Source organism: Infirmifilum sp. NZ (assembly GCF_022693705.1).
GTDB lineage: Archaea > Thermoproteota > Thermoprotei > Thermofilales > Thermofilaceae > Thermofilum.
The window spans coordinates 1687960-1743793 of sequence record NZ_CP094288.1 but is presented as its reverse complement, the minus strand read 5'-3'; the positions used below and the strand labels follow the sequence as shown (position 1 = coordinate 1743793).

The window sequence follows — 55834 nt, the reverse complement described above, 5'->3', positions numbered from 1 at the left end:
TCGCACTCATTCTACTCAAGCCTCCAGCAGGCGACTCTCCTACCGTCAACCTCAATCAGCTTGGGCTGCTCGGTTTTGCACCTCTCGGTGGCGAAGGGACACCTGAGGGCGAACTTGCAACCCTTTAGCGCGTAGACTTCCTCCTCGCTCTTCTCCGGGATGAAGGCTGAGGCCTTTTCCCACTTTTTGTCTATCCTTGGGACAGAGGAGACAAGCATCTGCGTATATGGGTGCAGTGGATTGTTGAACACTTGAGTAGCCTCTCCCTCCTCAACTAGAACACCTCGGTACATGACGCCAACCCTGTCGCTGACGTAGTTGGCGAGCGAAATATCGTGGCCGATAAGGAGAACTGAGATGCCCTCATCCTTGAGATCTAGGAAGATGTTCAGGACGTCAATCCTAGTTGAGGCGTCGAGCATTGATACCGGTTCATCAGCGACTATTAGTTCTGGTTCAGCTAATAGCGCACGAGCAATGGCAACCCTCTGCAACTGTCCGCCGCTTAACTGGTGGGGGTACTTGCCGAGAACATCGCTCGGTGAAAGGCCTACCCGCTCTAGCGTCTGCCGGATAAGCGTCAACCGGTCCGCCTCGCTCCTATTACTGTGGAAGAATCCCGCGGTTACACGTAGTATCCTGTCCACGGGTCGAACGGGATTGAAGCTCGCGTAGGGGTCCTGGAAAACGCCTTGAACCTTACGGTAAAGCCACTTACTATCCTTGAGCGAGTTCACGTCAACACCGTCAATAAGCACCTTGCCCTCAGTGGGCTTGTAAAAGCCGAGTATCATCTTGGCGACAGTCGTCTTGCCGCTACCACTCTCCCCAACCAGTGAGTAGATTTCTCTCTTGTTGACCCACATCGTTAGACCTGTAACGGCTGGAATGGTCGTCCTTCCCAGGAAACCCAGCCTGAAAACCTTGCTGACATTAACCAATTCCACGATTCTCTCGCTCACTATACACCACCCGCGTACAGCCAGCAGGACACGTAATGCTCCTCTCCCACCTTCACCATGGGGGGTTCCTCATTCACGCACCTTCTAGCCGCGTAGGGGCATCTGGGGTGAAAGCGGCAACCAGTAGGCGGGTTGAGTAGGCTGGGCGGGTGCCCTTTGAGCCCGCTCAGCCTCCCAGTCTTATACGAGGCGCCGAGCTTGGGTACTGAGGAGATAAGCGCGCGGGTGTAGGGGTGAGCGGGGTTGTTTATGATCTCGTCAATGGGTCCCAGTTCGACAACCTTCCCCGCGTACATTATCATGATTCTGTCAGCGATCTGGTACAGGGACGCGAGGTCGTGAGTGACGAAGATCAGCGACTTCACGATTCCCGTCTTCATGAAGTCTTGTAGTAGCTCGAGGATTCTCCTCTGGGTTGAAACGTCTAAAGCAGAGGTTATCTCGTCGGCGATCAAGAGCTTGGGGTTGAGGAGGGTCGAAATAACAAGGCTCACCCTCTGCCTCATCCCTCCGGAGAGCTCGATCGGGTACATGTCTTTCACCCGCTTGCTCAGCATAACCATGGAGAGCCTCTGCTCCAGTAGCTCCTCAACCTCCCTCTCGGATAACGGGTACCCTTTGCTCCTAATAATGTCCACGACAATGTCCCTAACCTTGCGGGTAGGGTTCAGCGCATTGAGGGCGTACTGCGGAATAATTGAAATTTCCTTCATCCTTATCTTCTCAAGGGTTTTTATATCGGACTTGAACAGGCTGAGGCCATTAAGCAAGGCGTCCCCAGAGATGTGTTTAAGCGGTGGCTTCAACAGCACTAGGGACTGGACAAGCGTGCTTTTACCGCATCCGCTTTCTCCGGCTATGCCGAAGACCTCGCCTTCGCGGACCTCAAAGGAAACGTTGTCCACTGCCTTAACATATCCTCTGTCGGTCTCGTAGTAGACTCTCAGGTTTTCGACGTTAAGCAGACTCACGCAAATCACCTCCTTAGACGGGGGTTGAACACCTCGTCTAGGCCAGTGTTTATGAGGAAGAGCGACACCAGAAGCAACGCTATAATCAACCCGGGAGGAATCGCCCACCACCACTGACCTAGCTGCACAGCATTCCATAGTGTTGCCTGCTGCAGCATCAGACCAAGGGAAATGCCTGCGGTTGGGCCCAGACCTAAGAAATCCAGCCCCACAGCATAGAGGATTGCTCCTCCAAACTGAAGTATGAAAACCATGAAAATGTAGGACGCCATGTTGGGGGCTATCTCGTTGAAGACTATCCCTAGCGAGCCCTCCCCGCTCATTTTAGCTGTTAGAACGAATTCCCGTGTTTTTAGAGAAAGAGTTTGCGCGCGAACTGCGCGGGCTGTCCAGGGCCAAGAGGTAAAGCCGATGATTAGGCTCTCGATCGTGATGCCCCTGTAAGGAAGGTAGGCCGCGATAATTATCAGGAGAGCCATTGTTGGTAGGACGAGAAGCACGTTCGTCACCGCCATGAGAAACTCGTCTACCTTCCCTCCCAGATACCCAGAAGCGAAGCCTATGAGTAGACCTAACACTGTTGCAAGACTTCCCCCGATTAGGCCGACGAGCAACGAGGACTGCAGGCCGTAAACTAGTTGCGAGTACACGTCGTACCCGAACCGGTTGGTTCCTAGGGGCGGATGCTGGTCGGGCGGTGCGCTCCTAACACCGGTGTACTCAAGCGGACCGTACTTCGCTGCAAGGGGGCCGAATGCAGCAATTATTACGAACAGAATTAGAAGTGCGAAGCCTACGAGGAACTTTAGGTTTCGGAAAGCCCTTTTCAACTCCCCTAGAAGCCCCGTCCACCGTCTAGACACTCTACTCACCCACCGTTGCAACGCGTATCCGTGGGTCTATTACGGCGTAGAGCAGGTCTATCACGAAGTTTGATGCAAGTACGAGCAGGACGATGAAGAGGAAGCATCCCTGTATCAGGAAGTAATCCTCGTTCAGAATCCCCTGCATCAGAATGTACCCCAGTCCCGGGTAGCTGAATACGACCTCGGTGGTTATGGCGCCCGTTACCACTGTGCCCATCTGGAGAGCTAGACCAGTTATCTGAGGTAGAATCGAGTTTTTGAACGCGTAGTTAAGCTGCAGGCTCCGCGGCACACCGAGCGATTCGAGGTATCGTATGTAGTCGCTCTCGATCTCGTATATTATCATGTTTCTCATGCCTATCGCCCAACCACCCAAGCTAACTAGGAAGATCGAGAGGAAAGGAAGTATGTAGTGGTAAAGGAAGTCTACAACAAAGTCTAAGGTAAGCGAGGGTATATGTCCTGGCGTGTAGGCCCCGCTGGGAGGGAAAACCGGCAGCGTTACTGTGAAATTCCACTGCAGAACGATTGCAAGCCAAAAGTACGGCGAGGCGTTCAGGAAGTAGAAGACTGGTAGAGTGACGCTATCTAAGAACCGGCTACGAGCCGCGAGCGCGCCGAGGAGATTCCCAACGATCCAGCTTGAAATCACAGCGGGGTAGAGCAGGATGATGTCGTAGGGCAATGCCGAAAAAATGATGTCGGCTACTCTCCTAGGGTAAAGGTAGATGCTCACGCCGAGGTCTCCCTGCAAGAGAGCTGCCCAGAAGTTTAGGTACTGCTTCCAGAGAGGCTCGTTAAGCCCGAAAGCGTGGTAGAAGTAGCTGTACAGAACCTGAGCGGATTGAGGGAGAGTCGACATCCTAGAAATGAGTATAGCGATGGGGTCTCCCGGCATGAATCGCGGAATAGCCCAGTCCAGCGTCACCGCTACGAAAAACGTCACCGCGTAGATGGTTACTTTACTTAAAAGGTACTTTCTTATGCCAGGCAATTTATCCACCATCAGAAAAAATATTTTTATTTATTTTTATTGCTTCTTCTCCTCTGAAGGTGCCTTTTTCTTGGATGCTCTGAGGTAGAAGTAGACGGCGACTATAATCACAATGACCAGAACGGCCGCTACAATGTAGGGTGTATAGTCAACGGCGGGGGCAGTGGGTGCGCTCGGAGCTGGCTGAGCTTGTTGCGGTGGCGCCGCTGCCTGCTGTGCAGGCTTCAGGTTTAGCAGTGTCATCAGCCCTCCGTGTTGCCAGTTCCCGTTCCATGTAACAGGTACACCGTAGAAGTTATCGGGGCTTGGCCATCCGGTCCAGTACATCGTGCTGGCTGCGAACCAGTAACCGTTATACCATAGAGGGATGTAGGGCAGGTCTGTCAGGAATATCTCCTGAATTCTCCTGTAGTACTGCTTAAGCGTGGCCTCGTCTGTGAGCGGAGTTGTCAGGATCTTGTTGAGCAGGTCTGTAATCTCCGGGTTGTTGTATCTCCCGAAGTTACCGCTCCAGCTGTTCTGACCGATTGGCGGGGTTTGGGCGTAGAAGAGCCAGTTGTAAAGCGTCCATGGTGCTGGTGAGGCGAAGCTGTTAAAGTTGTTTATCGCTAGGTCGAAGTAACCCTTGGTGAGGTCGTCGTAGTACTTCGAGTAGTCAGGGAACTTGGCTTCACAGTATATGCCGACGGCCTTCAAACTGTCCGCTATGATCCTAGCTGCCTCCATCCAGTCAGTCCACCCGTAGGGTACGATTATTGTCAGCTGAATCTTCTTGCCGTCGGGAGTCTCGACAAAGCCGTCACCGTCTATGTCCTTATAGCCTGCTTGGGCGAGAATAGCTTTCGCTTTATCAGGATTGTACGTGAATCCCAGCTTTTGTTCTAGATCCACTGCCTCGTATTTCTGCCAGGCAGGGATGGGTAGATAGCCGACGGAGTTAGATTTGTTCACGCTTCCTTCGAACACTCTCGAAACTATAGAGTCAACATCGATGGCAAAAGCTATGGCCTTCCTGAAGTTGGGGTCGTTGAGCGGAGCCTTTTGATTGTTTATGAAGAGGAATGCTACGTTTGCAGGGAGGTGCCCGGCTTTCTTACCGTAGAACGTGATGATGTGAGGGTAGGTCTTGACGAGGTCGCCTATCCCTGCGAGGAAGTAGTTGCTCCAGTCTAGCTCTCCCCTAGCAAGCATAGCGAGAGCGACGTTGTTGCTGGGCACCATCAGATAGACGATGTACTTGGGTCCTGGTTTCCCGAAGTATTTGATTCCCCACCAGTTCTCGTTTCTTTCTAGAACAAACTGGTTTTCTGTAGTCGACTTGAGCTTATACATGCCTGAGCCGACAGGGTTCAGGTTCGCCTGTTCTAGCGGCTTGTCAATACTCTGCCATATGTGCTTCGGAATTATTGGAATTGTGTAGAGGTCGTACGCCCACTCTGGGTAGTGGGGTTGAGAGAACACGAACCTGACGGTCTTCGCGTCAGGGGTCTCGATGTGATCTAGCCACTGCCAGATGCCAGAGTACCATATGTCCGTAACCTGCTTGGCAAGCTCGAAAGTAAATTTAACGTCTTCACTCGTTAAGGGCTGCCCGTCCTGCCACGTGGCGTCTCTCAACTTCACCTCAAATGTTTTGGAGTCAACCCAGGTGCCGCTCTCGGCCAGCCATGGGATAAGCTGGTCCTTGAACGGGTGGTAGGCGAAAAGCGTCTCGTATATCAGACCATTGGTTCCGGTAACAGCAGTCCAGGGGATGAGTGGATTGAAGTTGTTTGGCGGAGACCACAGGCCACCTCCCACGTATATCGTCTCGTTGCGCGGCAGAGGCTGACTGTAAACTAGCGCGGAGAACAGGGCTAGCAGGAGCAGGGAGGTCGAAAGCAGTGCGGTTATTGTCCTTCTTAAGTTTTTCTTCGAAGTTTTTTCTGCCATGGCGTGATGATAAGTAACTTGCAGTCTTATAAATTTTTCTTCAAGTTATAATTTAGAAAAACATTACATGTTGCATTTTTCGGCATCTTTATAAGTTGAGAAAAGGTTTATAAGAAACTTTGGAAACATCACAGTGAGCAACATGGAAAGAAGGATATTCTGGGGTGTGAGCAGCTCTGCTTTTCAGTTCGAGATGGGAGATAGCCTTCGAAGGTTCATCGACCCCAACACCGACTGGTGGGCTTGGGTAAGAGATCCTAAGAACATATTTGAGGGGTTAGTGAGCGGCGATTTGCCGGAGGACGGCGTTGATTACGCTGAGTACTACCCGAAGGACCACGAGCTTGCTCGCTCACTGTCCCTTGATGTTTACCGTGTCACTGTTGAATGGAGTAGGATATTTCCCTATCCGACCTCTCTCGTTGAGGTGGATGTTGAGCGCGATGGTTTGGGATTCATAAAAGATGTGAGAATAAGTGAGGAGACTTTGCGGCATCTCGACAGAATAGCATCCAAAAGGTACGTGTCGTTCTACCGTGAGCTTATAGCGGATCTCCGGAAAAGGGGTTTCAAGGTGATTGTAAACCTGAACCACTTCACACTTCCGATATGGCTTCATGATCCTCTAGTAGTTAGGGATACACACGGCGAGGAAGGACCACGGGGTTACGCTGAGGAGATGTTCGTCACGGAGTTCACGAAATTTGCGGCTTACGTCGCTTGGAAGTTCGGTGACCTCGTCGACCTCTGGTCCACGTTTAACGAACCCATGGTGATGGTAGAGCTCGGATTTCTGTCAAGCACATCTGGTTTCCCTCCGGGCATCCGGGCACCTCGTCTCGCTGCAAGAGCCCTTCACAACCACATAATAGCGCACGCCAGAGCATATGATGCGATCAAGAGATTCGACAGGGTAAAGGCCTACCCTGATTCACGCGAACCTGCCGAGATAGGCGTTATCCACAACATCATACCACCTTACCCGCTAGACAGCTCCGACGCGTCGAGCTGCGATTCTTACAACTACTTCAGGAACAAGCTGATTCTCGAGGCTTGGGTTAGAGGAGTGATGGACGTGCACCTTGACGGGAAAAGCCTGGAAAAACTACCCCACTTGGGCAACAAGCTCGACTGGCTTGGGATAAACTACTACACCCGTGTCGTGATAAAAAAGAGCGAGAAAAAAGTTGAAGAAATCCCACTTTTGAACTTCGAGGGAGTTGAGGGCTATGGCTACGCATGTCTGCCGAACGGTGCCTCGAAGGACGGGAGACCTTGCAGCGATTTCGGGTGGGAGGTATACCCTGAAGGCTTCCTGGATACGATCAACATCGGCTGGGAATACAAGAAACCCATTTTTATTACGGAGAACGGGATAGCCGATCATAGAGACCTCCTGAGGCCTTACTACATTGTAAACCATGTCTATGTCATGGAAAAAGCTCTCGAAAGTGGGGTTGATATCAGGGGGTATCTGCACTGGGCTTTAACAGATAACTATGAATGGGCGAGCGGCTTCCGATTGAAGTTCGGGTTGTTCGAGGTAGATCTTCTCACGAAAGAAAGAAAGCCCAGATTCAGCGCCACGCTGTACAGGAGGATCGTCGAGAACAATGGGGTCCCAGAAGACCTTAAAAGCAAATACCTTCTATCAGACTTAAAGGTGAAGACAGAATGAAGACCATAGCTGTCGACGAAATCACGTGGAAGAAACTCAAGAAGCTTAGAGAGAAGCTTGGAGTTCGATCGTACGACGAGATAATAGATAAGTTGATCGAAGTTTGGCAGAAGCAGGAGCTAAATCAAAGTATTGTGGATTTAATCCAACCCTCTGAGAAGTCTTCTGATCTCGTCTCATATATATTGGATAGGAAAGCCATGAAGAGAGAAAATCAGTGAATAAACGATGTCTCAAAGGTCAAAGAACAGAGTAGAGGAGCCCTCTACAATCAACTTAGAAGAGAAGGGCTTTCAGCTCGACTCAACAGCGCTTGCCATCCTTCATACAAAGGAGAATAGGGCTTTCCTAGAGTTTCTACTCCTAGAATACACAGTTTATGTCTCTATCTTGAGCGTATACGAGTATGCTTCATCCGTCTACTTCCACCAGCGGGTGGACGTAAACAAAGTTGTAAGTAACTTGTCTAAAATATACCATGTATTGGGTGTGGACAACGATGTTATAGTGAAAGCTGCCTTGCTCGACGGGGAACTATCCCGAAGAAGAATATTCCTGAACCAGATAGACCTACTCGTCGCCGCTACAGCTATGACGCACAACCTGACCCTCGTAACAGTCGATCCTCGTCTATACAATGGGCTTCCCTCCTATGGGCTAAATCTCGTATCCACTGAGGAGCTGACTGAGGCCCTTTCCAAAAAACTCGAGAAACTTAAACCTTAATTCAAAAATATCGTTATGATTTCCTTTGTAGTAAGTAGCAAGCTTGAAGAAGTCTTCAACTTAAACGTATACTATGCACTATCATGTATGTGGATTTCGCTCAGATAGGGCACTTTGCGACCCTCTTCAGCACGTCGGCGTAGAGCTCTGGGGTCACGAAGCGGGGCTTGTTGAGCGCGTAGCACATGAGGGCCCCGAAGATGATCCTCACTCTGACCCTGTTCTCGGGCGTGTCTGAGCCGTATATCGCGGAGGCTAGCTCCCCGACAACGGACTCGCAGAACCTAGAGATTTCCCTCCCAACCTCTTCGTCCCTGTTCGAGAGCGCCATGGCTTCGATGTATAGCCTCCTCGTGACATCGTCGCTGTACTTGCGCATGAAGCCGTCTATAAGGCAGTTCATGAGCTCTTCCCCCCTTAGCCCCCTGGAGGTGCAGGCTTGGGCCACGTCCGCCGGGAGGCTCTCAAGGGCCACCTTCCTTACGAGGTCCCACTTGGAGCCGAAATACCACACGACGAGAGACTTCGCCACGCCCGCTTTTTTAGCCACGAGTTGGAGTGGCGCCTCGTACCCGTACTGGGCGAAGACCTCACGTGCGGCCTCCACGATCCTCTGATACGTTTCGAGGCTCACTGAAACCCCGGTATAGAAACGCCGGCCCACGTATATACGCGTTGTCCAGCTGTTCAACAGAAAGGTTTTTATTGAACGCCTGTTCAACATTGAACTAATGGTCAACATGAGCCTGAAGAAAGTGTCGGCCCACGTGAACAAGCACTTCCTGGAATACACGCTACTGTCCCTGCTTGCGGGTTTCCTGCTTGGAGTCGCTTTCCAAGCCTGGATCTCGAAGAACACCACCCTCATCAAGAACCTGATCATGGCTTTCGCCATACTCACGATATACCCGTCCATGATCCAGCTGAAGGGCGAGGAGCTGGGGAAAGCCGCTAAAAAGGGTAAGGAGATGCTCATATCCCTCGTGTTCGTCTTCGTGGTTGCGCCCCTCATAGCGATCCTCTTCGCGTACCTGCTCCCCGACCCGCAGGTGGCGCTCGGCTACGTCGCATCAAACATTGTGCCGGCCAGCAGCGCGTCGATCAGCTACGTCTTCCTCGCGGAGGGCGACATAGAGCTCGCTACAGTTCTGGCTGTCATCAGCCTGCTCGGCAGCCTCGTGGCTATCCCGGGCTACCTCAGCGCCTACGCCTCGGCAACTTCACTTAACCTGCGCTAGACCAGATAATGATGTCCGTGCTGTACACCCTCGTGGTGCCGTTCGTCGCAGGGCAGGCGACGCGGTGGATCCTCGTGTACTACAAGGCAAGAGCGGGAGGCGACAAGAGGTCCGCGTACAGCTGGATCTCGCAGGACCTGAAGCCCTACACGCAACTCGCGACGATGCTGTCGATGCTCGTGCTGGTAGCCCTCCTAGTCGCTAACGAGTCGGGTCTCATCTTGAAGACGCCGGTACTGGCCGTTGAGGTGCTGCTGCTCCAGACAGTCATGCTCGGCTTTCTGCTGGCCCTTATCACAGCCATAGATAAAGCCCTGGGGGTTAGCTATGAGGCCAACACTGCTATAGCGTACATCTCAGCAACCAAGAACCAGAGCGTCGCCGCGATGATCGCAGTCATGGCCCTCGGCCCCAAGGCCGCCCTCGTCCCAGCCCTGGTTCCAGCAATCCAGGCACCAGTTTCAATCTCGTACCTCCGAGTACTCCCGCGTCTGAGGAAGTGGTTTAAGACGGAGAAGTGACTTCTCAAGCGTGCCCCCTTCGTTAAGAATATTTTTCTCGCTTTTCAGGAACTCATTAGGAAAGTACCCAGCTTTTATGAAGCCCTGGTAGGCCCCTCGACAAGTGAAAAAACCGAGTTTCGGCCTGAGCGCAGGGGAAGCGCCGCTAAGCGAGCCTTCTCCCGAAGCCTGAAGGCGTTGGGCTCTTGTCGTAAACCTGCTCCACGTGTAGCACGTAGACGGGCCGGTCGCTCCTGTGCTCGGGCGGCGTGTAGTGGTACGCGTCGTGTATGAGCGTTACCAGCTTGTGCACGGCGTCGTCCAGGTGCACGGTTAGCCTGCCTTTGACCTCGAAGCTTACGCTGGGGGGCTGGAAGAAGAGTAGGCTCGCGGCTCTGCCGCTCTGCACGATGCTCCAGGTCTGGTGGGGCCTGTCCCTCACCCTCTTGGCGAGCTCCACAGTTGCGAGCTTCTCGAAGTCAATGTACTTCTCGGCCACGCCCCGCGGGTGGTAAACGAGCTGCAGCAGAAGACGGGCGCCCCGGAGGCTGTGCTCTTCGTAGAGCCTCCTCAGTGCCTCTTTATCGCCGGAGGCTTGGAGGTACTTCTCGTCAGAAAGCTTCACGTGCTCCTCGAGTTTACGTGTAACCTCGTCTGCGTGCTCCTCCCTCGGGACGTAGCCGCATCCGACGATCTTCGCGTTCACCTTTACCTCGCCGTTCACGCACGTAGCCGTCACGAGAGCCGGGTTGTGTCGAGTGAACTCGAGGAAAAACTTCTCAGGGCTTAAGCGCCTCCCTTCAGCGAGCTGCAGGAGCAGGTTACGCCGGGCGTAGTAATTCCACTCGAGAAAGGAGTCGGGCAACCTGGCCATGGGGAAATGCACAGGTGCTTCAACTTATATTTATTTTATATTTTATTCTCCCAGTACTGACTCGTGCTGGGGACGGCAGAGGGAAAAGCCACACAAGGGTGAAGTGGAAGCGCGCCGCTACGAAGCGCAGGTGTTACTAGCACCATGAAGATAAAAAAAGCGGCTTGACCGCTACTTTTTCAACTCCCTTAGCCTAGCTTCGACCCGTGCAAGCTCCTCCTCAAGGGACTTCTTGTAATCTTCCAATCTCTTCAGCTCCTCCTCTAGGAAGCGCTTGTACTCTTCCGCGGATCGCTCATCGAACGTCGGGTTTGCGCCCCAGTAGTACCAGCCCGGTGCTCCGTATGCGCGCCAGCAGTATCCCGGGCCGTAGACCCAGCCCGGCCTCTCCCAAGGAGGGAGGTCAGCCCAAGGGCCGTTTCCCGGCCAAGGCCCTCGGTTGCGCCAGCCTCCGTACCTCCATCCCAACAGCTTTCACCGTTTTGGGATATCGCACAGAATTATATAAATTTTTCATCGAGGGAGCCTCATACTACGCTCAGGGTTTTCAGGAGGATGTAGATGCCCGCCAGGACTATGGCTACACCGTAGATCGAGCGGAGTAGTCTTCTATCGATGCCGACCGCGAGCCTGGCGCCCAGGTAGCCTCCGGCGAGGCCGCCCGAGAGGTACGCTAAAACGACCGAGAGCAACACTTTCCCCGCCAGGAGGTACTCTATGCCGGTGACGAGCCCGAAGGTACCGACGCAAATGAGGGAGGTGCCGACTGCCAGCCGTACGTCGATGCCCCCAATGTAGACAAGCGCTGGAACGTTGAGAAAGCCTCCACCTATGCCTAGAAAGCCGCTCAGAAAGCCAACAGCGAAGCCTGCGAGCACGACCAGTACAAGCCTCCTCCTCGGGTACGGGGCAACTGTTTCACGGGTTCCGCCGCGGGATAAGAGCATGTAGAGGCCGATAGCGATCATGGAGATCGCGAAGAGGCCTAGTAGGTAGCCTCCCGGAGTTGTTCTCCCGACCTGTGCACCAAGAAGAGAACCCGCGACGCCCGCTGTCGCAAAGATGGTACCCGTTTTAAGGTCCACGTTTCCCCTTCTAAGGTGGTAGGCGGAGTTTATGAAGGCGTTTAAACCAACCGCTAAAGCTGTTGACCCGACGGCAACGTGCACGGCGTCGGGGTAGCCGCTTAGGCCGACGAAGTAGAGAAGCAGGGGGACGGCAAGTATAGATCCCCCTCCGCCGATCAGCCCTAGAGAAAAGCCGACGAAGAAGCCCGAGAAGACGGAGAGAAGTACCTGCGTTGGGGTAAGCACAGGCAGATATTTGATAGCCCTCTTTTAACCGTTCAGTAAATTTAGGAATATATTTCATGCTATTATTTACAAGAGTACAGCCTCGGGTGCTGGGCGAGCGACCCGAGTAGCCTTGGCTGGCAACGTACGTGAGTAAAGTATTTATGGTTGTTAATAACTGAGACTTTGTATGACAGAAACACCGAAAAGTATTACTATCGACAAGAAACTCCTCGAGAGAGCGCGAGAGTTTCACGGGCACGTGTGCCCATTCCTCGTGCTCGGCCTTCTCGCTTCCGAGATTGCTAAGAGCGAGCTCGGAGTTTCCAAGGCGGGGGTTTACGAGACGATACACGAGGAGCTGGTCGCCGTGGTGGAGGCTAACAACTGCATGGCTGACGGCGTTCAAGTGGCAACCGGTTGCACGTTTGGGAACAACAGCCTCATCTACCTCGACACCGGGAAGAACGCGCTCACCCTTTACAGGAGGAGCACGGGCGAGGGGGTGAGGGTTTACGTGGACTGGGAGAGGATCAGCGGCGAGTTTCTCCCGCGCACGGCTGGCGGGGCTTGGAGGGAGGGCAACGAGCTTTGGAGGAAGGTCGTCGTTGAGAGGTCTGCGTCCATGGAGGAGGCTGAGCGCCTTCATGCCCTGTGGGAGCAGGTTGCCCTCAAGTTGCTGGAGCTCCCGGTGGACTACTTCAAGGTGAGCAGGGTCAGGGTGAGCCCGATTGAGCGTGCCCCGATCTTCGAGAGCGTCAAGTGCGCGAGGTGCGGCGAGCTTGTGGCGAAGCCCAGGGCCGTTGCAACGCCGGAAGGCTACCTCTGCCCGGCATGCGCTCGTGCGAGTGTTAACGGGGTGATCGGGCGCGGGATAGTTGCTGGGCTTCAGTACCCTGTTGAGGTGGTGGGATGAGGTTGAGGGTCGTTCTGGCCGTCCTCGTCGTAGCAGTCGCCGTCGCGGCAGCCGCTCTGCTCATGCTAGGCGGGAGGCACGAAGCACAGCCACCTACTCCGTCTGGGGCCACGTACCCACTGACAGTCGTGGACTCCGCCAACAGGACGGTGACCATTGAAAGGAGGCCCGAGCGTCTCGTGGCCGTAGGGCCCGGCATGCTGAGGCTTTTGGTGTACTTGAACGCCAGCGACCTCGTCGTGGGTGTTGAGCAAGCGGAGAAGCAGTGGAGCCCTCTTGGGAGGGACTACGCGATGGCCCTTGGCAGCGAGTACTTCTCCTCGAAGCCCGTGATCGGGCCCGGTGGTCCCGACAAACCGCCCGCACCCGAGCTCATACTCAAGGTTCAGCCTGACCTCGTGGTGATGTCTTACGCTTTGATCGGTGCTTACGATCCAGACAGGCTCCAGAGCGAGGTCGGAGTACCAGTTGTGGTCGTCAACTACGGGACAGTGGGTAACGTGGATGTGCCTGGCTTGAAGCGCGCGCTAAGCCTCCTCGGCAGGGTTCTAGGCAGGGATGAGAGAGCCAGACAGCTCTCCGAGTACATAGATGGGGTCGTTCAGGATTTGAGCAGGAGAACAGCGGGGCTCGCGGCGAGGCCAAGTGTTTACGTCGGAGCGGTCTCCTTCAAGGGCGCCCAGCCCTTCACGTCCACGCAGTCGCCTTACCCGCCTCTGCTACTCTTGAACACTCCGAGCGTGGCCGACGAGGCGGGAAAGGGCAAGGGTTTCGTTTCGCTGGACTTCGAGTACCTCCTCAAAGCGCAGCCAGAGTACGTGTTCATCGATGAGGGAAACCTCCAGTCCGTGCTTCAGGACTTCCAGAAGTCCCCCGAGAAGTACTGCGCCCTCAAGGCCTTCCGGGAAGGCAGAGTGTACGGCGTCCTGCCCTTCAACTACTACTGGACTAACGTGGCCACGGCGCTCGCAAACGCCTACTACATGGGTAGCGTACTCTACCCCGATAGGTTCAAAGACATAGACCCTGCCTCTAAGGCTGACGAGATCTTCAGAGCATTCCTCGGAAAGCCCATCTACAGGGGCTTCGTTGACAGGGGGTACCCCGGCTTCGCGAACCTTAGCAGCCTGTTCAAGTGCCCCTGAGAGGGGTTTCGAGGCGTGAGGAAGGAGTCACTCCTGGCAGCGTTTTTCCTGCTGGCCCTCCTGGGGGTTTTCCTAGCAGAGGTAAGCTTCGGCGCGTACAGCTTATCGCTTCGCGACATCATAGCTTGCATCACGGGCGCCAGCGTCCCCCCTGAGGTTCGAGCGGTGTTAGACATGAGGCTTAGGAGAGCCCTCGCGGCGGTCGCGGTAGGGGCTATCCTGGGCTCTAGCACGATGGTGCTGCAGTCCTCTCTAAGGAACGTCCTGGCTTCGCCGTTCACACTGGGTGTGCAGCAGGCGGCGTCTATCGGAGCCGCGGTGGCGCTCATGGCCCTATACGGCGGCTCCGTGACTAGGTGGAGCATTAGCGTCACGAACCCCTTTGTGGTGTCTGGCTTCGCGTTCCTATCGGCTCTCGCGCAGACTCTGCTGATCCTGGCTCTCTCGGCCGCAGGGGGACTCACAGCGTACGCTGTAGTGCTTGTCTCGGTGACCATGAGCTTTATAACGCAGGCTATACTCTCGTTGCTCCAGTACCTCTACTTCAACGAGATCCTGGTGGCCGCCCTCCTCTTCTGGACCTTCGGCGACGTGGGTAGGCCGAGCTGGCAGGAGATCCACATACTAGGCATCACAGCGGCGCTCAGCCTGGCTGTGTACTGGTACTTCTCTATGGACCTGGACCTGCTCATGGTCGGCGACGATGTCGCTAGGTCGAGCGGCGTAAACCCCTCCGCTACGCGTGTTGTTCTGCTCTTAGCCGCCGCGCTGGCTACAGCCGTCTCCGTGTCGTTCGCAGGAGTCATAGGCTTCGTTGGGCTAGCGGGCGGGGTCATGGCTCGGCAGATTGCTGGCTGGAGCAACAGGAGGAGCCTCCCGCTTGCCGCCACGCTGGGCGCGACCCTCCTTGTGCTATCCGACCTTGTGGGCCGCACTGTTCTTTCCCCTATCGTGATACCCGTGGGGATAATGACGACGATTATAGGAGCCCCTCTGCTCGTCTACCTGGTGGTGCGTGGTAAGCATGGTCAGCATTAGAGTCGTAGGGGTGACGGTGAGGTACGGTAGCGTTGAGGCTCTCAGGAACGTGACCCTCAGCGTGGACTCCGGTGAGGTTGCCTCGCTCGTGGGCCCGAACGGCTCGGGAAAAACAACCCTCCTGAAGACACTCGACGGAATCCTCAGAAGATTCACCGGAGCAGTTTACCTGGACGGGAGAGATGTGAGGAGGATCGGGCAGAGGGAGATCGCTAAGGTCGTCGGCTACGTCCCCCAGAGGCTCGAGAGCTTCGCGCCGATAACTGTGTACGACTTCGTCCTGACAGGCCGGCGCCCCCACGTCGAAGGCCTGCCTAAGCGCGAGGACCACGAGGCCGTGGAGGAGTCGCTTAAAGTGACGGGGACAAGCAGCCTGCGCGACAGGCCCATAACCACTCTCAGCGGGGGCGAGCTCCAGCGAGTCTTGATAGCCAGGGCGCTAGCCGCCAGACCGAAAGTCCTCCTCCTCGACGAGCCTACCGCTAACCTCGACCCCAAGTACCAGCTTGAGGTGCTGAGGATACTCCGCTCTCTAGCGAAAAGCGGGCTGTGCGTGATCATGGCCCTCCACGACCTCACACACGCCTACAGGTACTCCGAGAAGGTCGTGATGCTGAAGAACGGGGTGGTCTACGCCGCTGGTAGGCCCGAGGAAGTCATCATAGAGGAGAACATAAGCCGGGTTTACGGCGTTAAGGCTATCGTCCACAGGGATATAAAGGCTGTGACGTACCTCGACTGAAGAGCTATGCGGCGCGTTTCTCTGCCATCATCGTGAAGACCTCCCAGAGGGCTGGAGTGCTTCCCGAGCCTAGACATGGACTTCAAGTCCACGATCCTTATAAGCCTTGAGCCGGTGATACGTGTGTGGCACAAGAAGAGAAAAGCTTGGCTGAGGGTCTGCGCGCGCTGTCGTCAGCGTCGCTGCTGATGCTCTTAGCCTACATCCTCCTAGCCGCTGGGGTGCTACTGGCCCCCCTCCTCAGGTTTTCCTACCTAGGAGTGCTCAGGCACCGTCCAGCCTTCACCGCTCAGCCCTGGGGGCCGTTTCTAGTGGCGGCCCTAGCTGCTGTAGCGGGTGGCGTTGCGCTCTACGCAATCCTGGCTAAGCTTTCGAGGAGTTTCAGCTCCCTAGGTGCTTGGAAGGAGGACTTGAAGAGCCTTTCCCCTCTAGCAGTGGCGGGGCTATCTATAGGCGTAGCCCTTATGACCGCAGGAATCGCGTTAGTGGCTTTCACGTGGCTAGGAAGGTGGGTTGTCGTCGGCCTCGCCCTTCTCACCCTAGCCGTCGGCTACGTGGGCCTAGGAGTTCTCTCGCTCAAGCTCGGGACCTACCTGAACTCCTCCACCTTCACCCTGGCCGGGGCCTTCGCGATCCTGTCAGCGCTCGCGCCCCCGTTCGCGCCCGTATCCTGGCTGGTACTCTACATCGAGTCTAGCGCTCAGGCTGTGAGAGCCGCCCAGGAGAAGGTTACTTGACACCGAAGTACTTCTCGTAGAGTTCCTGGCTTTTTCTGAAAGGTATCTCCGAGAAGAAGCCCGGCACGAGCTTCTCGACGTAGTCCTCGGTTGCGAGAGCGGATGGTACCGCCACGAAGGTAAGCTCGGTGTAGCTGTCGCCGGCTGAGATCGCCTTCGTGATCCTCGCGAAGTGCCTCAACTCCCCCTTAACAGCGAGGATGCTAAAAGTGTTCCCGGCGGCCTCGTAAGCTCCCGCGGGGTAGTGTGGTGCCCGCCTGTACTCACCGAGGTATATCTCCTGGTCCCAAGGCGAGTTAGGATCCCTGACGTAAGTCACGGAGACGGGGTATGGGAAGCCAGGCTCGGGGACAACGCGTTGCTCTATCACGGGCTTTGTCCCGGAGAACGTATACCATCCAAGCCAGGCAAGCATCCTGATGACCTTCGGATCGGGCTTGAGCTTCTCGACCTCTTTCTCAAGCTTCAGCATAAAAGAGTGCCCCATCGCGTAGCCCCACTCGAAGAGCCTTTCAGCAGTAGCCGGGTACCCATACTTCTCCAGCATCTCCATGATGGCCATGAGGTAGACGCGGTTGAGCGTGTAGGTGTCTACGGTTGAGGAGCCGAGAAGCTTCCTCAGCCTTGCTGTGACCTTTGCTAAGCTCTCAGTCACGTGAGAAACAATAGCCAGCTAGTAATAAAGTTTCATTCAACGAAATGTGGGGGCCTCAGAAACCTCCTGAGGACAACCCTCACTTGAGGGGCTTGTCTTCGTGGGATCTAGCCCGATACGCCAGTAGAAGTCCCTGTAAGCTCGCACCCCTGGAACACTCTTCAAGTCCTCGACTCTGAGCCCCTTCTAACCTCTTACAGTATCTCTTTTACCAGCACCCCGGGCAGGTCTCAAGGAGCACCCCCCGCGTCAGGCTACCGGGTAGTCTACTCAAACACCCATCGACGCAACCGCAGGATCAACCCTAAGCAGTTGCTCAAGGCCCTCGCAGAGTATCCGGTAACAGCCTGCTGGCGCGTTTATCCGTGTTACGCGGTTAACAACTTCCTACCCTGCGCTAAAGTATCGGCTCAACATTATAGTGAGGAGAAGTATACCGCTAGAAGGAGTTGAATACACTCAAGCGTTTAGTATCTGCCTGGAGTGCTCAATCCAGCTTGAGGAGCTTCCTGATACTCTTAAACATCTCGGGCATGGCTTCTGGGTCAGTACCGGTGACCAGGTTCCCGTCAACGGCTACGTTCCCCTCCACTAGCACACCCCCGGCGTTCCTCACGTCGTCGTGAATCGCGTGGAAGGCTGCGACCTTTTTCCCTTTGATAACCCCGGCGGAGATCAGAACCCATGGCGCGTGGCATACGGCCGCGACAACCTTGCCGGACTCATAGGCTTTCTTCACGAATTCGAGAACTCCTTTGTTCCTCCTGAGCCTATCGGGGGCGTAGCCACCGGGGATCCAGATCAAGTCATAATAGGTGGCCTTTGATGGATCGACCTGGACGTTTGCCTTAACCTTGAATCCCTGCTTCCCGTGATACTCCCTCAACTCTGGTCCTACGAGGTCTACCTCGAACCCTAGCTCCTTGAGGCGGTAAAGAGGATATATGAGCTCGCGCTCGTCGAAGTAGTCTTCTACGAGAATCGCCGCCCTCATATCGTATAGTTTAGCGATTGTAGACTATTTATCGATTATTCATGTTCACCACGCAAGATTCTCGCACTTTTAGTCTCGCGAAACGCTCTTCGAAGAGGTTTGTCTCTCAGTTTATAGGCGATTCGCTCAGATGTTAGACCCCTTTTCTCCTAGACTTGAAGAGGGTAGGCTCGTGAGATGTAGAGCGATGCGTATTCTGCAAAAGTCGCAAATATCCTTGCTTGTAGGTTCACCGCACAGCCTGCACTCTCTGAGCTCTGGGTTCTGACCTGTTACGGGTAGCTGGGCTACCCCGCGGACCAGTTGTAGCCTGAAGCCGGGGTGCTTTTCTTCAACCCTGCGTGCGAAGTCCTGCAAGAAGGGTTGGAGCCAGTCTCCCTTTAGCGGCGCGAGGGGGCACCTCTCTCTCGTGAAGGGCAGACCCTGTGACTCAGCTATCGCCAGCGCCTCCTCGCCTGTGACCTCGAAGAGCGGCCGGATCTTCGGGAGAAGCTTCGGGTGCGTGGAGGGGGCGATCGGCTTGAGCTTAGCGGCCCAGTCAGCCCTCCCCTGCGCAAGGTCCTTCAGGAAAAAGACCAGGATATCGTCAGCGTTGTGGCCTGTCGCGACCTTAGTCGCCCCGAGCTCTCTGGGAGCCTTGTTCATGAGATACCTCTTCACCGCCCCGCAGACCGAGCACGGTGGCCTTCTCAGGGCCCTGCTCGCGGAGGGTATGTCTATCCCGTAGTCCCTGAGGCTGACGGTGTGGAGCTGGACGCCGAGCATCCCAGCCAGATCCTCGACGACCCCGAGCGTGGGGGTTAGACCGAGGTCTATGTGGAAAGCCCTCAGCTCGAAGGGCTTGGTCTTCTGGAGCTCCCGGAGGACGTACAGCGCCACCGCGCTGTCCTTCCCGCCGCTGACGGCAACGAACACTCTGTCACCTGGGGCGACCAGCTTCCGGCTTGTCCTGATGGCACGCTCCAGCGCAGCCTTCACGCTAACCATACGGGGTTCCACTCAGCAGGGTTACCTCACAAGCGCTAGATATTTCTATAGCTGGTGCGCCTATACAACGATGAGCCAGAAGCTTGTTGAAAGCATCAGGAGGAGCGTGGAGCTCGAGTTGAAGAACGCGTGCTCGCTTGAGCTTGGGTTGCTGGACTGAGGAGCGAGATGATTAAAGCGATACTGGGGAGCATCGCACACGACTCAAGAAAGCACGCTGAGATGTACAGGGGGATAATCAACATCCTGATGGATGGGGCCTGCGGCCTCCCAGTGTTGCTCGGCTACAGCGCCGAGGAAGTGCTGTGCGGCGATGCTACTTTTAGGCTCATCCGGCGCGGGGCCTCAGCTGCCTCCTGTGGAGCATGACTGTTGCTATATGGCTACATGCCCTCGCCTTGCGGACGTAGCCGTAGGCTGGAGAGGCAGCCGCGCCTGTACCTCCCCTCGCTTATTCAGACGTTGTACCAGGGGTAGGTGTCTCCCGTCTCGGGCAACTCTCTGACGAGCCAGTGCTCTACGCCGACCCTCTCCACCTTCCCGGCCAAGAGCCTGTAGGTTGCGCGGTAGAGCCACTCCGCGGGCTTGTCCGGGAATGAAGAGTGCGGCTCGCCCAGCGCGTTGAGCAGGTCCCTGCGCTCCTCGCTCAGCCTTTTACCACAGTAGCCGGAGAGGATGCACCTCACCAGGGCTCAGGCCAGCCTGCTCTTCTCTCTTTCAACCCTCAAGTAATAGCTGCGGTCGATGAGCCTTAGGTAGCTCCTAGCTCCGCCCTAGTTTCCACTTCCAGCCCTCAAAGCAAAAAGGAGATAAATCCCTCTTCATCTTGAGGTATGAGCAACTCAGTTCCCTTCCATCCCCCTCAGGGGGAGTGGAGGGTGCCGCGCGCGGTGCGAAGAGGGGATGTGCCCGCGGCGACGCGGGCTGAAGGCCGCCCAGCCAGGGCGGCCCGCCCCGAAAAGGGGACCCATGACACCCCGAAAGGGGGCCCTCAGAAAGGTGAAGGGGGCAGATGAGCCAGGCGCGATCTTCCAGAGCATATCCCAGATCTCCGACTCCTTTATGACCTCTCTTCACTATCACCTCGGAAGTACCGTTTCACGGGACACCCGGCGGCTAGCCGAGGAATCCCCGGATCCTTGCTAGGCGCACCGCGTCGAAATCGCCCGCGTCTATGGCGATGAGGTAGTCTTTTCTTGGGGCTGCCTCAACCCCTATCTTCTCCTTCAGGTCAAGGGCTTCCCTGACGGTACTGAACCCGAGAAAACTGCTCGCGACCTCGGGTGCGAAGAATTGGTAGTCGAGCTCTAGCTCAGCCTTTATATGCTCCAGGAGGGGGGAAGAGAGCTCTTCCAGCTTTTCCACGATGCCGTGCGCATCGAGGAGGGTGGGCGGGAAACCCACGCTGTAGCAAGCGGCTGTGAATGCTATCGCGCGAGGAGCCGGGCCTGGTGCGTCTTCAGCCATGAAGCGCCCGTAGAGCCTACGGTCGAGCCTTTCGCGCGTCTGCGGGACCTTGTTGGCGATCTCGTTTATCGCGGGCAGGAGCTGCGTCACCCTGCTTCTGTACGCCTGAGACATCGCCTCCAGCAGCTCGTGGCCTGCCCGGAATCTCGGAGCGGGCTTCCCTGCGTTGTCCCGAAGAACCTTGGAGACGTATTGCGCGACCTCACGCGGCACATCGTACCTGACGGCTGACTGGAGCGTGGCCGTGTCGAAGCCTCGGTAGAGGCGTGCCTCCACCTCAGTGAGAGAAGGGTTGTTCAGCCCGCCGCGGAAGGGGGGAGAGCCCATGCCGAGAATCACGCTCACATCCACTCCGGAGCGGCGGGCGAAGTCGTGGACTGAGCTCAGGGCGTGGAGTGTGGAGAGGAGAGAAGCGAGGTGGCCTGAGCGGAGCGCCGCGTCGCTCTTACCCACGAAGACCCTTAGGGGTTTGGGGTCGATGCCGTTTCTCTCGAGGAACTCGAGGTAGGAGGACAGTATAGACTCCGCGTTAAGGTGCTCGCTGACCCCCTCGAGGAGCGGGACCACCTCGGGCGGCTCCGCGTCAACGCCGGTGAGCTCCCGCACCAGCCTGGCTTTCTCGCGGAGGGCTCTGCACGCTACGCTGAGGACGTCAGAGGAGTCGACCATCGGCACGACTACCCACCTTACAGCCTCAACGCCCGCGCGCTCGACAGAGTAGTAGTTCGCCAGCACGGCCGACTCCAGCGCTAGGAGGAGCCTGTCCACGCCCTCCAGCTTCGGGTTCGGCACCCTGACCGTCACGAAGAACTCCTCCCCAACCGGAATCCCCTCTTCGAGAGCCTTGAGGACGATGTCACGCGGCTGGGAGTACGGGGTCAGCTTGCCCTCGAAGTCCACCATGACCTCGTCGCAGCCGTACAGCCTGTAGCCTAGGATAGCCTCCCGGACTTCTTCAGACACCGGGATCCTCACAGCCGAGTCCGGGTGTTGAGTACACATCAGCCTCGGAATAGCCATCTCGCTGTAGCGCGCCTAGCGATTTTTCATCTTTTCCAATATTTTTTCGCAATAATCACCTATATTCACGCGATGAGTACGCATAAATTTTTAGATATTTATTGGAAATATTGTAAAAATTTCAGGAGTATGCATATGCCTCCTCCGTGTAATGCTCGCTGGTATGCGTGAGCTCGAGTACTTACTAGAAATATTTAAATACTAGTAAATTGATTACTAATTTGTGAGGGTCAGGGTGACGAGGAACTTCCAAGTGACGATCCCTGCGGAGATCAGGAGGGCCCTCGGTATAAGAGAGGGGGATCTGCTGGAGGTGAGGCTGGAAGGGGGTAGAATCGTCATCGAGAAGGCTGAGCTGGAGCTTCCCCGCATCAGGCTGGGAATGAGCGTTACTACGGGGGAGGTTGAGCGACTCATCGAGGAGGGTGCTGAGGAGAGCGCACACCTATGAGCGAGGCAGTCATAGACACAAACGTGTTCATTCACGCGATTTCGGAGGACTCGCCTCTGCACCAGGAGGCTAGGATGCTCCTCTACGGACTTAAGAGGTGGATGGTGCCCACAGTCGTTGTCTACGAGCTCGTATGGTTTTTTAAAAGAGTGGGGGTTAGATCTGAGGTTGCAGCGTACGTAGTTGAGAGCATCCTCAGCAACCCGCGCACGGTGGTGCTCGCGGATCTCGGGGAGCATGCGAGGTGGGCCCTCAGAGCCTTGCGCGAGGAGAAGATAGGCTTGGCGCACTTTAACGACAAGGTTATCGTCTCCACTGCGGCTAAAGCTGGTGTCCCACTGGTAACCTACGACGACGAGCTGAGAAAAGAGGCTATGAGAGAGGGCTTGAAGGTGCTCCCACCGCTTTGAATTCTGCGATTGTAGCCAAGGCTTGAGACCTGCTTGCCCTCTTCCTTGCCGCGACCCTCACTACGATAAGCGTGGAGGTGACGATTAAAGCGGGGAAGAGGGGCCACGATGGGATGCTCGTGTACTCGACCGAGCAGTTGGCCGCGTCGACATCTCCTAGGGTGAGTGAGGCTTCCCAGGCTAGAAGGAGCGTCGCTCTACGTGACGTGGATCCGCACGTGAGCGTTACTTCAGCGTAGAGTGCTGGCAGGTTAAAGCTGGTTAGTGTTACCCTCGTGGTCGCGTTGTACACAACTCTCACGCTGAGGGGTGCTCGGACGACTACGCTGGGGGAGGTTTGGCGCTTACCGCTGTACTCGTACGCGACCGGTAGCACGGCCACGCCTCGAGATTCAAAGCTCGGGGCTTTGACCTCGAAGGCTGCGCCCTCGTACACCCAGTCCTCATAGGTGGTGTTCAGCGCGGTGACTCTCACGAGAAACTGCTTCCGGTAAACCACCCTGTAGACGCCCGGCCCCGTAGCTGCGGCATCCGAGAGGCTAAAGCTCGTGTTTCGGTAGAGGACGATGGGTGACACGAGCCTCGTGCCGTTGCCAAACTCGATAGCCTCTGGGATGAGCGGTGAGAGCTTTGAGCCCGCTTCGAGCCAGAGGGTCGTAGTGTTCACAGATACTATCGTGACGAGGAACTGCTTCCTGTAGACCCCCTCAAGCCTCCCAGCGCTCGCGACCCTGCTGTCTGGGCCGACATCCTCGCCCGAGAGGAGGACACGCTCGAGCACGTACCTGGTGCCGTTGTCGAAGCCGATTTCCCGGGGCACCAGTGACTCGACGGGTGTGCCCTCGTCCACCCAGTCCTCGCGGGCACCGGTGGGGAGTACGACAAAAACCCTGTACTGCCTGGTGTACGTGATATCGACAGCTGCACCCGGCCAGACCCTCGTTCCGTTGAACCGCTGGCCGTCTACGTAGACTACTGGGTTGACGAGCCTCGTGCCGTTGCCGAGGTCCACGACGGGGACGATGTACTGGGAGATGTCTAGGCTCGTGGAGTAGTAGGTGCCTAAAGGGGTTCTAACTAGGACGAGGAAAGCCCACAGCTGTCTCACGACCGGCTCGCCGGGGGTTACTCGGGCTGCGCCATCAACAACCTGCGCTACACTCGCTACTGCTTTCTCGAAGGTGTTTCCTCCGGCTGACCACGCGGCCTGCGGTGGGGACCAGCGGTTTTCCCGGAAGTAGCTGAGCTTCAGCGTCACCGCCCCGCTCTCCAGCACGGCGGTTGGGTAGTCACTCGACCTGCCGGCTAGGACAAGCTCGGCATCGAGAGGAGACCACTCCCACAGGACCGGCTCTACGACGAAGCCGGCCCAGCTAACGCCATCTGACGGTGAGATTCTCACGGAGTCCACGATGCCCGAGTCCCTGTGGAAGCTCACAGTAACCCCCTGGGGCGAGGCGCTGAGCGCTGCCTCGAGCGTTGCAGAGGCCCCTAAGGGTGTCACCTGCGACGCATAGATGTACACGTCGCCTGCGCACCCTCCCTGGCTCCCAGTGTAGTGGTGGACGCGGCCCATCCCGGTGATGCTCTCGGGGTTGAGAGGGGAGAGGGAGCAGTACTGGACTTTTAAGACCTTCGTGGTGTTCCAGATATTCACATTGACGTAAGCACCGCTCCCCGTGACTATGAGAACCTCCTGCACCCAGTAGACCTGCTGTCCTCCTCCCCTGGTCAGGACCTTGAGGTTCAGGTTGAGCTGGACGCTGAAGCTCCCCCTCAGGTGGAGGTGATCGTAGCTTGTCGCCTTCAGCTCCGGGGTGAACGACACCTCGGCCCTCGCGCGGGTGAAGTTGTACGAGTAGGAGGTGTAGGACCCGTTGAGGTACGCGATGCCCAGGTCCACGATCCCCGTCGGGGCAGCCCTCCCCAAGCTCGTCGCCGCCGTGCCGGTTGCCCGGTTTAGCGCCCACGCCAGCGCTGGCTCGCCGCAGAGCAGGGCCTTCACGCTCCCAGTGACCCTAGCGGTCGCGGAGGAGGGGTTGTAGACGGCCAGCCCGACCCTCCTAGGAACCCGCACCGACACCGAGAGAGGGCTGAAGATCCTGGGCAGAGAGGGGGATGAGGACAGCTCCCTGGAGGAGGTGAGGTCGTAGACCATGAGCCTCACGGGCACACTGGAGTACAGCTCTGGGTACAGGGTTAGTTCAACGTTTCCGGCTGAGTCGAAGGTGAGGGGGTAGTAAGAGTAGTAGCCGGGCGCCACACTGTCCTGAACCGAGTAGACGAGCACCACGCAACCTCCTTCAGCCCGCGCGCTCGCCGCAGCAGCCGCTATGGCTAGAGCCGCGAGCAACAGAGCATAACTCAAGCGCACATAGAAACAACCGCTAGATCCGATTTAAAGCCAGCTCTTCACGCCCAATATCCTGTCCGTAAGGAGTATGGAGTCCGCTGCCTCACTCGCGGTAGACATGGATGCCCGCACAGCGTCCACGTTCTCAGGAATCACGACCGCTTCCTGGTGCACCGCGTAGGCTAGGGAAACCGTTGCCCCCTTAACCGCAACGCTATCCTCCCATACGGCAACCTCGTATATGTCCCCGAGGGGCCTGCCAGCGTACCTGGCCAGCTCTCGCAGCTCCGCGGTTGACCTGATGCTGTCGTCCAGCACGAGGACACGGGGGGCCTCATGTAGCGATTCGACGAGCTTCGACGCGGAAACTGGCTCGCGGAACTCAGCGAAAATAATGTGGAGGTGCGAGAGGGTAGTCGGCGCGACGACCGCGTAGGTTAAGACCTCGATGTTGGGGAAAATCTCGGCTAGGTCGCGCGAGTGGTGGGAGGGAGGCGGCAGGCTCTCGAGGAGCAATCCCTCGATCGGGCCCCTCGATACTTCCTTGGGGTCCGCCCCCCGCCTAACTATAACGCCGTAAACCCGCCTGAGCTCACCCACCCTTGATAGAGCATAAATCACCCTCGCTAGGCCTGTCGTGTTGCACGAAAGCACCCTCAGGTACCTCTTCCCAAGAGCCTTCGAGTAGTTCACCAGCGGGAAGAAGCTCGCCTCGGCGACGTCCGGCTTCTCGCCTCCCTGAAACACCGCCCTCTTCCCCGCTGCCTCATATACCGGTTTGTACCTCGCCCCGACTCCGCTGGGAGTCGCGTCCACGACGATGTCGCTTTCAGCGATCATCTCCTCGATAGAGCCGGATGGCTTTATCCCGGCTTCCTCAAACCGCTCTGCGTAGCCATCTGGGACAAACAGCCTGAAACCGTTTTTGACGGCTAGAGCGGCTTCCCAGTCGGGCCTCGTCTTCGAAACACCTACGAGCTCCATGTCAGGCATCCTGCTGACAGCCCAGGCCACCCTCTTGCCTATCGTGCCGTAGCCGTTCACCGAGACCCTGATCACATCTTAAAAGCACAAGTTATTAATTTAAAGTATTATCATTAATCAATAATGACAAAATGGCTTTAACCCCCGCTGATTAAAGAGTAAATGACGGGAATGAATGCGCGTGAGACCTATGCTTCTATCCTGCTAGCGCTGGGATTTGCGCTCCAGGTCTTCTTAGACAGGCCTCTCAGCGAGTACTTGATGCTCGCTCTCCTCTCAGCATCGCTTGGCGTCTCATGGACCCTTTGGCGGGGAGCCCCTCTACTCTTTCTAATCGGCTCCGCGACGGGGCTCGCTTTTGAGGTCGTGGGGCTCAGCACGGGCCTGCCCTTTGGGGCTTACACCTACACGTGGAGAGCTCCTCGGGTATTCGGCGTCCCTGTGCCCGTGGTGTTTGCCTGGGGCACCTACCTGTACGCGTCGTACCTCTCCGCGCTCCCACTCGCGGGGAGGTGGAAGAGGGCGCTGGCGGCGACACTCTACATGGTTCTCCTAGACCTCGGAGTCGATCCCGTTATGGTGGAGAAAGGGCTTTGGACGTGGAGCGCGCAGTGCCCCTGCTGGTTTGGCGTGCCCCTCACGAACTACCTGGGCTGGGCAACAGTATCGGCTTCTGCCATTCTCATCTACCAGAGGCTGGTGAAAAGTGAGCCCGTGGCTAGGCCTGTCGTCTCGTTCACCGTTCTCGCGGCCTGCCTCCCGATACTCAAGGAGGCATCAGGGGGAGCTCTCTTACCTGCTCTCGCCAGCTTCGCACTGCTGGCTACGGCGTCGACAGCCCTATACATCGTAAGCAGAAAGGCTTGGAACACGGGATCAGAAAAACTATACTATTAGCTCCCCGCTTCGCCTGTAGAAGTGGACCTTCTTGAAGTCGAAGTACACTTCGACCTCTTCCCCGACGCCGAGCCTCTCCTCCGGCCTCAGGACGGCCCTGATGAGCGTCCCGTCGGGCGCGTGCAGGAAGGCGATCTCCTCGCGGCCAAGCCACTCGGTGGTGTAGATCGTGAAGCCCTTACCCCTCCTGACCTGTACGTGCTCAGGCCTGAGCATCAGTAGCACCCTGGTCTCCCCGAGCTCCCTGAAGACCCTCGCGATGTCGTCAGGCAGCGCGAACGACGCGCCCGCGACCTCAACTCTGGGCTGAGGCTCCAGCACCACCTCCGCGTCGAGGATGTTCGCGGGCGGGCTCCCGATGAAGCTGGCGACGAACGTGTTCGCGGGGTTGTTGTAGAGCTCCTCCGGTGTAGCGTACTGCTGCAGCTCCCCTTTGTTGAGCACAGCCACTCTATCGGCGAGGCTCATCGCCTCGGCCTGGTCGTGCGTCACGTAGATCGTGGTGATGCCCAGCTCCCTCTGAAGCCTCTTCAGCTCCGCCCTCACCTCGATCCTTATCTTCGCGTCCAGGTTGCTCAGGGGCTCGTCCATGAGGAAGAGCTGGGGCTGCTTCACTATCGCGCGGGCTAGGGCTACGCGCTGCTGCTGCCCGCCGCTGAGCTGCGACGGCTTCCTGTCGAGGAGGTCGTCTATCCTGAGCATAGCAGCGACCTCTCGAACCCTAGCGTCGATCTCCTGCTTCGGTAGCTTCTTCAGCCTCAGCGGGAAAGCTATGTTCTCGTACACCGTCATGTGGGGGTAGAGGGCGTAGCTCTGGAACACCATTCCTATGTTCCTGTCCTTGGGCTCCAGGTCGTTCACTATCGTGTCGTCGAAGTAGATGTAGCCTGTCGTGGGCTTGTAGACGCCTGCTATCATGAGCAGGGTTGTCGTTTTCCCGCAGCCGCTGGGGCCTAGCAGGACGACGAACTCCTTGTCCTTCACCTCGAGGTTCAGGTTTTTGACAGCGTCCACTCCGCCCCGGAACGTTTTCGATACGTTCTCCAGCCTAACCCTAACCACGCATGCTCACCCCTTGACACCACCTATCGTGACCCTAACCAGGTACTTCTCGCCCACAACGAACAGAACGATGACCGGGATTAAATAGAATACCGATAGGGCGGCTATCAGCGAGAGGTTTATCCCACCCATCTCGCCGATGAGGCTTCGTATAAGCAAGGAGAAAGTCCAGTTCGTCTGCGACTGTATGAACGTGTACACGAAAATGTACTCGCCCCAACCGCTGAGGAATGAGAAGAGGGCAACGGCGAAAATCCCAGGCTTAACCAGCGGCAACATAACCCTGTAGAAGGCCCCAAGCCTGCTGGTGCCGTCAACCATGCTCGCTATTTCCAGGTCCCAGGGGATGCTGTCGTAGAAGCCCTTGAGAACCCACACCCCCAAGGGTAGGTCGACGGACATCCTTACGAGCACTACGCCGAGGATCGTGTTCAGGAGCTTCATTTCCCGAAGCATGAAGTAGAGAGCTATCAGTAGCACCGACGCGGGGACACCGTGGATCACGAGGAAAGCACCCAGTATGGCGCTACGGCCCCTGAAGCTGTAGCGAGAGATCACATAGCCCGCCATGGAGGAGATGAACACCACGAGGAGCATGTTCCCGAGGGCGAGCAGAAGCGTGTTGAAGGCAACGCTGTAAACGTTGGGGTAGAGCTTGCTGTAAACCGGGTCGTTCTCGAAGAGCACTCCTTTTCTGAGGTAGCTGAAGTTCTCAAGCGTAAAGCCTTTAATCGTAACGGGGCTCTCGCTGAACGCTAGGCCTAGGAGAAGCAGTATCGGAACCGTGATTACGACTATTAGGACCACAGCGACGGCGTAAAGGAGGATTGTTGATGCCTTCACCCTCACCTTCCACCACCTACTCCATTTTCGGCTCAGCCATGAGCTCGCGCAGCCTGAACACCCTCCAGTAGACTATCGAGAGAACCAAGCCGATTACGAGAAGTATGGTGACGAAGACTGCCGCGTAGCCGTAGCGCATAGATGCCAGGTACTGCCCGAACGCCAGGTGGTACGCCTGGAGTATCATGACCTCAGTCGAGTAGTAGCCCGGGCCTCCATCGAGCGTGAGGAGTATGTACTCGAACGAGGCGAGCAGCGAGAGGGTTTGGTACGCAACGACGAAGGCTATCTGCCACTTGATGAGAGGCAGTATGATGCGCCTGATTATCGTGAGCTGTGACGCGCCGTCGACCTTCGCGGCTATGATGTAGTCCTGCGGTATGGCCTTTATGGCCGAGCTGAATATCACCATCCCGAAGCTACAGCCAATGAAGCCGTTCACGATGAAGAGGAACGGCCAGTAGTACTGGAAGGTCCAGGGTACGGGTTCTCCGCCGAGCGCCTTCAGCACGGTGTTCAGGAAGCCCGTGTCCATGGGTGAGAAGATCCACATCATTATGAAAGCGTATATCACCGAGGGCATGACCCTTGGCAGGTACCACAGCGCACGCATAAGCGTACCCAGGGTGTCGTGGATGTGCGTGGAGACGAGGGCTAGGAAGAGCCCCATGCCCACGTTGAAGGTGAGGGTTCCCGCGACGTAGATTATCGTGTTCCTCACGAAGATCGGGGTGTTGATGTCGGAGATGAACTTCTGGTAGTTCGCCAGCCCCACCCACTCCCAGATGAACCTGTAGTCAAGGTTGGTGAATGACATGAGGATCGTTATGATTGCCGGGACTATCATGAAGGATACGACAACGACTGTGGCGGGGGCGAGCATGAGGGTAATTACGGCGAGCTTCAACAGACGCCTCCTTGAGGTCAAATTAGACCACCTGGGAGAAAAAACTCTTTTTCAAGCTGTTCCCTTACTCTCTGATTATTACCTGGTCTCCCAGCGTGCTTTGCAGGTTCTGCCTGAACACCTGGAGCGCCTGGTCGGAGTTGAACTGGCCTGTCTCGATGCCCTTGATCACGTTGAAGATTATCGTGTTGTAGTCACTCCACTTCGGGTGCAAGGGCTGGTACTTAGCGTACTCGACCATGTAGCCTGTCGCGGCGAGGAACTTGTCCTGAGTGTAGACCGGTAAGGAGAGCTGGCTGTAGAGTATCGCCAAGTGTGCGCTTTTAACTGCGTGAAGGCTGTTCAGATACGGGTCGGTGGCTAGGGTGAGGATGAGGAACGCCACCTCAGGGTACTTGCAGGTCTTTGAGATAAAGTACACTTGTGGCTGAGAAAGGGTGACGGGCTTAAGTCCGGGCTCGCCGGCGGGGTAGAGGGCGAAGCCGAACATCTGCCAGAATTTCTCCTCAGTAAGGTTGAACGACCCTATCCACTGGCCCTTGTGCCACGTGCCTCCGAACCAGAACAGGACTTTCCCTGATACAACCGTCGGGTGAACGTCGCGGTTGAAGTCGAGGGATGTTATCTTGTCGGAGATAACTTTACCCTTCTGCATCGAAGCCTCGTAGTACCAGTCGAAGACCTTCTTCCAAACCTTCATGTCGGCAACAAGCTTACCCGTTGAGGGGTCTTGGAGCGTGCCTCCGAAAGCCAGGTAGACGATAGGCCAATCTGGGCCAGCGTTGGGCCTGTGCCAGATACCGTAGCCTGGTTGCACAACTCCCTTTTGCACTGCTTCCTCTGCGACTTTCAGCATGTCCCAGAGAGTGAACTCACCTCTCCTGATCTTCTCGGGGAGCGCGTTGATCTGCTCGTCTGTCCAGCCCAGCTGCTTGAGCAGCAGTTTATTGAAGTAGACAGGCCTGGCTTCCGTGTCCTGAGGTATACCCCAGATGTGCCCCTTGTAAGTCACGGAGTCCCAGAGCCCGCTTATAACGTCGTAGTAGGTCCAGTTCCAGTACTTCTTCACGTAGTCGTCCAGCGGTATGATCCACCCGTTCTCGCTGAGAAGCGCCGCGTAGTGGTGCTCCATCTGGAATATGCACGGGCCCGTGCCCCCCTGTAGCGCGAGGAACACCTTGTTCCTGTAGTCGGTCCACTGCGCCGTTGAGAAGTCTCCCTCAAGCTTCACAGTGGCCGGTACGCCTGTCGCTTGGAATATCGCATTAAGCCTGTTAGCCGCCTCCACGAGGTTTAGTTGCCTGTAGATGGACTCCCTCTCAGGACCCTGCGTCCAGGCTGTGATCACAATTTCTACCGGCTTGCCGCCTGCCTGCTGCTGGAGCTGCTGCAGCTGCGCCTTTAGGCTCTGAAGCTCGGAGGCTAGCTTATCGTACTCCGACTTAGGCACGTACTCCCCAGCCGGGGCTGTCGGCGCAGTCGCCCAGTGCACTAAATAACCTGCAATAAAGCCGATGATGAGCGTAACTATTAACAGCAGTGCGGTGGTCTTTTGCAGTGTTTTACTCGTGCTCATCGTGATGCGTCTGCAAGATAACTATTTATCTGTTTTTCTGGGAAGCTTTAAATATTCTCGTAAAATAAAAATATATACTCTATAGTTTTTGGGGTAAAATTAAGGAAATAGATTACTGAGCTATGGCTTTCTCCTGAATCTAGATAGAGCTCTTTCGACGCTGTACTGGACCCGCGACAGGGTTTCCAGGGAGATCAGGCTCGAGGTGAGGTACACAAGGCCCAGCGTCACTAGCACTGAGAGGAGGATATAGACGGGGGCTTCGAGAGGAGGCTGCGAGGCGACGATGTCCCTTGCCAGGATCGTGGGCTGCGTCATCGGGAATACATAGAGGGCTGCTTTCACAGCGGGGCCGACCATGCTCGAGGGGGCGAATACGACGAAGTAGCCGGGAATCACTATGAGCATGCCCAGCGGGCTCATGATCGTGTTAGCTATGCGCACGTCTCTGCTGAGCGCGCCCACGATCACTCCTAGGGCCGCGGCGAAGAAGAGCGAGATAAGGAGACTGGGGGCCAGCAGTAGGAGGTCGTGGGGGGAGAGCAGGCTCGCCTGGCTCGGGATGTTCAGCGTGAGCGCCTGCTGCCCCGAGACTCCCGGCATCGAGCCGAGAAAGGTTGCAAAGTATATCGCGAAGTAGAGCGCCATGCCGGCCAGCTCGAGCGCCGAGCCCACAAGGGACACGACGAACATTCCCAGCAGCTTGGCTGTCAGGATCTCGTGCGGGGGCACAGGCATCGTCAGGAGGGTCTCGAGGGTTCTCTCCTCGTTCTCCACAGCCATGGAGGTCGCCGACATCTGCATGACCACTAGGGATATCGACATGACGATCAGGGGGACCAGGAGCGCGGCCATCAGCAGCCCTGCCAGCGAGCCCGGGTCCGCGGGCAGGAACGCTTTCTTGCTAGCAATGTAGGTCTGGGGTGTGGAGTGAACCGGATTAAGGAGAACTTGTGGGCTTATACCACTCTTGTTCGCGACGTGCTCTAGGTAGAAGCTCTTAACCTGCTCCACTACGGGGGCTGTCTCCACGCCTGAGAACACGGATATCTCGTCGACCACCGAGAGAACGGTGATGTTCGCAACATCTCCAACGGTGAGCGAGCGGGAGAACGTCTCAGGGAGGATGAGCACGACGCGTACGCCTCTCCTCGAGGCCTCCAGCGATATTTCTTCAGGGTTTCCCTGAGGGAGCTTAGTCACGTTGAAGCCCCTCCCGGCCAGCCACGCGATGAGCTTCTCGGAGTAGGGGCCTTTGTCGTAGCTCACCACGCCTATGTTCTGCGCGCCTCGCACCGCCTCTTCGACGGCTGTCTTCATGGGAACCGATATGACCAGCGCTATCACGGGCATGATTAGGGCGCTTAGTATGAACGGGACTAGGATCCTCGGGTCTCTGAGCAGGTCCTTAATCTCTTTCGCGAAGAGTGGGGCGATCACTTCCCACCACCCTTTACGACCGTGAAGAACACCTCCTCCAGGTTGCGGGCGCCGTACTTCGAGACGAGCTCCTTAATGGGGCCCTCCTCGAGGATCCTGCCCTTGTCGATCAGCGCGACGCGGGTGCAGACGTCCTCGACTTCAAGCATGTTGTGGCTCGAGACAAGGACAGTTGCCCCTAGGCTCTGGGCGTACTCCTTGATTAGGTCGCGTATCTCCTTGGCCTGAACGACGTCGAGCCCCGAGGTAGGCTCGTCGAGTATGGCTAGCTTGGGCTTAACCATGAGGGCTCTGGCAACCTGGACCCTGCGCTTCATTCCCTTGCTGTAGGACTTCATCTTCTCGTGGATCTTCTCGCCCAGTCCCGCTATCTTCACCCCCATCTCGAGCGCCTCCTCAGCCTCCCTGGTCTTCCCGTAGTAGAGCTCGGCCACCAGGCGGAGGAACTCGTAGCCCGTGATGTTCCTGTATGTCCCAGCGTCCTCCGGCAGGTACGATACCAACTTCTTGACCTTGAGGGAGCCGGGCTTCTCGCCAAGGACGAGCACCTCACCGCTGGTCGGTGACAGCAGGCCGGCGAGTATCCTGAACGTCGTCGTCTTTCCGGCGCCGTTCGGCCCTATGAGCCCGAAAACCTCGCCCTCCTCAACGGTGAAGCTCACGCCGCTAAGCGCTCTGAAGCCTCCGAAATCCTTAACCAGGTTTTTAACGACCACAGCAGGCATTGTAAAAAATAAATCTTAGATCACGTAATAAACGTTTGCAAAAGGAAAACAGGTGGTTTCATTGGAGGACCCTTCCCGCTACTGCGAAAACATGCTGCTGTGCGTTGTCTCGACGCTAGCCGCCACGGTGGTAGCCTTCTACGTCGGCCTTCTCCTAGCTAAGGCCAACCCACTCCTCCTCCCGCTGTGCCTAACCCTCGCCGTGTACCCTGGCTTCCTGAAAATGGTCTCGGCGAACAGGCTGTGGGCCGCGCAGGCGCTAGTCTACGGCTGGGCGCTCCTGTCAACGCTACTCGTAGCCTACTATTCATACACGCAGGGAATGCAAGCTGGAGGCATGATCGCAAAGGGAGAGAGCTACGTGAGGGAGATGTTCGACTGGATTAGAACCGGTAGGGGCGCTGAGGGAGACCCCTCCCTCTTCGTCCTCCCGAAGATCGTCGAGGTGACGGTTTTCTCGGTGGCGACGCTCCTCACGGTCGGTTTCGCGGGTTTGTTCATGGGAGCCTACCTGCTCGACTACATGAACTTCTACGTGGGTGTGCTGCTCACGTTCGCGAAGGCGGAGCACGTCCTCGAGGTGGCTCTCCTCTCCTGGCCCGTGTACGCCGTGCTCCGCGTCGTAGGGTACGTCATGCTCGGGACTGCCCTCTCAAGGGTTTCGTGGCTACTGCTAAGGGAGCGCAGGTTTAGGCTGGAGGACGGCGCGAGGAGGCTTCTCGTTTACTCCCTCGTCTTCATAGCCCTCGACTTCCTCTTGAAGGCCACCGTGGCAAACGCGGTCTACCAGCCACTCCTGAAAGCTTACACCACGATCGCTCCCTAAAGAAATTTTATATATCGCTCTATTGGTAGTCGAAAGCCGTATGACGGAGGTTTACGCTCAGCCCGGACCCGGCACGCCGAACGGCCTGTACGTCTACTCGAGGGAGAAGAGGGGGTGGGTTCTCCTAGACAGGTTCTGGCTGAGTGACAACGGCGTGCACGTCATATACTTCGACAACACGCTTTGCCCGGCGTGCAGACGATTCGACAAGACGTGGTTCACCTTCGTCGAGAAGAGCGCGGATAAGGCTGACAGCACGTACTTCATGATAGCCCTGTGCGACTGGTTCGCAAGGCAGTGCAGCTCAGAGCACTCTAAGAGGCTCTTCGAAATATTCGACGTGCACATCTCGCCGACCATAGTCTTCCTCCTCAGGGAGAACGGGAAGATCAAGAGGAGCCTGAAGAACGAGGGTTCAATGACGCTGGACAGGCTCACCCTGACTTACGCGCTTTTCACCGCTAACCTCTAAGCTCCTCGAGGGCGCTCTCCGCCGCCCTTCTCACGGCTTCGCGGCTACTATACCTAGGACTCCAGCCGAGGGACTTAAGCTTTGAGATATCGAGGTGCATGTACTTCACGTCCCCCACCCAGCCTCTACCGCCGTCGACGCCGCCCGTGAACCTGTACCGCACACCGCTAAGCCCCATCACCTCCACGACTATGTCCGCGACCTCCACCACCGTGATCGAGTCCTCGCTTCCCACGTTATAGGCCTCGAAGCCGCCCCGCGTACCGCGCCACGCGAGCAGCGTGGCCTCGACGGCGTCCTCGACCCACACGTAGCTCTTCCTCTGGGTTCCGTCCCCGAGGATCTCGAGCTCCCGGGGGTTGTTGAGCAGCTTCAGGACGAAGTCCCTGACGACACCCCTCTTAGCCCTGGGCCCGACAACGTTCGCGTACCTCAGGGCCACGGCCTTGAACTGGAACGTGTAAGCGTAGGAGGAGATGATGGCCTCGCAGGAGAGCTTCGAGGCCCCGTACAGGGATATCGGCTTCATCGGGCCGTAGTCCTCGGGCGTTGGGAGCTTCGAGGCCTCACCGTACACCGTGCTCGTCGAAGCGAACACGAGGTCCCTAACGCCGCGCCTCCTCATCTCCTCAAGCAGGTTGTACGTAGCGAGGATGTTGTTCTCGAAGTGCTCCTGGGGATCCCCAACCCGCACCTCTGGGTTGGCCGCGAAGTGGAACACCGCGTCGACGCCTCCGGCGAAAGCCCGCTCAAGGTCGCTGCGCGACCGCAGGTCTCCCTTCACGACGTCCACATCGCGTAGGATCCTCGACAGGTTCTCGATCTTGCCTGACGAGAAGTTGTCGAAGACCACGACGCTGTGCCCCTCCTTGACGAGCCTCTCCGCTAGGTGGCTGCCTATGAAGCCAGCCCCGCCGGTTACCAGGATCCTCATCGCCACCGCCTACGCGATCCCGATCATCCTAGCCTTAGGGAGCTTGAGCCCAGGCTTCAGCGCGTCGAACAGCTTCACGAGAGTGTTGAAGTGCTCCTCCGCGTCCGTGTTCGAGAGGCTCCTGGCAGAGGTAGGGTAGATCTCCAGGCTAAAGTCGCTGCCGTCTTCGAGCTCCGCCCTAATGTAGACCATCGGCAGCAACTCACCCTTGTAGTCCATGGCGCCTGAGGCAAGGCTCAGCGATGTGAGTGGCGAGCCGAGCTTCCTCCCGAGCTCCTCCTTCAGCGCCGCGGGGCTGCTCTTCGCCACTCCTTCGAGCACGCTCTCCCCCTCCTCGAACTCAACCACACCGTAGCTATAGGTGCCGTCACCCACGGAGAAAACGCTCAGCTTCACGAGACCTAAGGGGCACGCCCCTCAAATAAAGGTATCACTCAGCGCCTCCTGATTACGAACTCGCAGTACGGGTCCCCCCTCTTGATGCACTTTGTCTCCTCGGGCAGGACACCCTTGATGCTTTGACCCCAGCTTGCGGCGACCATTCCGGCTAGCAACCCCCTGATCATCATGCTCTCAGCCTCCTCTATCTCCTTCAGCGCCTGACACTCAAAGTTGTCGTACACACGCGCCACGAAGCTACCGTCATCCCACTCGAGGATCTTGAGGACACCGTATCCCATCAGAGTGAAGGCCCTCTCCGCCAGCACCGCTACACCGCGCCTATCCTTCAGCAGCTTCGAGTAGAAGTCCCTGTAAAGGCTGGCGCCCGCCTCGAAGAACGTGTAGTAGAGTATTGAGCCGAAGCCCGTCCCGAGCTGCGACCAGCCCGACACCAGGAAATTTCTTAGGGCCTCTCCCCGCAGAATGATAGCCCTCTCGCCCCCGAGCAGAGGAGGATAGCCCCACGGGTCTGCGGCGACGCCGTTGCTCACCGGTGGAGTGTAGTCCACGCTCTCCACCATGCTCACCTGACCCAAGCAGTCAGCTACCCTCTTTGCGGTTGCCGGGTCCCGGACCCCCGCCACTATAAAGGCCCAGAGGTCTCGGGACCTGTCGCTCCAGGACACGTGGAGTGAGAGCACCGGCGCGTCGGCCTTAGAGAAGCACTCCAAGCAGCGGGCCAGCACCCCTTTCGCGGTCAAGGCTTCTTCGCGGAAAACAACCCTGAACATGTAAGCGGACGTCGAGCTCAGGGCCACTACGCGCCCGAGCTCGTAGGGCTTGTGGTGGTCGATGTTCCGGGACACGCTTTATACATTGAAACACTTCCTTATAAGGTTTTGTGGCGAATTTTCGGTCAGATACGGCCGCAGTCTTCACGCTTCAGCAAGCCCTCCGGTTGCTCGTCATCCCGTTGAAGAGGCGCGGGGCCTAGAAATATGCTTTTCTTAATCCGGCCGCTTGCGCCTAGCCCGCATGAGAACCGCGCAGAGGGCCGCGAGCAGAAGTACCGCCGCGTAAAGCTCCTGGGGAGGGCTGGGGGTGACCTCGATGTACGCCTGGGCTGGCTCGTAACCCTCCTCCTCTGAGGAGACCAGCACCCTCACCCGGCACGGCAAGAGAGGAGTAGCTTGGAAGCTGGCGAGGCCGTCCTCTCCGGTCCTCAGCGCGAAAACCTTCCTTGTCGCACAGTCCTCGTAGACTACGGATAGGTTTATCCCGGGCGCCGGGGGACGCGTCTCCACAGTGAACACCGCGCTCTTAAAGAGGAGTACGTCCCCTGTGCTTACCGAGAGGCTGAGAGGCCTCGGCGAAACGGTGAAGTTGACCTTCCCGTAGGCGGGTACGAGCTCGGGGTTTGCAGCGAAGACCTCGACCCGCCACACGCCTATCTTGTCAGCCTTGAGCTCGAAGGAGCAGGGGCAGTCCCGGGTAAACACGTACTGCGACCCGTCCGGCTTTGTGACCGAGACCTCGCACCTTGTCCCCGGCTGTGTCTCTATTGAGAACTTCGCGGTGTCCCCGAAGAGCAACCGGGGGTTATACGAGATAACCAGGCTCACCCCGCCGCGGAATTTTTCAAGCGGTGTCTGCTTGTACGAGTAGCTCTGCTCTACCTCGACGCTTCCCGTGTACTCGTAGTACAGGAACGCCTGCGGAATGCTCCCGGCTTTCCCACCGAGGCCCGCCACGAGGCGTATGTAGCCCGGGGCCGGGGGGCTCACCCCAACCCTGCTGCCAGGCTTCTGCGGCTCGACGGGTAGCCAGCCGTAGCCGGGTACGTAGACCTCAGCCCAGGCGTGGAGGTACTCGCGATCCTCGCCCGCAGGCGGGAGCGCCAGTAGGCCCCCGACAACCCTAGCTGGGATGCCAGATGCTCGGGCGAGCGCCACGAAGAGCCTGGAGTACTGCAGGCAGACGCCCTGCCGGGAGTGAAGCGTCCATAGAGCGCCCAGGCTCCAGGAGGAGGAGATCGTGCCGAGAGCGGGGTTGTACTGTATCTGCGTGGAGGTGTAGTCGGCTATCCTCCTAACAGCCTCGAGCACGGTCCTCGAGCCAGCGGTCAGGCTGCGGGACAGGGCTCTGATCTCCGGGGAGTCGGACTCGATGTACTCCTCAGGGCTTAGGAATGGTTTCACCGAGTCGGGGAGGTGGGCTAGGGAGCTTACCGGCGCGTCTGCAGGCACGTAGGCCACGGTCTCTAGCGCCGCGAAGCGGACCGTTATCTTGAATGGCTCGGGGCCAACGCGGACTCCAGTGTAGACGGCGTAGAGGTTGCCCTGCTCGTCGCGCTGTAGGGATCTCGGAGCTGGCGTCACCATCGGGCCAGCTACTATGGTTGTTGTGGACGTGTTGGTTGGCAGTGCCAGGTAGAGCATCTTAACTTCGCCCCTCCCCGTGAGCTGGACTGTGTACGTCACCTCGTAGACGTTCCTGGTGGACGCGTAGGACTCGATGAAGAAGTCGAGCCTCCTGGACGACACCAAGCCTCCAGCACTAGCCGTGACCTGGAGGGTGTAGTACCCGGTGATGAGGTCGGGGGTCACGTTGTAGGCAAACGTGAAAACCCACTCCTCGCTTCTCCCCGCTAGCCTGGCAGACCTGCTCGAGTTGCTGGTAGTCAGGACGGCTCCCAGCGGGTCCCGGACCTCAACTGCAAGGGAGAGGGTGTATAGGGTTCCGGGGCTGGCGGAAACCACGACGTTGACTCGAACAGCCAGGGTCTCGCCGACCCGGAAGGTCCTGCCCGGGCGGGGGAGGAAGGCGCCCTGCTCGATGGTGCCGAACACCACCTCCTTCACCTCCACGCTCGAAACACCAGGACCAGCTTTGAGCGCGTTGAGGGTGAGCGTGTAGCCGGCTAATAGGGCTAGAGCCAGTAGCGCAAACGCCTTTACACAGCGCACGCAAAATGGTTAGAAAAAACAGGCCTATAACCCTGCTTTCTCTCTAATGGGCTTCAAAAGGCAGGGGTTGTCGGTGATTATGCCGTCCACCCCCATTTCTACAAGCTTCTCCGCCTCCTCGAGGCTGTTCACGGTCCACGTGATCACGCTGTAGCCTTCCCGCTTGATCTTCGCGACGAGGTCCCTCGTCAGGATCTCGTGCGACGGCAGGATGGCGACGGCTCCGAGCCTGCGGGCTATGTCCAAGTACTCGTCGTCCCACTCCTCGATGAGGACGCCGATGTCCAGCTGGGGCTCGAGCTTCCTCAGCTTCTCAAGCGGGGCTGGGAGGAAAGACGTCACGAGCGCCTCGCCGAGCATGTCGAGCTCTCGGAGCGCATCGGTGACCTCTTCCTCGACTCCTTGGACCTTGATCTCGATGTCGACGTATAGCCTGCCTTTGGCTAGCGCGAGCACCTCCCTTAGTGTCGGAACCCTTGCTACGCCCCCGACCCGCACCTTCTGCAGGTCGCTGTAGCTGGCCTCGCTTACCTTGAGGTTTACCCCCGCGACGCGGTCAAGCTCGTCGTCGTGGGCGATGACGGCCACTCCGTCGAGGGTCCTGCGCACGTCGAACTCGATGCCCGTCGCGCCGCACTCCAGGGCCTTGAGGAAGCTCGGTAGGGTGTTCTCGGGAGCTAGGGCCTTGGCGCCCCTGTGGCCCGTTAGGATGAATTTTCGCTTCAGCTGGGTCACACGTCTCAGTTGTAGCGTCGCGTAATAAGCTTTGCTGCAAAGAGTGAAAAAGCTTAAACGCCAGCTCTTACTTTGCTTTTTCGATAGGCATGGGCTACATACCTAAGGCCCTCCTCAGGAGGCTTTACGTGAAGGGTAGCATGCGGGCTACCGGCGAGGAGCTGTCCTTCAAGCTCAGGAACACGCTTGCGACGGCTCAGGTCGACGCCCCTGTTAAGGTTCAGGTAGACGGCAACCCCGTCAAGCAGGAAGACGTGCAGCTACTGCTCAACGGGCAACCCTACACTGGCCAGCCGTCCCCCTCGCAGCCGCTGGAGGTCCCCGTCGGCGCGGAGCTAGAGCTTCGCGTTAAGGGCCCGTACTCGAGGGGAAAGCACAAGGTCAGCGTGGAGGTTTCGATCAGGGGCTACGGGACCGGAGTGATAGAGTTCGAGGACGAGGCCCAGTAAAGATCTCTATTTTTTGGAAAACACTTTTGAGAGAACTTCTCCACCAAAGACGGGCCCGTCCCTGCAAACCCGCAACCCGACGGGCTCCAGCACGCACGAGCCGCATACCCCTACAGCACACCTCATGTACCTCTCCATCGAGGCCTCGAAGCGAACCCCCCTCTCCAGGGCAAGCGAAAGCACCTTCTCGATGAGCGGCTCCGGCCCGCAGGCGTACACCGCGTCAACGGGCCCCTCCGAGATGAGGCGCGCGGCCTCGTCGGAGGCAAGCCCCTTAACACCCAGGCTGCCGTCGTCTGTGGTGAGCACCACCCGGCAGTAGCGCTGGAATGAGTCGGCGAGGAAGACCTCTCTCGCCGTCCTGAAGCCTAGGACGGCGCTGCACGAGGCCCCGGCTTCTCTTGAGACGCGGGCGAGGAAGTGCAGGGGGGCCACCCCGCTCCCGCCCCCTACCAGGAGCACCCTGGAGCCGCTCGGTGGCACCGTGAACGAGGCGCCGTAAGGGCCTCTCACGTGGAGCACTGACCCGCTGTGCACGGCGTCGTAAATGTAGCCCGTCACCTTACCCTTCCTGGTAATGGCGAGCAGGAGCTCCCCGTCGCTGTAGTCCGCGACGCTTAGCGGTATCTCGCCGACACCGGGCACCCAGAGCATGATAAACTGTCCGGGCTTCGGCGTGGCCAGCTCGACGGACAGCCTTAGGATCGTTGTGCTCCCGGCTCTCCTCGCCTCCTTGACGAGCGCCCGCAGGTACACTACTGAGACACCAGCTGGGACAGCGCCTCCTCTCCGAACTCCTCGTCGCAGTAGGCGCACCTGAGCTTGAGGGGCTGACGGGAGACCACGATTATCCTTGGCGTGATGGGCTCGCGAGGCGAGTTCGAGACGCAGAGGGGGTTGACGCACCTCAGGATGCCCACGATCTCCTCTGGCACACTGACCCTCCTCTTCTCCACGACCTGGTAGTCGCGAACGATGTTGATCGTGGCTGTCGGAGCGATGAGAGCGATCTTGTCGACCTCCTCGGGCTTGAGGAACCTGTCCTCTATCTTCACGATGTCCTTCCTGCCCAGCTTCTTGCTCTCCACGTTCATCACCAGAGCTACAGTCGCGCCCTCCCTCCCTGAGATGCCGAGGATCTTCAGGACGTCGAGGGACCTTCCAGCCGGGATGTGGTCTATGACCGTCCCGTTTCTGATCTTACGTACGATCAGCCTGTCCTCCATCCTCTCACCCCTTAAGTATCAGCTTGAGCAGGGCCATCCTCACCCAAACCCCCAGCTTCGCCTGCTCGAAGTAGTACGCGTGCCTCGTCCGGTCCACGTCGAACGCGATCTCATCCACCCTGGGCAAGGGGTGCATGACCACCAGGTCTTCCTTGGCCCTGGCGAGGCTTTTAGAGGTCACGGCGTAGCTGCCCTTCACCTTCTCGTACTCCGCCGGGTCGGGGAAGCGCTCCTTCTGCACCCGCGTGACGTAGAGGACGTCAAGCTCCGGCAGAACGCTATCGAGGTCCGACACCTCCTCGTAGCTGACGCCCGCCTTCTCCAAGACCTCCAGCACCTCCGGCCTGGCCCTGAGGAGCGGGGGAGAGACCAGGTAAACCTTCCTAGGCCGGTACTTCGAGAGGGCTAGGATGAAGCTAGCCGCCGCGCGCCCGAACCTCAGGTCGCCGAGCACTCCGTAGGTCAGCCCGTCGACCCTTCCCTTGGCGCTCCTCACGGTGTAGAGGTCGAGCATAGCCTGGGTTGGGTGGTGCTTCCTCCCGTCGCCCGCGTTGATCACCGGGGCCTCAGCTATCTCCGCCGCGTACCTCGCCGCCCCCTCAAGCCTGTGCCTCACGACGATCACGTCGGCGTATGAGTCGAGCATCCTAATCGTGTCGGCGAAGTTCTCCCCCTTGGCCACTGAGCTCCTCTCCAGCTCGCCGAGGTCTATGTAGGAGCCCCCCAGCCTCAGCATCGCGGACTGAAAGCTCAGCCTCGTCCGCGTGCTGGGCTCGAAGAACGCGGTCGACATGATGAAGCCCGAGAGAGCGCCCGCGTATGCCGCGGGGTTCGACCTCACGCGGTCGGTCTCCGCGAACAGCTCCTCCAGCTCCTCGCGGCTGAAGTCCAGGATTGAGAGGACGTCCCTGCCCCTAAGCACGCGACCCCACCTCGAGGAGCTTCCTCAGCGTCGTCAGGCTTACTAGCTTGACCCCCTCGGCCTCGAGCGCTTCGCGGGCGCCCTCCTCCCTGTCCACGACGACGAGAGCTGTGTCTGCGGCGAGCCCGTGGGCTCTAGCTACGCGGAGCGCCTCGAGGAGGGAGCCGCCGGTCGTGGCAACGTCGTCGAGCAGGAGGACCTTAGTGCCGGGCTCGAAGTCCCCCTCGAGCTGCTTCTGCGTGCCGTGGTCCTTCCTGTCCCTCCGAACGTAGACCAGCGGCTTCGAGAGAGCTAGAGCGACGCCCGTCGCAAGGGGCAGACCCCCCACAGCGATGCCGCAGACAGCGTCGAACCTGTGCTTGAGCGCCTCGCGGGCCATCTCGTCTATCAGGAGCTTGAACTCCCTGGGGTGGGACGGGAGCTTCCTCAAGTCGACGTAAACGTTGCTCACCTTCCCCGAAGAGAGCTTGAAAACGCCCCGCTGCACGGCGCCCACGCTCCAAAGCAACTCTTCAACCCCCACGCAAAACCACCCTTTGAGCCTCAACTATCCTCTCGAGCTCGCTCAGGGGGTCTTCGGCCAGGACGACAGACCTCCCTACGATCTCGAAGTCGGCTCCCGCGCGAAGCGCAGAGGCCGGAGGCGCGCCCTGAACCCCCACGCCAGGCGAGAGGATGACCGCCTCCCTCAGCCTCTCCCTAGCGGCGCGTATCGCGCTGGGCTTGGTGGCCGCGACGACGAGGCCTCGAAGCCCGAGCTCGGACGCGTAGTCCAGCAACTCTTGGAAGTGCGCGTCGACTAGGCTGTTAGGGCAGGTCATGGAGACGAGCCCGAACACGTTCAGCGAGACCGCAGGCACCTTGCTGAGACAGCGTGGGAAGAGGTGGACTATGGCCCCGTCGAAGCCGAGGGCCTCCAGCAGGGAAAGCTCCTCGGAGACGATGTCTCCTATGTCTGCTAGCTTGAAGTCGGCGAGGAAGTAGAGGTCGTCGCGGTAGCCCTCGATGAGACTCGCTACGCCGGTCGGTCCCGCTCTCATGAAAGCTGGGAGGCCGATCTTAACCCCGGCTAGCAAGTGCGCGGTTCTGCCGAGAAGGTGAGTCCAGTACGCTAGCGGGTCTCCACCCTTGAAGTAGTCGAGCGCCAGTACAACCCGAGACTCTTTACGCTCACCAACGTGCTCCAGCTTCCAGGGCAAATGCCCGCCTCGACAACTCCTCCTGACCTAATAAATCTATCCTTCAGGGAGAAGGAGATTTAAGCCTCCATCCGCAACGAGTAATGGTGTTCTAGGTTGACGACGCTGGCGACCTTGGTCTTCGTAATCAGCTCGGGCAAAGTCCTCCTCATCAGGAAGAGGAGGGGGTTCGGCGCGGGCAAGGTGAACGGGGTTGGGGGCAAGGTCGAGGAGGGAGAGCCCCTCGAGGAGGCGGCTAGGCGAGAGGTCCTCGAGGAGGTAGGCCTCACGGTCCGGAACGTCCACCACAGGGGTGTGCTCCACTTCTACTCAAGCGACCACGTGCCTGACTGGGTCGTCCACGTCTTCGTAGCGGACTCGTACGAGGGGGAGGTCTCGGGGAGCGACGAGGCGGAGCCCCTTTGGGTGCCTTTAGGCTCGATCCCCTTCAGCGAGATGTGGGAGGATGACAGGCACTGGCTACCCCACGTGCTGTCGGGGTACAACGTGGAGGGGCACTTCTACTTCGACGGGGACTACTCCAGGCTCATCGGGTTCAACCTGAAAGTGTTTTGAGAAACTCAAGTCCTGCGGCTCTGCTAGCCCCGCGGAACTCTGGCCTCTGGCGGTACTCCAGGGCGATAGTCCTTCTCTCGCTTTCTACCTATTTTCCCTGTTCGTTTCATGCTTTCCCTAAACACACGAGAAATGAAGAGAAGTTAAAGGAAGTACCCTAAAGGTGCTGAATAATGAGTAGCTGTCAGGCTCATGCGACATCGTGCATCCCTGGCACCTTCGAGATAATAGAGCATAAACCGGTGCTGAGCTCCGGTAGTACCGCGAGGTGATGTTGACTTCACTAGTAGAGTGAGGCATTAGGACTTGAGAAGAGACCTTCAAGTGATCTCGGAGCCAGTGCCCAGCGCCTCCAGGAGGCTTCTCACGTTGATGGACTTGGGGAACCGAAGCAGATCCCGGTCTTCTGTGACGAGCCTCATCCCGCGGGCTCTGGCCGAGTAGAGATAAGCTGCATCGTAGAAAGTTAGGTTCTCACTATACGCGAGCTTTAAGACCTCCGAAAGCCCAGGGAAGTTAAGCACCGTTACGTAGCTGAGCGCGCTTTCGAAGAGCCTAAAGGCGGCATCGAGGTCCCGGACTCTGCCCTTCCTATACTCCTTCAGCAGCGCGTTTCCCACCTCGTACGCTGTTAGGTCGAGCACGGCAAACAGCCTCGCGTGATCTACGAACTCCTCTCTAAGAGTAGCTACAAGCGGGTAAACAGCGGAGGCGTCCAGCAGAAACCTGGGGGCCATACCCTACCTCTCAAGCCTCGACTCCTTGACCGCGGAAGCCCACTCCTCGACATCTACGTCCATGGATCTCAGGGCCTCCTCAACTAGCGTCCTGAACCTCTCCCTTTTAACCCTGCGAACCTCCTCCTCGAGAGCTCTCTCAATGACCTCCCTCACGTCTATCCCCAGCTTCGCGACCTCCTCCCTAAGACCCCGCCGCACTCTGACAGAGATTACATCAGAGGGCACTTGTACCACCGTATACTCCTACTCTTGTATACTGCTAGGCGGTAAATAAAGTTGGCGCTCTCGTGACGCGTTATTCAGCGCTGAGGGGGTTTCATTAGTTCCGTGCGCTTAGCATGCTTAGGGCACCATAACATTAACAAAATTTTTTTGTTATTGTTTTTTGCGATACTCCCGCTAGCTCGAAGGGCTCCAGCCCCTCTCCCATGCTTCCAAAAGCTCTCCCATACTGAGTTGATATAGCTTGAATACGTCGCTTGCACACGGGACGGTGCCGCTTCTGGTATGTAAGGGCGGAGAAACACGAAAATGATAGCTAAACCTGACCGGCGCGTAGCTACCGGGATTCGGGTGGTATATAGGTAAGAGTTCTACATAATGTTACATAGTGTGGCGGTTTACACATCGTTATGCGCGTGTTATCCACTCTGCGCAAAAAGCGGTAGGCTCGGTGAGACGGTCGCACCTATACATGCCCTCATGGAACCACGCGAGAGTTATCGCCAAACTCAGCTAGGTCCTTGATGGGCTAGCGAGACACGCGTGGAAAAAGAGGTCCAAGGAGGTTTTACTAAAGTGAAAAAGTTAAATGAAAGGTAAAGAATTAATGTTTTAAGTCTTAGTGCTAGAGACCTAGTACTTCGAATATCCCCGCTTGTATCACGAGGGTCCTTAGCACCAAGGCCCCGAGCAGGCCGAGGACAGCAGCCGCAAGGGCCAGCCTTCGGTCCTCCTTCTTCAGGAGCAGGAAGCCGAGGGCTAGCGGCGCTAGGACACCGAGGAGCACTAGGCCGATCCAGAAAGCCGCCGCGAGCTCGCCGACCAGTAGCGCTTCAGCGCTCATCTTCGCGGCCACGCTGCCGGAGTAGAGGGCGACGTTGATCAGTGCTGCCAGAGCCGCAAGCTCGGCCACGTCCAGGGCTAGGCCGCTCGTGGTGAGGAACCTCGTAACCCTCTCGTCGTGAACCAGTATCTTGAGGACAGCGACCGCGCATATCGAGGCGCTGATCAGCCACAGTATTGGTATCAGCGAGGTGTTCCAGAACGGTACGCCGGGCGCCGAGGAGACGAGGAAGCCGCTGTAGAGCGTCACGAGCAGGCCGATCAGGGCTAGCACTGCCAGGAAGTACTTGTTGTCGGTGAGCTTAGCCATTGCCGGCAGGGCCGTGTGCCTGAGCGCTAAGGCTAGGGTGGCGAGGAGCAGGAGGAAGAGCAGGCTGATGCCGAGTGTCATCCAGGAGACCGTCAGCTTCGCTAGGAACACTCCGCTCGCCAGCGAGCCCAGGATGGCTAGGGGCATGTTGGCCGGGCGGGAGAGGTCGGCGACGACGAACAGTAGTGCCAGCACAACGCTCCCGAAGACGGTGAGCGAAAGCTCGCGTAGCTTCTCCTCAACCTTCGCGAAGCGCATCAGCGCGTACGCCACGCTGCCCATCCCTGCTATCCCTGCAAACCACAGGAAAGGCCCTATCAGGAACGGGGTCCAAACCTCCTGGAAGCTCATGGTCCCACCCTTACGAAGAACTTGGGCTCAGTGCCCTTATACTCGAGCAACCTGATTATGCGGCCTGAGGCCAGCCTCTTGCTGATCTCGCTGTTCGGGTCGTCGATGTCGCCGAAGGCCCTGGCGCCGGCCGGGCACACCGCCACGCAGACGGGCTCGAGGCCCGCGGCCACCCTGCTCTGGCACTCCTCCCCCATGCACTTCATTGGTAGGCCGGTCTCGTCGTCCAGCCACCTGGCCCCGTAGGGGCACGCGGTCATGCAGTACTTGCACCCGATGCACAGCGCGGGGTTGATCTTGACGAGGCCGTCCTTGTCCCTGTAGCTCGCGCCCGTGGGGCAGACGGCCACGCAGGGGGCGTTGTCGCAGTGCTGGCACTGCACGAGAAGCATGTAAGGCTTCGCCTTGAGGTCGAAGGTGATCCTCCTGATGTTGCTCCTGATCCAGCCCCACGTCCTGTTCTCCCTGGTGCTGGAGCCGTAGTTAGCCGCGTTGCAGGCGGCTATGCAGGCGCCGCACCCTATGCATGCCGACTGGTCCCAGAGGTGCGCCAGCCTCATGCTCCCACCCTCGTGACCCGAACCGTTGAGTTAAGACCGGTAGAGCCGCTAACCGGCTCGAGCCAGCTTAGAGTGAACTTGTTGGTGTTGATGCCCTCCTTCATGACCTCGTACTCGCCGCCTATCAGCTTCGACGCCCTGCCGCCAACTCTGTTGTAGACGAAGAGGATGCCCTCGCGGACGCGGTTCGTCACCCTAACGCGCGCCCTCTGCTTGACGCCGTTGTCGAGACCCTCGAGCTCTATCAGGTCCCCGTCCCTTATGCCTAGGCGCTCGGCGTCCTTCGGGTTCATCCAGACCCTCCTGTCAGCGAGGAAGAGGATGTTCTTCGTCCAAGCGGAGTGCGCGCTCACGAACTGGTCGCGGCCGTTCACGAGGTAGAACTCGTTGGGGGCTGTGGGCTTCTTGTAGGGCGGCTGCTTCCACTTCGGCAGCGGGTCGTCGCCGTACTGGATGGCGCTGAGGCTGTAGATCTCCACGAGCCCGCTGGGTGTGCCGCGCGTCCCGGGCCCGGCCTTCGGCGTCCACTTCTGGAACACGTAGAAGCCCTTCATCTCCAGGGCTTTCTCGATCTCCTCCACCGGCACGTTCCAGGCCTTGGACAGGCTCTCCAGGACCTTCCTCTTTATCAGGGCCTCGAACTCCTCGAAGTTGTGGTAGTCAGCGTACTTCTCCGTGTAGCCGACCGCTGCCGCCCTGTCGGGGACTGTGCGCCTGACGATCTCCATCATGATCCAGAAGCCGTTCCTGGCGTCGACTCCGGGCGGCGGGTCGAGGACCTTGTGGGAGAGCTGTATGGCGGCGTGCGGCGTCCACATCACCGTCGCCAGCTCCTCGCGCTCGAGGTAGATGTTGTCGGGGAGCACGTAGTCCGCCCAGTCGACGCTGTCGTTGGGCACGACGTCTATCACGACGACGAGGTCGAGCTTCTTCAGCGCCTCGATGAGCTTCTGGGTGTTCACGTCCCGGGTGAAGGGCTCCGTGCCGACGATGAAGAGGGCCTTGACGGGGTACGGCTGGCCGGTCAGCACCGCGTCCAAGACTGTGTCGAAGACGTTTAGAACAGGGTATTTACTGTCAACTCTCTTCGCCTTGATCGGGGGTAGCGTGCCGCCCGTGATCGTTGTCACCTTGTCGGCCGCCGCTGTGGCTGAGGCGGGGAACTTCGCGCCCACTTGGATGTAGAGGCCTCCCCTCGTCTCTATGCTTCCGACGAGCGCGTTCAGGGTGAGCGCTGCCCTGAATGCGTCGGAGTCGTTGGCGTTCTTCGAAGACCACCAGCCGTCCTCCACTACGCCCTTCGCTGTAGCGAACTCCCGGGCGATCCTCCTGATCGTCTCGGCGGGTACGCCGGTGATCTTCTCGGCCTCCTCGGGCGGGTACTGCGCGGCCCTCTCCTTAAGCAGGGTGAAGGCGGTCCTGACCTTGCCGACGCCAGGGGCCTCGCCCTCCCACTCGAGCGCCGGGTTCTTGGCCGCCTTGTAGCTCACGAAGTCCTTCGCGTCGAGGTCGTACACCATGAAGTCGGAGGTGTCCTTCCCGATGTCCTTACCAGTGAGCGCGGAGCCGTCGGGCTTGATGAGGAGGCAGGCGTTCGTGTACTTCTTGACCCAGGGCTCGTCGTAGAGCTTCTCCTGGATGATCACGTGTATCATGGAGAGCAGGAAGGCGGCGTCTGTCCCGGGTATGATCGGGACCCACTCGGCCTCGGACATCGCGGCGTTGGGCATCCTCGGGTCCACGAACACGAGCTTCACGCCCTTCTCGCGGGCCCTCTGAAGCCTCTGAACCATCCCCATCGCGGCGTTCAGGACCCTGCCGACGAAGATTATGTAGCGGGCGTTCTCGTAGTCGGGGTCCACGGAGGGCGGGCCTCCGGCAGCGAGAACGAGCTGCCTGGCGTAGGTCGAGGCGTTGTGGCAGCAGGAGGCGTACTGGATTATGTTAGGGGTGCCGAGAGTGTAGGCTATGAGCGGCATGTGCCACGCGTAGAAGTAGTGGTACGTGAACACGACGCTCTCGGGGCCGTACTTGGATATTATCTCCTTCAGCTTCTGAGTGATCTCGTTGAGGGCGGTGTCCCAGTCAACCTCCTGGAACTTAGCCTCCCCCCTCTCGCCGACCCTCTTAAGTGGCTTCTTCAGCCGGAGGGGGTGGTTCCAGAGCTGGATGGACGAGGCCGCCCTAGCGCAGAGGCCCGGCTGTGGGTGCTCAAGGTTGGGCTCAAAGTACATGGTGCCGTTCCTCTTGACGAAGTACAGCCCGCAGCCGGCGGCGCACATGTTGCAAGACACGGGGGCTTTCTCCTCGGCCGCGAGGCTCTGGGGCTGGCTTGGGGGCTTCACGACGAGGCTTACGGGCCACTTAACAGCCGTGGCCGCGGCGAGGAAGGCTCCGAGCTTGATGGCGTCCCTCCTTGTGATCTCGGTCATACGTTATTAAACACGTATCAAAACGTATATAAAACTTTATGTACAGCTCTCGATATTTCCCTGTAAAAATATCGATAGGTATGCGCATATGCTAATGACCGCATAGAAGGCTGGAGAAGAAGGCCAAGTACCTTTGCACGTGCCGGGTGATGACGAAGTTCTCGAGCACGTGCTCTCTGCCCGCTTCCCCGAGCCTTGTCCTCGCGTCGGGCTCGCTCAGGAGCCTGGCCGCCTTTTCGGCCAGCTCGGGCACGCTCCAGCCCGTGAGCCCAGTCTGCCCGTCTATCACCTGCAGCTTAACCCCTCCCACGGGCCTAGCAACCACCGGCACGCTCTTCCAAAGGAACTCTGTTACCGCGAGCCCGAAGCCCTCCCTGACCGCCGTGTGGAGGCCAACGGTGGTTACGCGTTGCAGCGCGTTAACCTCTAGATCGTGGACGCCCTGCTGGTCTGTGAGTATGTGAATGTTTTCGTCGCCGGCCACGTAGTCCAGGACTCTCTCGTAGAACAACGCTCCCTCTGAGTCGCCGCGCGCCATAGAGGTGATTAGTAGGAGCTGCGTCCCCGAGCTGCTACTGGCAAACAGCCCGGTGAGGGGGGCGAAGACATGGAGCCCACGACCACCCCAAGGAAGCCGCAGAATGAAGGCCCTGAGGGGGGAGTGTGCCGTGCGTGGTTAGAATAACGTAGTCTTTAGTGGATTAGGAGAACATTGTCCGCCCTCCTAAGCCCCTGTTACACACTTGAATGATTTTTACCCAATTGCCACTGGACGGTTTTTATTGTGCCATAAAAGCCTTCTATCCCTTGCTATTTTTCTTAATCTTATTAGCTAATTAGTTAGAAAACTCTAAAGTTCTCGAAACTTCTCCACTTATTTCAGCTCTACCCCACCTAAAGTTTTTCAAAAACTTCTCTTCTATCGGAAGTGCAGAATACTCACTCATAAAAATATGCTTTTAATTCCTCTTCTGGAATATATCTCAAGGCTTGTCTATAGATAGCTTTCAGAGTCCCCTTGTCTAATTCTTCGTGTAGAGGAATAGTTAGGATTTGCTTTGTTCCATCTGGTAGAATTCTTTTTAGTTTAACGTGGCTTCCCTTCTGAGAAGCTACCGTAAATCCGAGTCTGTAGAATATTTTAACTAGGTCTCTCCCACTTAATGCTTTTAAGCTTCGGCATAGGAGGGGACTTCTATGCTTCTAGGATAGAAAGGTCTGGGTGAATATCCCATTCGCTTAAATCTTCTCCTTCAAGATGAAGATGTATAGCTTCTCTTATGTTTTCTACTGCTTCGTCTAGAGTCTTACCCTGGCTCACAACTGGAAGATCAATGCACTCTGCAACGTAATACTTTTCTCCCTTGTAAATCCTTACGTGAATAATTCTCTTCATAGTGTGTAAGGGTGTACCCAGCCTTTTAAGCTTTTACTCTAGAGCACTTTATACTAATCATAAGTGTTGAAATTGTTTAAGCATCCCCTCATATGTAAGCCAAAGCCAGAACCTTTTGCAAGGCACACAGAAGATAGCTAGTTATACAAACTCCGAGAGCTTTTCAATCAATTTAAGGTACCTTGCATACGCATTTGCGTAGGTTTCCCGATTCTCTTCAATAGGCTGTGTCACGTCTTCAGGTAGCGCGAATTCTCTTAGAGCACCCCTGGCGTTAGCGTAGTGGATTAGCGAGCCTAACAGGGTTGACTCGACAGACTTTACTCTGTGAACAGGCATCTGGAAAACATCCGCGATGATTTGGCGCCACACCGTGAGGCTCGACGCGCCTCCGCCTATCTTCGCTAGGCGGGCGCTTAAGCCGTGCTCGCACAGAGCGTCGTAGATCATTTTAAGGGTGTAAGCCACCCCCTCCAGTAGCGCTCTCAGGATGTCGCTCCTCCTGTGGTGGAACTGTAAGCCGTAGATTATGCACTTGGCGTCCGGGTTCCTTATGGGGAAGCGCTCGCCACCGTGCAGGAAGGGGAGGGCTATTAAACCGTTCGAAGCAGGTGGCGAAGTGGAGGCTAGGGAGTCAACGAGTCTGTAGGCGTCGAGTCCAGGCACCGCGGAGAACTCGGATTCGAGCCGGCCCAGGCTTCTGAGGAACCACTCCACCACTATCCCCCCGTTGTTGACCGCGCCCCCAGCCAGGTACTTGCCGCTACCAGCGTAGTAGAGGAAGAAGCGCATCCTCTCATCGTCGAACACGGGCTTGTCTGTGAGAAAGCGTACCGCCGCGCTGGTTCCGAGATTGATAGCCACGGTGTCGGGCTTCGTCGCCCCCACTCCGAACTGGTTTGCCGAGGCGTCGGATACGCCTGCGTACACCTCTGTGTCCTCAGGTAGACCCATCTTCTTTGCGAGCATAGGGGAGATTTCGAGGGGCTTCTCGGAGCCCTCCACGAGATCGGGGAGCTGGTTCTCGTCCACCCCTCCAAGCTCTAGCGCTAGGCTGCTCCATTTTCGGGTACGCACGTTCAGCATCTGCGATCCGGAGGCGGTGGATAGGTCTAGGACGTGGGCGCCCGTAGCCTTCAGGATGACGTAGTCTTTGGCGGATAAGAGAACCTTGTCCGCCCTGCTGATCCATCCCCTGCTGCGCGCTAGGATGATCTTCGCCAGGGGGTAAACGTGCAGGGGCGGGCAACCTGTCTCCAGGTAAAGGTCGTACCCAACCCTGTTGAGCAGCGGGAGCACTTCTCTGCTCCGCGTGTCGAAGTACGTGAGCAGCCTGGTTGAGGGCCTGCCTTCCATACTCAGGGTGCCGAAGGCGTGCATCTGCGATGAGAGGAAGATCGCCCCTATCTTCTTCGAGTACCCCTTTCCCGCGAAGTAACCCAGCACCTTCTCGAATGCTCTGTATATCTCCTCGGGGTCTTGTTCCGCGGCCCCTCTTCTCTCGTCTGAGTAAGTGGTTATTCTCTGCGAAAATGTTTCAATGGCTTTGCCCTCGTCTACTTGGAAGAGAGCCCCTTTAACGTTGGTTGTCCCAATGTCAACAGCTAGGAGAAAGTCTTCCATCGGCGGTTCACGCCTTCACCGCGCCTTTAACCAGCCCTACTACCACGTACTTCTGCACGAACATGTAAATGGCAACTGGGACGAGGCCTGCGAATATGGCTGTCGCGGCTAGGCCCCCGGGATCCACTATTTCGCCTCCGAAGAGGAAGAACGTCGTCGCTATAGGTAGAGTGTAGTACTTGCTCGTGTTGATGAGGATCAAGGCGAAGAGGAGGTCATTCCAGGAGAGGGTGAAGGAGAATATGAAAGCTGTGACGAAGCCCGGCACGGCTACGGGGATCACTACCCGCCACAGAGCCTCGAACCTCGTGCACCCGTCTATCAGCGCCGCTTCCTCGAGGCTTGCGGGTATCCCGTAGAAGTAGCTCCTCATCATGAGGGTCGAGTAGGGTAGCGTGTAGGCGAGGTGGACGAGGGCCAGTCCCCATAACGTGTTGTAAAGGCCAAGGGCCCTCACGACTAGGACTATCGGCACCATGAGCACAAAGACGGGGAAAACGTAGGCGAAGAGCACAAGCCATATTACGAGCCTTTTCCCGCGGTAGTTGAATCTAGCTAGGTTGTACCCAGCCAGCGAGCCAAAGAAGACACCGAGAATAGATGCTATTGAGGAGACTACCAAGCTGTTGGTGATGTACACTATCATGGGGTCAGGTATCGTGGCCCTGAGACCCATCCCCCTGAGCACTGCTTCGAGACTGGGGTTAAAGAGGCTGAGGTAGTTGTCGAGAGTTATACGCGAGGGGATCGGGGCCCAGGCCTCCTCGGGAGGTGAGATGCTTGTCTTGAAAGCCCAGAACGACGGGATGATTATCCAGAGAAGTAGGAGCGCACTGCCAGCAGCAATGACGACCTTTTCGTAGATCCTCCGCCGTGCGACCGACATGCGCTACTCACCCATCTGCCTGAGCGTGAAGTAGATTAAGACAAGGTATATGGGGAGAACTAGAACACTGTAAGCCGCCGCTAGCGGCATGTTTAACTCTGTCTGGAAAGCTATTTTGTAGGTCTGGATCGGGATCGTCAGCGTAGCGTCTATGGGACCTCCTCCTGTTGTCATGTAAATCTGCGTGAACTCGCCCATCGTCCACATTAAAGACAAGAGCATCACCGTAAGTAGCACAGGCTTCAGCATCGGGAGCGTGATGCTTCTGAACTTCTGAAGCGGTGACGCACCGTCGATGTCAGCGGCCTCGTAGAGGTCTACGGGTATCGCCTGCAACCCCGCCAGGTATCCCATGAAGAAGAACGGCCAACCATGCCAAATGTTAAGCAGAATCACCGAGAACATGGCGTTGTCGTAGCTCATCCAGTGGATCGGCTGAAGACCCAAGGCTTTTAGTATCATGTTGAAGGTGCCTCGGTAGTCGTAGTTGAACCAGAATAGCACTGCACACACGAAGGAGGGGAAAGCCCACGGGAGGATCGAGAACCCTCTCAGGAACCCTCTTCCTCTGAACCTCATGTTGAGGAGCAGAGCCGCACCGAGGCCAATAATGGCCTTTGCGAACACAGATGTGAATGAGTAAATGATCGTGTTAAGAATAGTCTTGTAAAAGACCTCAGAAGATATGAGGCGTTGGTAATTGTATAGACCCGCGAAAACCGGTTCTCCCCCAATTACCTTGGTGTGGAAGCTAAGCCAGATTTCGTATATTGTAGGTATGATGAAAATGAAGAAGATCAGAGCTACTGTGGGTAGGGCGTAGAGCCACTTGTATATGGATTCATTTAAGCTCTTAGTCATGAAGAAGTCACCGATAAAAGAAAAATATTTTTATCCGCCGTAAACCCTCTTTACCTCGTCCCTCAGCTTCTGCGCGTACTCATCTATTACCTTGTCGAAGTCCTCGCCTTTTACTACGGCTTTCTGGATCATCTCGTTCCAAGTAAAGCCCTCGCGGAACTCTTCGCTAGGCGTCGTCCTCTCTCCCAGCGGGAACGCGGCTGTTTCCATGAACTTTATCTTCTCAACAGCCTTCGCCGGGTCCTCGCCGAACTGCGGGTACTTGCCGGCCTTCCAGTCCTTGGAGATTACCGCCATCTGGCTCTTGAATATCGGGAGCGCGTAGAGAGCTGACGCCTCGCAGAAGCCCTTCCTGTAGTCATCCTTATCCGCGAAGAGGTAGTACACAAGGTCTTTCGCGAGGTCGGGGTACTTCGTCGTCTTGAAAATGAACACGCTCTCGTCTCCGCAGTCGACAGATACGGGTGCAAGGAACAGCTTTGTGACAGCGGCGAGCTTGGGGTTCTGGGTCATCAGCGCGTAGTAGATGCTGGCGGGGTTCATCGTCATGGCGATCTTTCCCTGCAGGAAAGCGTTGTTGTTTGAGGCGTCGACCCACTGGTCGCTATCTGGTGGTGTGAGGCCTTCGACCCATATCCTTCTCTCAATCTCGAAGGCCTTCTTCAAAGCACTCCTGTAGGGCTCCTTGTCCATTACGACACCGGCCACAGACCTGTTTGTAAGCATGGCTCCACCGTAGCCGCCCCAGAAGTGGAGGAATGTCCACCAAGTGTCATACCCGTTTAGGCCGAGGGGTAGGCCAATACCGTAGACGCCTGGCTCCACCATGTGTAACTTCTTAGCCGCGGTGTAGAAGTCGTCGAGGCTCTTCAGCGGGAAGAGGTCTTGTGCACCGGCTTTCTCGACAATGTCCCACCTGACATGTAGCCAAGTAGCTTCAAACATTGTCGGGATGCAGTAGTAGTGGCCTCCCCATGAGCACTCCTTCAGCTTGATCTCGTAGATGTCGCTCTCGTTAAGCTTCTTAACGACGTCGTCGATCGGTACGAGAAGTCCCCGCTCAGCGAATATGGCTACAGGGTGCCCGTTTATAACTACGTCGGGCGGGTTGCCCGCCTCTACCGCCGCTGTTAACTTCTTCCCTATATCCGCGACGGCCAGCCACGTAATCTCCACGTCAACGTTATGCTGTGCTGCCCACTCCCTGACCTTCTTCTCAACCCAGTACATCTGGGGTGGGGTGAAGGTTGCTCTACCCCATATTACAAGCTTCGGTCTCGCCGCCTGTTGGGGTTGCTGGGCTGGTGCCGGGGTGGTAGGTGTTGGTGTTGGCCTCGTGAGGAAGTAGGCTACGACGCCGATGACGAGAATAATCCCTATTATTGCTACGGCTAGAACCGCCCTATTGGTTTGCGTGCTCATACATGCTTATATATTTAAGGCCCGTAATCTTTTTTAAGCCAAACGTGTTAGGTCATCGATTACGTAAGAACTCCTCCATTATTTTCCTTGCAGTTTCCTCTAGGTCTTTCCTGGGGGGCAGAAATGGCTTTTTGGGGTAGC

Annotated in this window: 63 protein-coding genes and 1 pseudogene (2 of these 64 running past the window's edge); 18 read left to right on the top strand and 46 right to left on the bottom strand. The window is 57.5% G+C overall.

Annotated elements, in window-relative coordinates; translation table 11 throughout:
* The 6 genes in view from MOV14_RS09510 to MOV14_RS09485 are tightly spaced (at most 45 nt apart) and all read right to left on the bottom strand, a layout consistent with a single transcriptional unit that may run on beyond the window.
* A protein-coding gene (locus tag MOV14_RS09510; protein WP_318537094.1) for a glycoside hydrolase family 5 protein crosses the window boundary here: on the bottom strand, window positions 1–10 show its beginning. The gene continues 1340 nt to the left of window position 1, outside the view; only the first 10 of its 1350 coding nucleotides appear in the window; it begins with the start codon at window positions 8–10; its stop codon lies beyond the left edge, outside the window.
* Window position 11: 1 nt separating this feature from the next.
* The gene (locus MOV14_RS09505) at window positions 12–962 is read right to left on the bottom strand and encodes an ABC transporter ATP-binding protein (RefSeq protein ID WP_318537093.1); all 951 of its coding nucleotides are present in this window, start codon (window positions 960–962) and stop codon (window positions 12–14) included.
* A complete protein-coding gene (locus MOV14_RS09500) occupies window positions 962–1933 on the bottom strand; it encodes an ABC transporter ATP-binding protein (RefSeq protein ID WP_318537092.1) in 972 nt (323 codons plus the stop codon). Before MOV14_RS09500 ends, MOV14_RS09505 begins: the two co-directional genes overlap by 1 nt.
* A 5-nt stretch (window positions 1934–1938) precedes the next feature.
* Window positions 1939–2796, bottom strand: coding sequence for an ABC transporter permease (locus tag MOV14_RS09495; RefSeq protein WP_318537091.1), 858 nt, complete (start codon window positions 2794–2796; stop codon window positions 1939–1941).
* A 1-nt stretch (window position 2797) separates the two neighbouring features.
* Window positions 2798–3784, bottom strand: coding sequence for an ABC transporter permease (locus MOV14_RS09490; protein ID WP_442786711.1), 987 nt, complete (start codon window positions 3782–3784; stop codon window positions 2798–2800).
* Window positions 3785–3829: 45 nt separating this feature from the next.
* Window positions 3830–5725, bottom strand: a complete 1896-nt coding sequence (locus MOV14_RS09485; protein ID WP_318537089.1) for an ABC transporter substrate-binding protein — start codon at window positions 5723–5725, stop codon at window positions 3830–3832.
* Window positions 5726–5867: 142 nt separating this feature from the next.
* Here MOV14_RS09485 and bgaS point away from each other — a divergent pair, with 142 nt between their 5' ends.
* From bgaS to MOV14_RS09470, 3 genes are read left to right on the top strand one after another with little or no spacing between them, the layout of a single operon-like run.
* Window positions 5868–7403, top strand: coding sequence for a beta-galactosidase BgaS (gene bgaS, locus MOV14_RS09480; protein ID WP_318537088.1), 1536 nt, complete (start codon window positions 5868–5870; stop codon window positions 7401–7403).
* Window positions 7400–7624: a DUF7557 family protein gene (locus tag MOV14_RS09475; RefSeq protein WP_318537087.1), complete on the top strand. Its 225-nt coding sequence runs from the start codon at window positions 7400–7402 to the stop codon at window positions 7622–7624. Before bgaS ends, MOV14_RS09475 begins: the two co-directional genes overlap by 4 nt.
* A gap of 7 nt (window positions 7625–7631) precedes the next feature.
* Window positions 7632–8129, top strand: coding sequence for a PIN domain-containing protein (locus MOV14_RS09470; RefSeq protein WP_318537086.1), 498 nt, complete (start codon window positions 7632–7634; stop codon window positions 8127–8129).
* 100 nt (window positions 8130–8229) lie between these two features.
* On the opposite strand, the gene MOV14_RS09465 is transcribed toward MOV14_RS09470, so the two are convergent.
* The gene (locus MOV14_RS09465; protein ID WP_318537085.1) at window positions 8230–8763 is read right to left on the bottom strand and encodes a TetR/AcrR family transcriptional regulator; all 534 of its coding nucleotides are present in this window, start codon (window positions 8761–8763) and stop codon (window positions 8230–8232) included.
* 106 nt (window positions 8764–8869) lie between these two features.
* Between MOV14_RS09465 and MOV14_RS09460 the strand changes: the two genes are divergently transcribed.
* Both MOV14_RS09460 and MOV14_RS09455 read left to right on the top strand, forming a co-directional pair.
* A complete protein-coding gene (locus tag MOV14_RS09460) occupies window positions 8870–9367 on the top strand; it encodes a bile acid:sodium symporter (RefSeq protein WP_318537084.1) in 498 nt (165 codons plus the stop codon).
* An 11-nt stretch (window positions 9368–9378) separates the two neighbouring features.
* A complete protein-coding gene (locus MOV14_RS09455; protein WP_318537083.1) occupies window positions 9379–9888 on the top strand; it encodes an arsenic resistance protein in 510 nt (169 codons plus the stop codon).
* Between the two features lie 145 nt (window positions 9889–10033).
* Here the strand turns inward: MOV14_RS09455 and MOV14_RS09450 are convergent, their stop codons facing one another.
* The 3 genes from MOV14_RS09450 to MOV14_RS09440 form a co-directional block, all read right to left on the bottom strand.
* Window positions 10034–10741 (bottom strand): hypothetical protein, encoded by a 708-nt coding sequence (locus tag MOV14_RS09450; RefSeq protein ID WP_318537082.1) that lies wholly within the window; start codon window positions 10739–10741, stop codon window positions 10034–10036.
* 171 nt (window positions 10742–10912) lie between these two features.
* Window positions 10913–11209 (bottom strand): hypothetical protein, encoded by a 297-nt coding sequence (locus MOV14_RS09445; RefSeq protein WP_318537081.1) that lies wholly within the window; start codon window positions 11207–11209, stop codon window positions 10913–10915.
* Between the two features lie 59 nt (window positions 11210–11268).
* Entirely contained in the window at window positions 11269–12054 is a 786-nt protein-coding gene (locus MOV14_RS09440; protein ID WP_318537080.1) for a sulfite exporter TauE/SafE family protein, read from the bottom strand.
* A gap of 169 nt (window positions 12055–12223) precedes the next feature.
* Between MOV14_RS09440 and MOV14_RS09435 the strand changes: the two genes are divergently transcribed.
* The 5 genes from MOV14_RS09435 (at window position 12224) to MOV14_RS09415 (ending at window position 16611) form a co-directional block, all read left to right on the top strand.
* Complete coding sequence (locus MOV14_RS09435) at window positions 12224–12949, top strand: FmdE family protein (RefSeq protein WP_318537079.1); 726 nt, start codon at window positions 12224–12226, stop codon at window positions 12947–12949.
* Window positions 12946–14094, top strand: a complete 1149-nt coding sequence (locus MOV14_RS09430) for an ABC transporter substrate-binding protein (RefSeq protein WP_318537078.1) — start codon at window positions 12946–12948, stop codon at window positions 14092–14094. The genes MOV14_RS09435 and MOV14_RS09430 overlap by 4 nt, the downstream gene beginning before the upstream one ends.
* A 15-nt stretch (window positions 14095–14109) precedes the next feature.
* On the top strand, window positions 14110–15132 hold the full coding sequence (locus MOV14_RS09425) for a FecCD family ABC transporter permease (protein ID WP_318537077.1): 1023 nt from the start codon (window positions 14110–14112) through the stop codon (window positions 15130–15132).
* Window positions 15119–15874 (top strand): ABC transporter ATP-binding protein, encoded by a 756-nt coding sequence (locus MOV14_RS09420; protein ID WP_318537076.1) that lies wholly within the window; start codon window positions 15119–15121, stop codon window positions 15872–15874. Before MOV14_RS09425 ends, MOV14_RS09420 begins: the two co-directional genes overlap by 14 nt.
* Window positions 15875–15999: 125 nt before the next feature.
* Window positions 16000–16611 (top strand): hypothetical protein, encoded by a 612-nt coding sequence (locus MOV14_RS09415; protein ID WP_318537075.1) that lies wholly within the window; start codon window positions 16000–16002, stop codon window positions 16609–16611.
* Here the strand turns inward: MOV14_RS09415 and MOV14_RS09410 are convergent.
* The 3 genes from MOV14_RS09410 to MOV14_RS09400 form a co-directional block, all read right to left on the bottom strand.
* The gene (locus tag MOV14_RS09410) at window positions 16604–17266 is read right to left on the bottom strand and encodes a hypothetical protein (protein WP_318537074.1); all 663 of its coding nucleotides are present in this window, start codon (window positions 17264–17266) and stop codon (window positions 16604–16606) included. The genes MOV14_RS09415 and MOV14_RS09410 overlap by 8 nt on opposite strands.
* A 487-nt stretch (window positions 17267–17753) precedes the next feature.
* Window positions 17754–18260 carry a type 1 glutamine amidotransferase domain-containing protein gene (locus MOV14_RS09405; RefSeq protein WP_318537073.1) on the bottom strand — a complete coding sequence of 169 codons (507 nt, stop codon included), beginning with the start codon at window positions 18258–18260 and terminating at the stop codon, window positions 17754–17756.
* 126 nt (window positions 18261–18386) lie between these two features.
* Window positions 18387–19247: an adenine nucleotide alpha hydrolase family protein gene (locus MOV14_RS09400; protein ID WP_318537072.1), complete on the bottom strand. Its 861-nt coding sequence runs from the start codon at window positions 19245–19247 to the stop codon at window positions 18387–18389.
* Window positions 19248–19415: 168 nt separating this feature from the next.
* Between MOV14_RS09400 and MOV14_RS09395 the strand changes: the two genes are divergently transcribed.
* On the top strand, window positions 19416–19616 hold the full coding sequence (locus MOV14_RS09395; RefSeq protein ID WP_318537071.1) for a hypothetical protein: 201 nt from the start codon (window positions 19416–19418) through the stop codon (window positions 19614–19616).
* 86 nt (window positions 19617–19702) lie between these two features.
* Here the strand turns inward: MOV14_RS09395 and MOV14_RS09390 are convergent, their stop codons facing one another.
* Together MOV14_RS09390 and ppcA are read right to left on the bottom strand one after the other, a co-directional pair.
* Window positions 19703–19933 (bottom strand): hypothetical protein, encoded by a 231-nt coding sequence (locus MOV14_RS09390; RefSeq protein ID WP_318537070.1) that lies wholly within the window; start codon window positions 19931–19933, stop codon window positions 19703–19705.
* Window positions 19934–20363: 430 nt separating this feature from the next.
* Window positions 20364–21734 (bottom strand): phosphoenolpyruvate carboxylase, encoded by a 1371-nt coding sequence (gene ppcA / locus MOV14_RS09385; RefSeq protein WP_318537069.1) that lies wholly within the window; start codon window positions 21732–21734, stop codon window positions 20364–20366.
* Window positions 21735–21957: 223 nt separating this feature from the next.
* Here ppcA and MOV14_RS09380 point away from each other — a divergent pair, with 223 nt between their 5' ends.
* Complete coding sequence (locus MOV14_RS09380; RefSeq protein ID WP_318537068.1) at window positions 21958–22185, top strand: AbrB/MazE/SpoVT family DNA-binding domain-containing protein; 228 nt, start codon at window positions 21958–21960, stop codon at window positions 22183–22185.
* The gene (locus tag MOV14_RS09375; protein WP_318537067.1) at window positions 22182–22595 is read left to right on the top strand and encodes a PIN domain-containing protein; all 414 of its coding nucleotides are present in this window, start codon (window positions 22182–22184) and stop codon (window positions 22593–22595) included. Before MOV14_RS09380 ends, MOV14_RS09375 begins: the two co-directional genes overlap by 4 nt.
* Here the strand turns inward: MOV14_RS09375 and MOV14_RS09370 are convergent.
* Together MOV14_RS09370 and MOV14_RS09365 are read right to left on the bottom strand one after the other, a co-directional pair.
* Window positions 22558–24969, bottom strand: a complete 2412-nt coding sequence (locus MOV14_RS09370; RefSeq protein WP_318537066.1) for a thermopsin family protease — start codon at window positions 24967–24969, stop codon at window positions 22558–22560. The genes MOV14_RS09375 and MOV14_RS09370 overlap by 38 nt on opposite strands.
* Window positions 24970–24993: 24 nt before the next feature.
* A complete protein-coding gene (locus tag MOV14_RS09365) occupies window positions 24994–26007 on the bottom strand; it encodes a type II glyceraldehyde-3-phosphate dehydrogenase (RefSeq protein ID WP_318537065.1) in 1014 nt (337 codons plus the stop codon).
* 96 nt (window positions 26008–26103) lie between these two features.
* On the opposite strand from MOV14_RS09365, the gene MOV14_RS09360 reads away from it, so the two are divergent.
* Window positions 26104–26829, top strand: coding sequence for a carotenoid biosynthesis protein (locus MOV14_RS09360; RefSeq protein WP_318537064.1), 726 nt, complete (start codon window positions 26104–26106; stop codon window positions 26827–26829).
* Here MOV14_RS09360 and MOV14_RS09350 read toward each other — a convergent pair.
* From MOV14_RS09350 to MOV14_RS09325, 6 genes are all read right to left on the bottom strand, one after another.
* Window positions 26818–27891 (bottom strand): ABC transporter ATP-binding protein, encoded by a 1074-nt coding sequence (locus MOV14_RS09350; RefSeq protein WP_326403727.1) that lies wholly within the window; start codon window positions 27889–27891, stop codon window positions 26818–26820. The genes MOV14_RS09360 and MOV14_RS09350 overlap by 12 nt on opposite strands.
* 6 nt (window positions 27892–27897) lie before the next feature.
* Window positions 27898–28740, bottom strand: a complete 843-nt coding sequence (locus MOV14_RS09345; protein WP_318537063.1) for a carbohydrate ABC transporter permease — start codon at window positions 28738–28740, stop codon at window positions 27898–27900.
* Window positions 28741–28750: 10 nt separating this feature from the next.
* The gene (locus tag MOV14_RS09340; RefSeq protein ID WP_318537062.1) at window positions 28751–29641 is read right to left on the bottom strand and encodes a carbohydrate ABC transporter permease; all 891 of its coding nucleotides are present in this window, start codon (window positions 29639–29641) and stop codon (window positions 28751–28753) included.
* Between the two features lie 64 nt (window positions 29642–29705).
* Entirely contained in the window at window positions 29706–31217 is a 1512-nt protein-coding gene (locus MOV14_RS09335; protein WP_318537061.1) for an ABC transporter substrate-binding protein, read from the bottom strand.
* Between the two features lie 120 nt (window positions 31218–31337).
* A complete protein-coding gene (locus MOV14_RS09330; protein ID WP_318537060.1) occupies window positions 31338–32657 on the bottom strand; it encodes an ABC transporter permease in 1320 nt (439 codons plus the stop codon).
* Window positions 32654–33382, bottom strand: coding sequence for an ABC transporter ATP-binding protein (locus MOV14_RS09325; protein ID WP_318537059.1), 729 nt, complete (start codon window positions 33380–33382; stop codon window positions 32654–32656). The genes MOV14_RS09330 and MOV14_RS09325 overlap by 4 nt, the downstream gene beginning before the upstream one ends.
* 61 nt (window positions 33383–33443) lie before the next feature.
* Here MOV14_RS09325 and MOV14_RS09320 point away from each other — a divergent pair, with 61 nt between their 5' ends.
* Entirely contained in the window at window positions 33444–34208 is a 765-nt protein-coding gene (locus MOV14_RS09320; RefSeq protein WP_318537058.1) for a hypothetical protein, read from the top strand.
* A 40-nt stretch (window positions 34209–34248) separates the two neighbouring features.
* Window positions 34249–34680, top strand: a complete 432-nt coding sequence (locus tag MOV14_RS09315; protein WP_318537057.1) for a hypothetical protein — start codon at window positions 34249–34251, stop codon at window positions 34678–34680.
* On the opposite strand, the gene MOV14_RS09310 is transcribed toward MOV14_RS09315, so the two are convergent.
* The 5 genes from MOV14_RS09310 to MOV14_RS09290 all read right to left on the bottom strand — a co-directional run bounded on the left by MOV14_RS09310 (window position 34670) and on the right by MOV14_RS09290 (window position 39696).
* Complete coding sequence (locus MOV14_RS09310) at window positions 34670–35614, bottom strand: NAD-dependent epimerase/dehydratase family protein (RefSeq protein WP_318537056.1); 945 nt, start codon at window positions 35612–35614, stop codon at window positions 34670–34672. The two genes, MOV14_RS09315 and MOV14_RS09310, sit on opposite strands and share 11 nt — an antisense overlap.
* 9 nt (window positions 35615–35623) lie before the next feature.
* Window positions 35624–36010 (bottom strand): hypothetical protein, encoded by a 387-nt coding sequence (locus MOV14_RS09305; protein ID WP_318537055.1) that lies wholly within the window; start codon window positions 36008–36010, stop codon window positions 35624–35626.
* 38 nt (window positions 36011–36048) lie between these two features.
* Complete coding sequence (locus tag MOV14_RS09300; protein ID WP_318537054.1) at window positions 36049–36861, bottom strand: 4-vinyl reductase; 813 nt, start codon at window positions 36859–36861, stop codon at window positions 36049–36051.
* Window positions 36862–37002: 141 nt separating this feature from the next.
* The gene (locus MOV14_RS09295; RefSeq protein ID WP_318537053.1) at window positions 37003–38961 is read right to left on the bottom strand and encodes a transglutaminase-like domain-containing protein; all 1959 of its coding nucleotides are present in this window, start codon (window positions 38959–38961) and stop codon (window positions 37003–37005) included.
* 24 nt (window positions 38962–38985) lie between these two features.
* Window positions 38986–39696, bottom strand: a complete 711-nt coding sequence (locus tag MOV14_RS09290; RefSeq protein ID WP_318537052.1) for a glycerophosphodiester phosphodiesterase — start codon at window positions 39694–39696, stop codon at window positions 38986–38988.
* Between the two features lie 89 nt (window positions 39697–39785).
* Between MOV14_RS09290 and MOV14_RS09285 the strand changes: the two genes are divergently transcribed.
* Window positions 39786–40145: a hypothetical protein gene (locus MOV14_RS09285; RefSeq protein WP_318537051.1), complete on the top strand. Its 360-nt coding sequence runs from the start codon at window positions 39786–39788 to the stop codon at window positions 40143–40145.
* 6 nt (window positions 40146–40151) lie between these two features.
* Here the strand turns inward: MOV14_RS09285 and MOV14_RS09280 are convergent, their stop codons facing one another.
* The 5 genes from MOV14_RS09280 to MOV14_RS09260 are packed head-to-tail and all read right to left on the bottom strand — an operon-like array spanning window position 40152 to window position 43492.
* Complete coding sequence (locus MOV14_RS09280) at window positions 40152–40901, bottom strand: iron-sulfur cluster-binding protein (protein WP_318537050.1); 750 nt, start codon at window positions 40899–40901, stop codon at window positions 40152–40154.
* Window positions 40901–41371, bottom strand: coding sequence for an aspartate carbamoyltransferase regulatory subunit (pyrI, locus tag MOV14_RS09275; protein WP_318537049.1), 471 nt, complete (start codon window positions 41369–41371; stop codon window positions 40901–40903). Before pyrI ends, MOV14_RS09280 begins: the two co-directional genes overlap by 1 nt.
* Window positions 41372–41375: 4 nt before the next feature.
* Window positions 41376–42293: an aspartate carbamoyltransferase gene (gene pyrB, locus MOV14_RS09270; protein ID WP_318537048.1), complete on the bottom strand. Its 918-nt coding sequence runs from the start codon at window positions 42291–42293 to the stop codon at window positions 41376–41378.
* Window positions 42286–42816: an orotate phosphoribosyltransferase gene (gene pyrE, locus MOV14_RS09265; RefSeq protein ID WP_318537047.1), complete on the bottom strand. Its 531-nt coding sequence runs from the start codon at window positions 42814–42816 to the stop codon at window positions 42286–42288. Before pyrE ends, pyrB begins: the two co-directional genes overlap by 8 nt.
* Window positions 42806–43492 carry an orotidine 5'-phosphate decarboxylase gene (locus MOV14_RS09260; RefSeq protein ID WP_318537046.1) on the bottom strand — a complete coding sequence of 229 codons (687 nt, stop codon included), beginning with the start codon at window positions 43490–43492 and terminating at the stop codon, window positions 42806–42808. The genes pyrE and MOV14_RS09260 overlap by 11 nt, the downstream gene beginning before the upstream one ends.
* A 96-nt stretch (window positions 43493–43588) precedes the next feature.
* Here MOV14_RS09260 and MOV14_RS09255 point away from each other — a divergent pair, with 96 nt between their 5' ends.
* Window positions 43589–44047, top strand: coding sequence for an 8-oxo-dGTP diphosphatase (locus MOV14_RS09255; protein WP_318537045.1), 459 nt, complete (start codon window positions 43589–43591; stop codon window positions 44045–44047).
* Window positions 44048–44367: 320 nt separating this feature from the next.
* Here MOV14_RS09255 and MOV14_RS09250 read toward each other — a convergent pair whose 3' ends face one another.
* The 13 genes and pseudogenes from MOV14_RS09250 to MOV14_RS09195 form a co-directional block, all read right to left on the bottom strand.
* Entirely contained in the window at window positions 44368–44784 is a 417-nt protein-coding gene (locus tag MOV14_RS09250; RefSeq protein WP_318537044.1) for a type II toxin-antitoxin system VapC family toxin, read from the bottom strand.
* 3 nt (window positions 44785–44787) lie between these two features.
* Window positions 44788–45021: a DUF4145 domain-containing protein gene (locus MOV14_RS09245; RefSeq protein WP_318537043.1), complete on the bottom strand. Its 234-nt coding sequence runs from the start codon at window positions 45019–45021 to the stop codon at window positions 44788–44790.
* Between the two features lie 613 nt (window positions 45022–45634).
* Window positions 45635–46513: an NrfD/PsrC family molybdoenzyme membrane anchor subunit gene (gene nrfD / locus MOV14_RS09240; protein WP_318537042.1), complete on the bottom strand. Its 879-nt coding sequence runs from the start codon at window positions 46511–46513 to the stop codon at window positions 45635–45637.
* Window positions 46510–47073, bottom strand: coding sequence for a 4Fe-4S dicluster domain-containing protein (locus MOV14_RS09235; protein WP_318537041.1), 564 nt, complete (start codon window positions 47071–47073; stop codon window positions 46510–46512). The genes nrfD and MOV14_RS09235 overlap by 4 nt, the downstream gene beginning before the upstream one ends.
* Window positions 47070–49505: a molybdopterin-containing oxidoreductase family protein gene (locus tag MOV14_RS09230; RefSeq protein WP_318537040.1), complete on the bottom strand. Its 2436-nt coding sequence runs from the start codon at window positions 49503–49505 to the stop codon at window positions 47070–47072. Before MOV14_RS09230 ends, MOV14_RS09235 begins: the two co-directional genes overlap by 4 nt.
* Before the next feature lie 91 nt (window positions 49506–49596).
* A complete protein-coding gene (locus MOV14_RS09225) occupies window positions 49597–50043 on the bottom strand; it encodes a glycosyltransferase (protein ID WP_318537039.1) in 447 nt (148 codons plus the stop codon).
* A 401-nt stretch (window positions 50044–50444) separates the two neighbouring features.
* Window positions 50445–50651: pseudogene (locus tag MOV14_RS10045) on the bottom strand (type II toxin-antitoxin system HicA family toxin); the annotation flags it as partial.
* A gap of 49 nt (window positions 50652–50700) precedes the next feature.
* Window positions 50701–50901, bottom strand: a complete 201-nt coding sequence (locus tag MOV14_RS09220; RefSeq protein WP_318537038.1) for a type II toxin-antitoxin system HicB family antitoxin — start codon at window positions 50899–50901, stop codon at window positions 50701–50703.
* 141 nt (window positions 50902–51042) lie between these two features.
* Complete coding sequence (locus tag MOV14_RS09215) at window positions 51043–52524, bottom strand: gluconokinase (RefSeq protein ID WP_318537037.1); 1482 nt, start codon at window positions 52522–52524, stop codon at window positions 51043–51045.
* Window positions 52525–52531: 7 nt separating this feature from the next.
* Complete coding sequence (locus MOV14_RS09210; RefSeq protein WP_318537036.1) at window positions 52532–53410, bottom strand: carbohydrate ABC transporter permease; 879 nt, start codon at window positions 53408–53410, stop codon at window positions 52532–52534.
* Window positions 53411–53413: 3 nt separating this feature from the next.
* Window positions 53414–54271, bottom strand: a complete 858-nt coding sequence (locus MOV14_RS09205) for a carbohydrate ABC transporter permease (RefSeq protein ID WP_318537035.1) — start codon at window positions 54269–54271, stop codon at window positions 53414–53416.
* 30 nt (window positions 54272–54301) lie between these two features.
* Window positions 54302–55693, bottom strand: coding sequence for an ABC transporter substrate-binding protein (locus tag MOV14_RS09200; protein ID WP_318537034.1), 1392 nt, complete (start codon window positions 55691–55693; stop codon window positions 54302–54304).
* A 52-nt stretch (window positions 55694–55745) separates the two neighbouring features.
* A protein-coding gene (locus MOV14_RS09195; RefSeq protein WP_318537033.1) for a dihydrodipicolinate synthase family protein crosses the window boundary here: on the bottom strand, window positions 55746–55834 show its 3' end. It continues 796 nt past the right edge of the window; the window shows 89 of its 885 coding nt (coding positions 797–885); its start codon lies off the right edge, out of view; its stop codon occupies window positions 55746–55748.

Coding starts and splice junctions, on each gene's coding strand:
- MOV14_RS09430 (WP_318537078.1), top strand. CDS start 12,946: ATGAGGTTGAGGGTCGTTCTGGCCGTCCTCGTCGTAGCAGTCGCCGTC.
- MOV14_RS09225 (WP_318537039.1), bottom strand. CDS start 50,043: ATGGCGCGCGGCGACTCAGAGGGAGCGTTGTTCTACGAGAGAGTCCTG.
- bgaS (WP_318537088.1), top strand. CDS start 5,868: ATGGAAAGAAGGATATTCTGGGGTGTGAGCAGCTCTGCTTTTCAGTTC.
- MOV14_RS09230 (WP_318537040.1), bottom strand. CDS start 49,505: ATGACCGAGATCACAAGGAGGGACGCCATCAAGCTCGGAGCCTTCCTC.
- MOV14_RS09210 (WP_318537036.1), bottom strand. CDS start 53,410: ATGTCGGTCGCACGGCGGAGGATCTACGAAAAGGTCGTCATTGCTGCT.
- MOV14_RS09375 (WP_318537067.1), top strand. CDS start 22,182: ATGAGCGAGGCAGTCATAGACACAAACGTGTTCATTCACGCGATTTCG.
- pyrI (WP_318537049.1), bottom strand. CDS start 41,371: ATGGAGGACAGGCTGATCGTACGTAAGATCAGAAACGGGACGGTCATA.
- MOV14_RS09485 (WP_318537089.1), bottom strand. CDS start 5,725: ATGGCAGAAAAAACTTCGAAGAAAAACTTAAGAAGGACAATAACCGCA.
- nrfD (WP_318537042.1), bottom strand. CDS start 46,513: ATGAGCTTCCAGGAGGTTTGGACCCCGTTCCTGATAGGGCCTTTCCTG.
- MOV14_RS09315 (WP_318537057.1), top strand. CDS start 34,249: ATGACGGAGGTTTACGCTCAGCCCGGACCCGGCACGCCGAACGGCCTG.
- MOV14_RS09205 (WP_318537035.1), bottom strand. CDS start 54,271: ATGACTAAGAGCTTAAATGAATCCATATACAAGTGGCTCTACGCCCTA.
- MOV14_RS09360 (WP_318537064.1), top strand. CDS start 26,104: ATGAATGCGCGTGAGACCTATGCTTCTATCCTGCTAGCGCTGGGATTT.
- MOV14_RS09285 (WP_318537051.1), top strand. CDS start 39,786: ATGGGCTACATACCTAAGGCCCTCCTCAGGAGGCTTTACGTGAAGGGT.
- MOV14_RS09420 (WP_318537076.1), top strand. CDS start 15,119: ATGGTCAGCATTAGAGTCGTAGGGGTGACGGTGAGGTACGGTAGCGTT.
- MOV14_RS09250 (WP_318537044.1), bottom strand. CDS start 44,784: ATGGCCCCCAGGTTTCTGCTGGACGCCTCCGCTGTTTACCCGCTTGTA.
- MOV14_RS09455 (WP_318537083.1), top strand. CDS start 9,379: ATGTCCGTGCTGTACACCCTCGTGGTGCCGTTCGTCGCAGGGCAGGCG.
- MOV14_RS09200 (WP_318537034.1), bottom strand. CDS start 55,693: ATGAGCACGCAAACCAATAGGGCGGTTCTAGCCGTAGCAATAATAGGG.
- MOV14_RS09405 (WP_318537073.1), bottom strand. CDS start 18,260: ATGAGGGCGGCGATTCTCGTAGAAGACTACTTCGACGAGCGCGAGCTC.
- MOV14_RS09400 (WP_318537072.1), bottom strand. CDS start 19,247: ATGGTTAGCGTGAAGGCTGCGCTGGAGCGTGCCATCAGGACAAGCCGG.
- MOV14_RS09325 (WP_318537059.1), bottom strand. CDS start 33,382: ATGCCTGCTGTGGTCGTTAAAAACCTGGTTAAGGATTTCGGAGGCTTC.
- MOV14_RS09475 (WP_318537087.1), top strand. CDS start 7,400: ATGAAGACCATAGCTGTCGACGAAATCACGTGGAAGAAACTCAAGAAG.
- MOV14_RS09310 (WP_318537056.1), bottom strand. CDS start 35,614: ATGAGGATCCTGGTAACCGGCGGGGCTGGCTTCATAGGCAGCCACCTA.
- ppcA (WP_318537069.1), bottom strand. CDS start 21,734: ATGGCTATTCCGAGGCTGATGTGTACTCAACACCCGGACTCGGCTGTG.
- MOV14_RS09395 (WP_318537071.1), top strand. CDS start 19,416: ATGATTAAAGCGATACTGGGGAGCATCGCACACGACTCAAGAAAGCAC.
- MOV14_RS09460 (WP_318537084.1), top strand. CDS start 8,870: ATGAGCCTGAAGAAAGTGTCGGCCCACGTGAACAAGCACTTCCTGGAA.
- MOV14_RS09235 (WP_318537041.1), bottom strand. CDS start 47,073: ATGAGGCTGGCGCACCTCTGGGACCAGTCGGCATGCATAGGGTGCGGC.
- MOV14_RS09470 (WP_318537086.1), top strand. CDS start 7,632: ATGTCTCAAAGGTCAAAGAACAGAGTAGAGGAGCCCTCTACAATCAAC.
- MOV14_RS09215 (WP_318537037.1), bottom strand. CDS start 52,524: ATGGAAGACTTTCTCCTAGCTGTTGACATTGGGACAACCAACGTTAAA.
- MOV14_RS09335 (WP_318537061.1), bottom strand. CDS start 31,217: ATGAGCACGAGTAAAACACTGCAAAAGACCACCGCACTGCTGTTAATA.
- MOV14_RS09435 (WP_318537079.1), top strand. CDS start 12,224: ATGACAGAAACACCGAAAAGTATTACTATCGACAAGAAACTCCTCGAG.
- MOV14_RS09220 (WP_318537038.1), bottom strand. CDS start 50,901: ATGAAGAGAATTATTCACGTAAGGATTTACAAGGGAGAAAAGTATTAC.
- MOV14_RS09450 (WP_318537082.1), bottom strand. CDS start 10,741: ATGGCCAGGTTGCCCGACTCCTTTCTCGAGTGGAATTACTACGCCCGG.